This window comes from Citrobacter sp. Cy070, from assembly GCF_030332245.1.
GTDB classification, from domain to species: domain Bacteria; phylum Pseudomonadota; class Gammaproteobacteria; order Enterobacterales; family Enterobacteriaceae; genus Citrobacter; species Citrobacter youngae.
The window spans coordinates 1-57,671 of sequence record NZ_JAOWIG010000075.1; the positions used below are offsets into that span (position 1 = coordinate 1).

The window sequence follows — 57,671 nt, forward strand, 5'->3', positions numbered from 1 at the left end:
TTCTTTAAGGTAAGGAGGTGATCCAACCGCAGGTTCCCCTACGGTTACCTTGTTACGACTTCACCCCAGTCATGAATCACAAAGTGGTAAGCGCCCTCCCGAAGGTTAAGCTACCTACTTCTTTTGCAACCCACTCCCATGGTGTGACGGGCGGTGTGTACAAGGCCCGGGAACGTATTCACCGTGGCATTCTGATCCACGATTACTAGCGATTCCGACTTCATGGAGTCGAGTTGCAGACTCCAATCCGGACTACGACGCACTTTATGAGGTCCGCTTGCTCTCGCGAGGTCGCTTCTCTTTGTATGCGCCATTGTAGCACGTGTGTAGCCCTACTCGTAAGGGCCATGATGACTTGACGTCATCCCCACCTTCCTCCAGTTTATCACTGGCAGTCTCCTTTGAGTTCCCGACCGAATCGCTGGCAACAAAGGATAAGGGTTGCGCTCGTTGCGGGACTTAACCCAACATTTCACAACACGAGCTGACGACAGCCATGCAGCACCTGTCTCACGGTTCCCGAAGGCACCAAGCCATCTCTGGCAAGTTCCGTGGATGTCAAGAGTAGGTAAGGTTCTTCGCGTTGCATCGAATTAAACCACATGCTCCACCGCTTGTGCGGGCCCCCGTCAATTCATTTGAGTTTTAACCTTGCGGCCGTACTCCCCAGGCGGTCGACTTAACGCGTTAGCTCCGGAAGCCACGCCTCAAGGGCACAACCTCCAAGTCGACATCGTTTACGGCGTGGACTACCAGGGTATCTAATCCTGTTTGCTCCCCACGCTTTCGCACCTGAGCGTCAGTCTTTGTCCAGGGGGCCGCCTTCGCCACCGGTATTCCTCCAGATCTCTACGCATTTCACCGCTACACCTGGAATTCTACCCCCCTCTACAAGACTCTAGCCTGCCAGTTTCGGATGCAGTTCCCAGGTTGAGCCCGGGGATTTCACATCCGACTTGACAGACCGCCTGCGTGCGCTTTACGCCCAGTAATTCCGATTAACGCTTGCACCCTCCGTATTACCGCGGCTGCTGGCACGGAGTTAGCCGGTGCTTCTTCTGCGAGTAACGTCAATCACTAAGGTTATTAACCTTAATGCCTTCCTCCTCGCTGAAAGTACTTTACAACCCGAAGGCCTTCTTCATACACGCGGCATGGCTGCATCAGGCTTGCGCCCATTGTGCAATATTCCCCACTGCTGCCTCCCGTAGGAGTCTGGACCGTGTCTCAGTTCCAGTGTGGCTGGTCATCCTCTCAGACCAGCTAGGGATCGTCGCCTAGGTGAGCCGTTACCCCACCTACTAGCTAATCCCATCTGGGCACATCCGATGGCAAGAGGCCCGAAGGTCCCCCTCTTTGGTCTTGCGACGTTATGCGGTATTAGCTACCGTTTCCAGTAGTTATCCCCCTCCATCGGGCAGTTTCCCAGACATTACTCACCCGTCCGCCACTCGTCACCCAAGGAGCAAGCTCCTCTGTGCTACCGTTCGACTTGCATGTGTTAGGCCTGCCGCCAGCGTTCAATCTGAGCCATGATCAAACTCTTCAATTTAAGTTTGATGCTCGTGAATTAAACTTCGTAATGAATTACGTGTTCACTCAGAGACTTGGTATTCATTTTTCGTCTTGCGACGTTAAGAATCCGTATCTTCGAGTGCCCACACAGATTGTCTGATAAATTGTTAAAGAGCAGTTGCGACGCGCTTTAGCGCTCTGTCGCGAGGTCCCGTATATTACGTTTTCCTCATTCAGAGTCAAGCATTTATTTTTGCTTTTCTCCGCTGACCCGGCGGCGTGTAATCCGTTGTTCCGTGTCAGTGGAGGCGCATTATAGGGAGTTATTTCAGGCTGACAAGGGGAAATTTAAAATAATTCTCCGAGTGCGTATTTTTTCACCAAAACAGACTAAATTGCCAGTTTTTCGAGCATTTTGAAGCCATAGCGCTGCAACACTGGCAATAATTGTTCAGCCTCTGTTGTCATTGCCATGCAAAATGCCACATTCTCATCGGCCGATTTTGCATCTGGCGCTTCGTGTTCTAATAACCAGGCCGTTCGACGCGCAATCGCAGCACCAGAATCCACCAGCCTCGTCCCCTCGGGCAGGACCTGTAAAAGCTCTTCCTGTAATAGAGGGAAATGGGTGCATCCAAGGACCACCGTATCAGGAGGTTCCGACATCCGCAGCCACGGTCGCAGAATACGGCGCAGCTCTTCCAGAGAAACTGTTTCGCCGTGCAGCTTCGCTTCTGCCAGCTCCACCAACTCAGCGGATCCCAACATCGCTATCTGACACTCGTTAGCAAAGCGCGCAATCAATTCGTGTGTGTACGAGCGTTTCACCGTCGCGCGCGTCGCCAGTAGCCCTACAATACCATTCGCCGTGAGCCGCGCCGCGGGTTTAATCGCAGGCACCACACCGACAACCGGAAAAGCGAACTTTTCACGTAATGCCGGGAGTGACACCGTGCTGGCGGTATTGCATGCGATAACCGCAAGTGCGAGGGGATATCGTTGCTGAACTGCAGTCACAATCTCAACAACACGCTCAACGATAAACTCTTCGCTTTTCTCACCATAAGGAAAGGCGACGTTATCGAAAGCATATATATAGTGGAGATCCGGCAGGAGATTCCGGATCTCATTGTAGACCGACAACCCACCGACGCCGGAATCAAACACCAGCACGGTGGGACGTGAATCAGAAGGTGTAGCTGCCAGACAAGGTGTATTCCCGTCCTGCAGTTGGGTAGCCATAAACTGTCTCGTAATCTTTATCGAACAGGTTGGCGATTTTACCACGAACTGTCAGCTGTGAGGTGATCGGATATGACACTGCCAAATCCCACAAACTCACACCGCCCATTTTTACCGGTTGATAAGTAACGTAGTCCGTATCGTATCGCGTCCCCAGATATTGATATGTCAGGCCCCAATCAAAATCATAGACCTGCCAGTCGAGCTGGTATTTCACCTGCTGTTTAGAACGACGAGCCAGTGGCTCGTTGGTAATCGCATTACGCGAATCTACGTAGTCGTAGCTAAGCGTATGCGCCAACGGCCCGGTGTCGAAGTTTGCAGTCGCTTCGATACCTTTAATACGCGCTTTGCCTTCGTTGTAGTACTTTTGAGTGTGGGTGTTGTAGTCGATCATGTCATCGATATCGTTGCGATACCCTGACACGCGCCAGTTAACCCCTGATGTTATCCCTTCAAACGCCCCTTCCCACTGCTTACTCTCTTCGGGATCAAGGTTTGCAGCCATGCAACTGACCCAAATTTGGCGCTTTGTAAGATGTGCCATAGGAGGCAATGAAACGATAGCCTTCGATAAACTCCCATCCGGCACTGGTTTGCCATGTACCATGACGACCAAACTCAGAGTTATCATCACTACGTGCTGCACCTTCGAAGGTGAAGTCACCAAGCTGCTGCAATCCCGTCAAATAAAGGCCAGTATTACGTTGGTCGTAACCGTCCGTAACATACCCAGTGCCTGGTTCCGTAGTTTGCTTTTGCCAATCCACGCCTGCACCAATGTTACCGTGGCCAACAACTATGCTGTTTGACCACTGAACATTATACTGTTTCATATCATCTAACGTGGCCGAGGAATCATAGCGGCCATAGTTCGGATCATAGTTGTAGTCTTTACTGTGGCTGTAGCTCGAAACCAGTTGTGACTGAATCAGCTCGCCATTAAAACGTAACCCAGCGTCCCAGCTCTGGCTATACAGCTGTCGGGTATCAAGTAGCGCCGAGCCAGGAGAATAATACGAGTCATAATCTGTGCGGTTATCATAACCATAACCACGAACAAACCCGCTCCATGTCTCGGAGAAGTTGTGCTCCAGTGCGCCATACAGCGTCTTGCTTAAGAAACCGTCTTTATCCGGTTGAGCCTGTGCGCCAGTGCTACCGTAGGCCACGACATCGAAGCCTTTGGTGTAGGCATAATCGCCCATCAACGTGACACGCGTATTTTCGCCAAGCTGTTGTTGGGTTGCGATATCGTAATTTTGATACCCATTGCTTCCCACGCCGGCAGTCAGTTCCGTCCCTGGTTTTTCGCGCGTAGTAATGATATTCACCACGCCGCCAATCGCATCCGAACCATATATAGCGGAACGCGGCCCGCGGATATACTCAATACGTTGCACCAGCGATACCGGGAACTGGCTAAGATCGGCCGAGCCGCTAACTCCCGCTAAATTAAGACGCACACCATCTATCAACACCAGAACATGGCTGGAGTTAGTACCGCGAATAAAAATAGACGAGTTTTGCCCCATACCGCCGCTTTGTGCGATATCAACACCAGGCAAACGACGCAGTACATCGTTTACCGAGGTAGATTGCCAGCGATCGATGTCCTGACGTGTAACGACGGTGATGGGTGCAAGTACTGCACTTAGGGGCTGCTGAAAACGGTTGGCAGTAACGACGAGAGTATCTGGGCTAGCATCCTGCGCCCAACCAGAAGATGCCGCGACGGAAAGCGCCGTCAACAGCAACGATTTTTTAATCATTGTAAAGCATCCACAATATAAGAAGGATGCCGCAGGTCCACCGATAGTACGCGATAGTGAAAACCAGATGCGACGTTAGCCGGCAGGTCTTCGGGCTTGGAAGGTTATTCAGGATACTGAATAAAAAGAAATGAGGACTTCCCACCCACAGGCAGTGTCTGCTTTACGCTCTCATTTCACCTTTCCTTACCGCTGCGCGTCAGCTCCAGATTTACACTGGATTCCCTTTTAACTCACAGGACCGGAAAACGGATGCTACAGTTTGTTACAACCTGGTGTCCAGACCGGATATCACAATATCGGAAATCATCAATAACTGGACATCTGATGAGCAATCCCTACAATCCCCGCGTACTTTTATTTTTCAGGACGCATCATGACCCCCGAACACCTTCCGACAGAACAGTACGACGCCCAGTTAGCTGAGAAAGTGGTGCGTCTGCAGAGCTTAATGACGCCATTTTATGCACAGGCTCCGGAAGTGTTCCGCTCACCGGTTAGCCATTACCGTATGCGTGCCGAGTTCCGTCTGTGGCATGACGGGGACGACCTGTACCACATCATGTTCGACAGCCAAACGAAAAACCGTATTCGCGTCGACAGCTTTCCGGCGGCCAGCGAGCTTATCAATACGCTGATGACGGCAATGATTGCAGGTGTACGCAACAACCACGTCCTGCGCCACAAACTGTTTCAGATTGATTACCTCACCACCCTGAGCGATCAGGCGGTGGTATCGATGCTGTACCATAAAAAACTGGATGATGAATGGCGTAAAGAAGCCGAAGCACTGCGGGATGCGCTGCGGGCGCAAAACCTGAACGTGCATTTGATTGGCCGGGCCACCAAAACCAAAATTGAGCTGGACCAGGACTACATTGACGAGCGCTTGCCGGTTGCAGGTAAAGAGATTATCTACCGCCAGGTTGAGAACAGTTTTACCCAGCCGAATGCCGCCATGAATATCCAGATGCTGGAATGGGCAATTGATGTCACCAGAGGATCAAAAGGCGACCTGCTTGAGCTGTACTGCGGTAATGGCAACTTCTCGTTAGCTCTGGCGCAAAACTTCAACCGCGTACTGGCCACCGAAATCGCCAAACCTTCCGTGGCTGCTGCACAGTACAATATCGCGGCTAACCATATTGATAACGTGCAAATTATTCGTATGGCGGCCGAAGAGTTTACTCAGGCGATGAACGGGGTTCGCGAGTTCAACCGTTTGCAGGGAATCGATCTGAAGAGTTACCAGTGTGAAACCATTTTCGTTGACCCACCGCGCAGCGGTCTGGACAGCGAAACGGAAAAAATGGTGCAGGCGTATCCGCGCATTCTGTACATCTCCTGCAATCCGGAGACGCTGTGTAAGAATCTGGAAACGTTAAGCCAGACGCACAATGTTTCACGTCTGGCTCTGTTCGATCAGTTCCCGTATACGCACCATATGGAGTGCGGAGTTCTGTTAACGAAGAAGTAAGACTGAACGGAGGCCGGATAAGCACTACCGGTTCAGATTGCCGGATAGCGGCTTTGCCTTATCCGGCCTACAGCGACAACGGTTACTCCACAATTTCCTGTTTACGGTTACGCACTTTAAAGCCGATCCAGAACACCAGAATCACCGACAGCACCGCCGGGAAGAAGTTAGAGCCAATATCCGGATATTCAGCGCGTACCACGGTGCTGTACAGCAGAACACCGAGAATAAAACAGGCGGCGGCCAGGCCCGGCAACCCCACAGGCATGGTGCGGTTCTGATAGCGTTGATGCAGACAATAAACCGTCAGCACCAGCGAAATAATCGGGAATACGGAGAATGGCACAATGGAGCTAAACAGCGCCGCAAATGTGCCATTGATCGATAAGCCAGCAACCAGCGCCAGCAGCAGCGTACCTTTATCTTGACCTGACTGTTTCATTGCTTGTCCTTCTCGTTACTCGGAGTGGTGCGTCATCTTCTCTTGTTCACGGCGGTACCAATAAAATGCGCCTTTCGCGATCATGCGCAGTTGCAATACCAGCCGCTCTTCCAGCTGCCGACGCTGTTCAGCGCCAACATCCAGTGCTTCTGCCCCGGCGCTGAAAACAATGGTTACCATGGCTTCGGCTTGCGCTTCAGTAAACGCACGAGGCATATGGTTTTCGAGTTCCAGATAGTCCGCAAGTTCCGCAATGAAGTGCTGAATTTCACGTGCGACCGCTGCACGAAACGCTGCGGAAGTCCCCGAACGCTCGCGCAATAATAAACGGAAGGCGTTGGGATTGTTGCCAATGAACTCCATAAATGTTGAGACCGAGGTGCGGATCACACTCCCACCCTTAGCGATACGCTGACGCGCCTGACGCATCAACTGGCGCAGCATCAGACCACTCTCGTCCACCATCGTCAGACCGAGTTCATCCACATCGCGGAAATGGCGATAAAACGAGGTTGGCGCAATGCCCGCTTCACGAGCGACTTCGCGTAAACTGAGGCTGGCAAAACTACGCTCAGCGCTGAGTTGACTAAATGCGGCTTCTACCAGCGAACGCCGGGTTTTCTCTTTTTGTTGCGCTCTAACGCCCATCACGATGTCTGAATCCTTCCACATACCTTGCTGGCACTATACCAGAGATTAGGCGGTTGGCATGGCTTTGTGAATGATTGTTTACGCGCAGTTTGTGCTTCGACTTCGCAAAAAAGCACAACGATAATTGGGTTATCCCGACAACGATGTTACTATTCTGTTGCTTTTATGTATAAGAACAGGTAAGCCTGACCATGTCACATTCCTACGATTACGATGCAATAGTAATAGGTTCCGGTCCCGGCGGCGAAGGCGCTGCAATGGGTCTGGTTAAGCAAGGAGCGCGCGTCGCGGTAATTGAGCGCTATCATAACGTCGGCGGAGGCTGTACCCATTGGGGCACAATCCCGTCGAAAGCGCTCCGCCACGCAGTCAGCCGTATTATCGAATTCAATCAGAACCCACTTTATAGCGACCATTCCCGACTTCTTCGTTCTTCTTTCGCCGATATTCTCAACCACGCTGATAACGTCATTAATCAGCAAACGCGTATGCGGCAAGGATTTTACGAGCGTAACCACTGCGAAATTTTGCAGGGCAATGCCCGTTTTGTTGATGAACACACGATCGCCCTGGAATGCCACGACGGTACAGTGGAAACACTCACCGCAGATAAGTTTGTTATTGCCTGTGGCTCACGCCCTTATCACCCAACTGACGTCGATTTTTCGCACCCACGCGTTTACGACAGTGATTCTATCCTCAGCCTGCATCACGAACCTCGCCATGTTCTGATTTATGGCGCAGGCGTGATTGGCTGTGAATATGCGTCGATCTTCCGTGGAATGGACGTAAAAGTTGATTTAATTAACACCCGCGATCGCCTGCTGGCATTCCTCGATCAAGAGATGTCCGATTCGCTCTCATACCACTTCTGGAACAGCGGCGTGGTCATTCGCCACAATGAAGAGTATGAGCGGATTGAAGGCTGTGATGACGGCGTCATCATGCACCTGAAATCCGGTAAAAAGCTGAAAGCAGACTGTCTGCTGTACGCCAATGGTCGCACCGGTAATACCGATTCGCTGGCACTGGAAAATATTGGTCTGAAAACCGACAGTCGCGGGCAGCTCAAAGTAAATAGCATGTATCAGACCGCGCTGCCGCACGTCTATGCCGTTGGCGATGTGATCGGTTATCCGAGCCTGGCATCGGCGGCCTACGACCAGGGACGCATTGCCGCCCAGGCACTGGTCAAAGGCGAAGCCACCGCGCATCTGATTGAAGATATCCCGACCGGGATTTATACCATTCCGGAAATCAGCTCCGTCGGTAAAACCGAACAGCAGCTAACGGCAATGAAAGTCCCATACGAAGTCGGTCGCGCCCAGTTTAAACATCTGGCGCGGGCGCAAATCGTCGGTATGAGTGTCGGAACGCTGAAGATCCTGTTCCATCGCGAGACCAAAGAGATTTTGGGGATCCACTGCTTTGGGGAACGCGCAGCCGAAATTATTCATATCGGTCAGGCGATCATGGAGCAAAAAGGTGGTGGTAACACCATCGAGTACTTCGTTAACACCACCTTTAACTACCCAACCATGGCAGAAGCCTATCGGGTAGCGGCGCTAAATGGCTTAAACCGCCTGTTTTAACGCACTGTCGAAATGGCCATCCATTGATCCCCGGATGGCCTCTGCCAGCTGTTCATAACGGCTGCGTAACGGCGATCCCGGACGATAGACGAGACCAATAGTACGGCGCGGTTCGGGTTTAATGCACGGCAGATAAACGACACCATCACGCTTACGCTCCGGCGGAACAGCCAGCGCAGGCAGTAAGGTAATCCCGCTTCCTGCCGCCACCATGTTACGCAGCGTTTCCAGACTGGTTGCCCGAAAATGGGTATCTTCATCAGCACCCGCTTCAAAGCAGAAGCCCATTGCCTGATCGCGCAGGCAGTGCCCATCTTCCAGCATCAGCAGTTTTTCACCCGCCAGATCGGACATCGGTACACAGTCACGGTTTGCCCACGGATGATCTTCATAGATCGCCAGCAGCATAGGCTCATCAAATAGCGGTACTTCGATGAACGCCTCACTCTCTTTCACCAGCGCCAGAATGACGCAGTCGAGCTTACCGCTATCCAGTTGCGCTAACAGCTGATGTGTCTGCGCTTCATGCAGGTACATTTCCAGTTTCGGGAAGGTCTGGTGCAACATAGGGATAATATGCGGCAACAGGTATGGCCCCACCGTTGGGATCAAACCAATGTGCAGCGGGCCTGACATTGTCTCGCCTTGTTGGCTTGCCATTTCCTTGAGCACTTTGACCTCGCGCAGCACGGTACGCGCCTGATCCACCAGCAGTAAACCTGCCTGAGTGAACAGCACTTTACGACTCGTACGCTCCAGCAGCATAACGCCAAGCTCATCTTCCAGTTTGCGGATTTGCCCGCTAAGCGTTGGCTGGCTGACGTGGCAGGAGTCCGCCGCTCGCCGGAAGTGACGATGCTCGGCTAGCGCCACCAGGTATTCAAGATCACGAATATTCATTATTCATCCTCCATCGCCACGATAGTTCATGGCGATAGGTAGCATAGCAACGAACGATTATCCCTATCAAGCTTTCTGTTTAATAATGCACCACAGAAACGGAACGGTACCCTTTAACCCTTGAAGCGCCTGTCCGTTCTCATACTCGAAATAACTAAAGCCAACGTGAACTTTTGAGGACCTCTGGTCCGCATTTTTTTTGCATAAAAAAGCCCGGCTTAATGCCAGGCTCTGATAACTTTTTGCCTGATGACGCTACGCTTGTCAGGCCTACAACAACAAAGGTTATGCGAGACGCGCCTTTGCATCGTCGATCGCCTGCGCAACCTGCTGGGGCGACACGCCGCCTTTCGCCGCACGCTTGTCCAGGCACGATTGCAACGAGAGGATCGGGTAAACGTCATCGCCAATCACCTGGCTAAACTTTTGTAAGTCAGCAAGCGACAGCGCTTCCAGCGGTTTGCCCTGACGAATCGCCTCAACCACCGTCTCACCTACGATATGGTGTGCTTCTCGGAACGGAACACCTTTGGCAACCAGATAATCCGCCAATTCAGTGGCGTTGGCATAACCCTGCTGCGCCGCTTCCTGACAACGAGGGCGTTTCACCTGAATGCCGTCCAGTACCAGCGCGGCCATGTGCAAACAGTCCAGCCAGGTGTCGAGCGCGTCGAACAGCCCTTCTTTGTCTTCCTGCATATCTTTGTTGTATGCCAGCGGGAGGCCTTTTAACGTCATCATCATGCCGGTCAGCGCACCCTGCACGCGACCGCATTTGCCACGGATCAGCTCTAATGCATCCGGGTTTTTCTTCTGCGGCATCAGAGATGAACCTGAGGTCACACGATCGGACAGCTCGACAAAGCCCGCTTCACCGGTGTTAAAGAAAATCAGATCTTCAGCAAAACGCGACAGATGCACCATGCCGATAGAGGCATCAGAGAGCAACTCCAGTACATGGTCACGATCAGAAACGCTGTCCAGGCTGTTGCGGGTCGCCGAGGCAAAGCCCAACCAGCCCGCCAGTTGCTCGCGATCGATTTCATACGCCGTACCCGCCAGCGCGCCGCAGCCTAACGGACTAACGTCCAGACGCTTAAGCGCGTCCTGCAGACGGCTCTCGTCACGTGCCAGCATTTCGACATAAGCCAGACACCAGTGAGCAAACGTCACCGGCTGTGCACGTTGCAAGTGTGTGTAACCCGGCATAACCGCGTCCTGATTATCTTGCGCGGTGTCGACCAACGCGCTTTGCAACTGACGATTAGCAGACAGCAGTTCCATGACCGTGTCTTTGCACCACAGTTTAAGATCAGTTGCCACCTGGTCATTACGGCTACGCCCGGTGTGCAGTTTTTTACCTAACTGCCCGACTTTATCAATCAGCTTGCCTTCCACCCAGCTGTGAATATCTTCAGCATCGCTTTGCAGGATCTGCTGCGGATTCGCGCGAACCTCTTCCAGCAGATTATTCAACGCTTCTTCCAGCTGCAGTTGTTCATCAGCAGTCAGTACGCCGACGGTTACCAGCGCTTTGGACCAGGCCACAGAGCCGACAATATCCTGCTCTGCCAGGCGGTAGTCAAAACGCAACGAGTCGTTGAACTGTTTGAACCGCTGATCTGCTGCCTGTGTAAAACGCCCACCCCAAAGTGCCATAACGAATTTCCTTAATATGATATTTTTGCCCGGTGGCGCTGCGCTTACCGGGCCTACAAAACCCATCCAGGCCGGATAAGGCGAAGCCGCCATCCGGCACATTAATAGTTAAGCCAGAATACGCGTACCAATTGGCGTGCCGTTAAACAGCGCCGGGAGTTGCTCAGCATGACGCCAGGAAGCGATATCTACCGGGCGGCCCAGCGTACGCGCAGCATCCAGCGCCGCATTGACCTTCACGATCATGCCATCGGTAATAATACCCTGTTCAATCAGCTGTTCCGCTTTCGCTGCGGTCATTTCGGCAATACGCTGGCCTTTGCCATCCAGAATACCGCTCACATCAGAGAGCAGGATCAGATCCGCACCCAGCGTTGCCGCCAGCGCCGTTGCCGCCTGATCGGCATTCACGTTCATCAACAGCCCATCCTCAGTAACGCCAATAGAACTCACTACCGGCAGAAAACCGCTTTCCAGCAGCGTGTTAATCAGCTTAGGCGAACCCGGCTGCGCCAGTCCAACGTGACCCAACTCTTTATCGAGTGGCGTCACTTTTACACTGTCGCCATCGCCAAGATACAGACCCACAGACGCAATTTGATGTTTCTTCGCCCAGGCCAGCAAGGTTTTATTCGCGGTTCCCGCCAGTGCCCCCGTGATGATGTCGATTTGATCGGCTGGCGTAACACGCAGACCATTTTTCTTTTTCACCGGCAGATTCAGCTGCTTCATCAGCTCGTCGACCACGCAGCCACCACCGTGCACAATGACCAGCGGACGCTGATGCGACTCGCGATAATTTACCAGCGCGGTAAACAGACGCTCCAGCGCCTCTTCGCTATCCAGTAAAACGCCGCCCAGCTTGATAATTAATGGATTCATCATTGCACCCTTAAATAAGAGACTGCGTCTCAGCAAAGCCGAAACGGATATTTGCGCACTGCATGGCCTGTGCCGCCGCGCCCTTCAATAAGTTATCTTCAGTCGCTACCACAATCAGATGTTCGCCCTGCACTGCAAATCCGATATCACAGAACGGTAATCCAACCACATTCTTCAGCGCCGGAACCCCTTTGTCATACAGACGCACCAGCGGTTTATCGCTATATGCCTGTTGCAGCGTCTGCGCTACCTGAGCCTGAGTTACACCCGCATTCAGACGGCAGGTAATGGTTTCCAGGATCCCACGTGGGAAATTGCCCAGATGTGGAGTGAAGATCACCTCCGTACCCAGGTGAGTCGCGATTTCCGGCTGATGGCGGTGAGTAAACACGCCATACGGTTGCAGGCTCACTTCACAAAAGCTGTTCGAAATAGCGGCCTTACGGCCCGCACCGCTCACCCCACTGGTGGCGTTAATCACCGGCCACTGACGGAGATCCAACAGCCCGGCATCAATCAGTGGTTTCAGCGACAATTGTGCTGCCGTCGGGTAACAACCCGGCACAGCAATCAAATTCGCGTCTTTCAGTCTGTCTGCGCTCCACTCAGCCAGACCGTATACTGCCTGTTCCAGCAGTTCAGGATGCTGATGGGTAAAGCCATAGTATTTCTCATAAAATGCGCCGTCGTTTACGCGGAACGCGCCTGAGAGGTCAAACACCACACACCCGGCACGCAGAAACTGCGGTGCCAGATCATGACTGACCTCATGAGCCGTCGCGAGAAACACAACGTCCACCCCTGCGCTAAACTCGCTGATATCGGACATTGGCTGTAACGGCAAATCGACAATGCCTTTTAGCTGCGGATGTAAATCGGAGATTAATTTTCCTGCATCATTGCTTTGCGCTGAGACGGTCAAAGCGGTTATGGTCATATCAGGATGGCGATTTACATAGGTCACAAGCTCTGCGCCAGCGTAGCCACTCGCGCCCACAATCAGCGTATTCAACATCGGAGCTGTTCACCTTCTTAGATTCGGTTGCCAGGTATAAGCCTTTATCACCTCACCTTACACTTGGTGGGTTTTATTACGCTCAACGTTATTGTATTTTTATTCACAAATACTGCATGAATATTGATACTATCATGACCCGAGGTGTGTCAACAATGAAAAACAATTTACCGCCATTTATCGAGATTTACCGCGCTCTGATTGCCACACCGTCGATTAGCGCAACCGAAGAAGCGCTCGATCAAAGCAATGCAGGTTTAATCACTCTGCTGGCGAACTGGTTTAAAGATTTAGGCTTCAATGTTGAAGTTCAGCCTGTTCCTGGTACGCGCAATAAATTCAACATGCTGGCGAGTGTCGGGCACGGTGCTGGCGGCCTGTTGTTGGCAGGCCATACCGATACCGTACCTTTTGACGATGGCCGTTGGACACGCGATCCCTTCACCCTCACCGAACACGACAATAAGCTTTACGGTCTGGGTACGGCGGATATGAAAGGCTTTTTCGCCTTTATTCTCGATGCACTGCGCGGTGTGGATGTAACGAAACTGAAAAAACCACTCTACATTCTGGCTACCGCTGATGAAGAAACCAGTATGGCCGGCGCACGTTACTTTTCTGAAACGACCTCGCTCCGCCCGGACTGTGCAATCATTGGCGAACCGACATCTCTGCAGCCCGTTCGCGCGCACAAAGGCCATATCTCCAACGCAATTCGAATTTTGGGTCAGTCGGGTCACTCAAGCGATCCGGCACGCGGCGTGAATGCGATTGAACTGATGCATGATGCCATCGGCCATATCATGAAGCTGCGCGATGACCTGAAAGAACGCTATCACCATGACGCCTTTACCGTGCCGTACCCCACGTTAAATCTGGGCCATATTCATGGCGGCGATGCTGCTAACCGTATCTGCGCCTGCTGCGAACTGCATATGGATATTCGCCCGCTACCGGGTATGACGCTTAACGATCTGAATGGGCTACTCAACGATGCGCTGGCCCCGGTCAGTGAACGTTGGCCGGGTCGCCTGACCGTATCGGAACTGCATCCGCCGATTCCTGGCTATGAGTGTCCGCCGGACCATCAGCTGGTCGAGGTGGTTGAGAAACTGCTGGGCGCACAGACTGAAGTAGTGAACTACTGCACCGAAGCGCCCTTTATCCAGACGCTGTGTCCGACACTGGTATTGGGTCCCGGTTCTATTAATCAGGCACATCAGCCGGATGAATATCTGGAAACACGCTTTATTAAGCCAACCCGCGAATTAATCACCCAGGTTGTGCACCATTTCTGCTGGCATTAGCGGCTTGTTGCCCTGATAACCCTTTAGGGGTAATTGGGGCGATTTCTTAACATTTCCATAAGCAACGCTTATTTGGTTCGATGTGAATTAAATAACGTAAATTGCCGCCATTTTTTCGTTTGCTGAACCGATTTCGCAGCAATTGACGCCACGAGTTTTACGTGGCTTTATAAAAGACGGCTAAAAAGTTAAGCCCGAAAAATACAGGGCTAATAATTTCAAGATGGGGTGTCTGGGTAAATATGAACGAACAATATTCCGCGTTGCGTAGTAATGTCAGTATGCTCGGCAAAGTGCTGGGAGAGACCATCAAGGACGCGCTGGGAGAGAACATTCTCGACCGCGTAGAAACAATCCGTAAGTTGTCCAAGTCATCCCGCGCTGGCAATGAAGTTAATCGCCAGGAACTGCTCACCACACTGCAAAATCTGTCTAACGACGAGCTGCTGCCCGTTGCCCGCGCATTTAGCCAGTTCCTGAATCTGGCCAATACCGCCGAGCAGTACCATAGTATTTCGCCAAAAGGCGAAGCTGCCAGCAACCCGGAAGTGATTGCTCGCACCCTGCGTAAATTGAAAGACCAGCCCAACCTCGATGAAACCACCATCAAGAAAGCCGTGGAATCGCTGTCTCTGGAGCTGGTGTTGACCGCGCACCCAACCGAAATCACCCGCCGCACCTTGATTCATAAAATGGGTGAAGTAAACGCATGCCTCAAACAGCTTGATAATAAAGACATCGTCGATTACGAGCACCACCAGCTGATGCGTCGTTTGCGTCAGTTGATTGCTCAGTCCTGGCATACGGACGAAATCCGTAAACTACGACCAAGCCCGGTTGATGAAGCCAAATGGGGCTTCGCAGTGGTTGAAAATAGCCTGTGGGAAGGCGTACCCAACTACCTGCGCGAGCTAAATGAACAGCTGGAAGAACATCTGGGCTATAAGCTACCTGTCGATTTTGTTCCGGTACGTTTTACCTCCTGGATGGGCGGCGACCGTGATGGTAACCCGAATGTCACCGCAGATATCACCCGCCATGTGCTGCTGCTTAGCCGTTGGAAAGCCACTGACCTGTTCCTGAAAGACATCCAGTTTTTGATTTCTGAACTGTCGATGGTTGAAGCCACACCGGAACTGATGGCGCTGGTCGGTGAAGAAGGTGCGGCAGAACCTTATCGCTATCTGATGAAAATGCTGCGTTCACGTCTGATGGCAACTCAGGCCTGGCTGGAAGCGCGTCTGAAAGGCGAAAAACTGCCAAAACCTGTTGGCCTGCTAACCCAAAACGAACAGCTTTGGGAGCCGCTATACGCGTGTTACCAGTCTCTACAGGCCTGTGGTATGGGCATCATCGCCAATGGCGAGTTGCTCGACACCCTTAGGCGCGTGAAATGTTTTGGCGTACCGCTGGTACGCATTGATATTCGTCAGGAAAGCACTCGTCATACCGAAGCACTGGGCGAACTGACCCGCTATCTGGGAATTGGCGACTACGAAAACTGGTCAGAAGCGGATAAACAAGCGTTCCTGATCCGCGAGCTGAATTCCAAGCGTCCGCTGCTGCCGCGTCACTGGGAACCGAGCAACGATACCCGTGAAGTGCTCGATACCTGCCGGGTGATTGCCGAAGCGCCTTATGGCTCCATTGCTGCCTATGTTATCTCAATGGCGAAAACACCGTCTGACGTACTGGCCGTGCATTTACTGCTGAAAGAATCCGGCATTGGTTTTGCTATGCCTGTTGCCCCGCTGTTTGAGACACTGGACGACCTGAACAACGCCGATGATGTCATGAGCCAGCTACTGAATATCGACTGGTATCGCGGCTTTATTCAGGGCAAACAGATGGTCATGATTGGCTACTCTGACTCCGCAAAAGATGCGGGCGTGATGGCGGCCTCCTGGGCGCAATACCAGGCACAGGACGCGCTGATCAAAACCTGCGAAAAAGCCGGTATCGAACTGACGCTGTTCCACGGTCGCGGCGGCTCCATTGGTCGCGGCGGCGCGCCTGCCCATGCGGCACTGCTCTCTCAACCGCCAGGCAGCCTGAAAGGCGGCCTGCGCGTGACAGAACAAGGTGAGATGATCCGCTTTAAGTACGGCCTGCCGGAAGTCACCATCAGCAGCCTGTCGCTGTACACTGCCGCAATTCTGGAGGCTAACCTGTTACCGCCGCCGGAGCCAAAAGATAACTGGCGTCATATCATGGATGAGCTTTCAGATATCTCCTGCGATCTCTATCGTGGATATGTTCGTGAAAACAAAGACTTTGTACCTTACTTCCGTTCCGCAACACCAGAGCAGGAACTGGGCAAGTTACCACTCGGCTCACGTCCGGCAAAACGTCGCCCGACCGGTGGCGTAGAGTCTCTGCGTGCTATTCCGTGGATCTTCGCCTGGACGCAGAACCGCCTGATGCTTCCGGCCTGGCTGGGTGCGGGTACGGCACTGCAAAAAGTGGTTGAAGACGGTAAGCAAAGCGAGCTTGAAGCAATGTGCCGTGACTGGCCATTCTTCTCCACGCGTCTTGGCATGCTGGAGATGGTGTTCTCAAAAGCTGACCTGTGGCTGGCGGAGTACTACGATCAGCGCCTGGTCAAAAAAGAGCTTTGGCCATTGGGTGAAGAACTGCGTCAGCGTCTGGAAGCCGATATCAATGTGGTGTTGGCAATCGCCAATGACTCACATTTGATGGCCGATCTACCATGGATTGCCGAGTCTATTCAGTTAAGGAATATTTATACTGACCCACTGAACGTCTTACAGGCCGAATTATTATATCGTTCGCGCCAGGCAGAAGAGCAAGGTCATGCACCAGACCCACGCGTCGAACAAGCGCTGATGGTGACAATTGCTGGCGTTGCTGCCGGTATGCGTAACACCGGCTAATTTTTATGCCTGTCACCCTCGTGCTATTGCGCGAGGGTGATATAAAATACTGCTGTCATAACCATCTCATTTTTAATATATTCCTGTCTGCATTTTATACATCCAATGGATATTTGTTAGCAGAACGCGATTTTCGACTCGCATTGCTTCAGATCCTCTTAATGTTTAGCCGCTAACGTTGGCGCTACGATTAAAGACAGGCTCACACTATGCAATCCTTACAACTCCAGTCTAAACCCAAATTTAGCTGGAAAGCCCTAGGTTGGGCACTCCTCTATTTTTGGTTCTTCTCTACCTTACTCCAGGCCATTATTTATTTTACTGGCTATAGCGGAACTAACGGATTACGCGACTCAATACTGTTCAGCTCATTGTGGTTGATTCCGGTATTCTTATTCCCGAACCGTATTCGCATTATCGCTGCCGTTATTGGTGTGGCACTCTGGGCTGCTTCATTGGCCGCGCTGAGTTATTATGTTATTTACGGACAAGAATTCTCACAAAGCGTTCTGTTCGTCATGTTTGAAACCAACGCCAACGAAGCCCGCGAATATCTGAGCCAATATTTCAGTCTCAAGATCGTACTTATCGCACTGGCCTACACAGCAACCGCAATCCTGCTGTGGACGCGTTTACGCCCGGTTCATATTCCTTCGCCATGGCGTTATCTGGTGTCATTTGCGCTGTTGTACGGTTTAATTCTGCACCCAATGACCGTCAATACGTTTATCAAGCATAAGCCTTTTGAGAAAACGCTGGGCGGCCTTGCATCGCGCATGGAGCCTGCCGCGCCATGGCAGTTCATCTCTGGTTATTATCAATACCGTCAACAATTGACCGCATTAAATAGCCTGCTGAATGAGAACAACGCACTGCCACCACTGGCTAACTTTAAAGACAATTCTGGTGATGCTCCGCGTACGCTGGTGCTGGTGATTGGCGAGTCAACTCAACGTGGCCGCATGAGCCTGTACGGCTACCCACGTGAAACCACGCCGGAACTGGATGCGCTGCATAAATCCGATCCAAACTTCACCGTTTTCAATAATGTCGTGACCTCACGTCCGTACACGATTGAAATCCTGCAACAGGCGCTGACCTTCGCGAACGAGAAGAACCCGGATTTATATCTGACGCAGCCGTCGTTGATGAATATGATGAAACAGGCGGGTTATAAAACCTTCTGGATCACCAACCAGCAAACAATGACCGCCCGTAACACCATGCTGACCGTATTTTCCCGGCAGACAGACAAGCAGTTCTATATGAACCAGCAGCGTACCCAAAGTGCGCGTGAATATGACAGCAACGTACTGGCGCCGTTTAAAGAAGTCATGGCCGACCCAGCTCCGAAAAAGTTCATCATCGTTCACTTGCTGGGTACGCACATTAAATACAAATTCCGCTATCCGGAAGGCCAGGGCAAGTTTGACGGTAATACCGAGAACGTACCTGCAGGTCTGAGCAGTGATGAACTGGAGTCATATAACGATTATGACAATGCCAACGTCTATAACGACCATATCATTGCCAGCCTGATCAAAGACTACAAAGCAACTGATCCAAACGGCTTCCTGCTCTACTTCTCTGACCATGGTGAAGAAGTGTATGACACGCCGCCACATAAAACGCAGGGCCGTAACGAAGATAGCCCAACGCGCCATATGTATACGGTACCGTTCCTGCTGTGGACGTCTGAAAAATGGCAGGCTGCGCACCCACGCGACTTCTCACAGGACGTTAATCGCAAGTACAGCAGCTCTGAACTTATCCATACCTGGTCAGATTTGGCCGGCTTTACGTACGACGGTTTCGATCCGACCCGTTCTATTACCAGCCCGGAGTTCAAAGAGACGACCCGCTGGATTGGTAATCCGTACAAGAAAAACGCCCTGATTGATTACGACTCCCTGCCTTACGGCGATCAAATCGGGAATCAGTAATGCCCTCTCAGGCCACTCTTTAAGAGTGGCCTTTTTTTATGATGACGGTTACTGTTTCCCTGTCCACGATCTGTCAGGGATTCACATGTATCACAACATCAGCCACCTACTTTCCCGCCTGATTAACGGTCCCTTACCGCTGCACCAGGTTTACTTCGCCAGCAGCAACGCCGCAACGCCAGAACTGGCGTATAAGGTCGATTTTCCGCGACTGGAAATTGTGCTGGAAGGTGAATTTGCGGATTCTGGTATCGATAAGGTGCTTACCCCCGGCGATGTCTTGTTTGTTCCGGCTGGCGGCTGGAATATTCCGCAGTGGGTCACACCGGTCACGACACTCAGCATTCTGTTCGGCAAACAGCAACTGGGTTTCAGCATCGTCCAATGGGACGGCAAGCAATATCAAAACCTTACCCACCAGCACGTCGCTCGGCGTGGGCCGCGTATTGGCTCTTTTCTGCTGCAAACGCTCCATGAGATGCAAATGCAGCCACAGGAGCAGCAAACAGCCAGGCTAATCGTTGCAAGCTTGCTGAGTCACTGTCGCGATCTGCTCGGCAGCCAGATCCAAACCGCATCACGTAGTCAGGCGCTTTTCGACGCCATTCGCAGCTATATTGACGAACGCTACGCTTCGCCGCTCACCCGTGAATCCGTCGCACAGGCGTTTTACATTTCACCCAACTACCTCTCCCACCTGTTTCAAAAAACGGGCGCTATCGGGTTTAACGAATACCTGAACCACACGCGACTGGAACACGCAAAAACGTTGCTCAAGGGTTACGAGCTGAAGATCAAAGACGTGGCGCACACCTGTGGGTTTATTGACAGCAACTACTTCTGCCGCCTGTTTCGCAAGAATACTGAACGTTCGCCGTCAGAGTATCGTCGGCAATATCACAGCCAGTTGACGGAGAAAAAAACTGACCAGTAATCATCGCATACTGGGACAGAAAACGGAGACAAAGGTAACATTTACTGGATTTTTGTATTATCAAAAAACATATACCAGCACATATCACTTACATGTGAAGTATCTCTCACTTTTTTAGACATATTACATTTATCCAGCTTTTGGCAGATTTGTCAGATAGCGCCGCGTGACGAAACACTCTTATCCTGTGCATAGCAAAGCAACCCGGCAACGGGTAGCTAACGGAAAACGTAGAGGGTGTTTTTGTATGGAACTTTATCTTGATACCGCCAACGTCGCGGAAGTCGAACGTCTGGCCCGCATCTTCCCTATCGCGGGCGTCACCACCAACCCAAGCATTGTGGCAGCAAGCAAAGAATCTATCTGGGATGTACTGCCACGCCTGCAGAACGCCATTGGCAAAGAGGGTATTCTGTTTGCCCAGACCATGAGCCGGGATGCACAAGGCATGGTAGAAGAAGCCAGACGCCTGAGCAACGCCGTGCCCGGTCTGGTGGTGAAGATTCCCGTCACGGCTGAAGGTCTGGCCGCGATCAAAATGCTGAAAAAAGAGGGTATCACCACACTGGGCACCGCGGTATACAGTGCTTCTCAGGGTCTGCTGGCCGCACTGGCTGGGGCAAAATATATCGCGCCTTACGTTAACCGTATCGACGCGCAGGGCGGCGACGGAATTCGCACGGTACAAGAACTGCAAACATTGCTGGAACTGCATGCGCCAGACAGCATGGTGTTGGCGGCCAGCTTTAAAACTCCGCGTCAGGCGCTGGATTGCTTGCTGGCAGGATGTGAAGCAATCACCCTGCCATTAGACGTAGCGCAACAAATGCTCAATACCCCTGCGGTAGAGTCAGCGATAGAGAAGTTTGAGCAGGACTGGAACAACGCATTTGGTCACATCAACCTGTGAGGGAAATAAAGTATGGATCGCATTATTCAATCACCTGGTAAGTACATCCAGGGTGCTGATGTTATTACCCGTCTTGGCAGCTACCTCAAACCACTGGCAGAGCGCTGGCTGGTCGTTGGGGACAAGTTTGTCTTAGGCTTTGCCCAACCTGCTCTGGAAAAAAGCTTCCATGACGCCGGATTGGCGCTGGAAATTGCACCATTTGGCGGCGAATGTTCGCAAAACGAAATCGACCGCCTGCGTGGCGTAGCGGAAAAAGCGCAATGCGGGGCCGTGCTCGGTATCGGCGGCGGTAAAACGCTGGATACCGCCAAAGCGCTGGCGCACTTTATGGGTGTACCGGTCGCAATTGCGCCAACCATCGCCTCCACCGATGCACCGTGTAGCGCACTGTCCGTCATTTACACTGATGCCGGTGAATTTGACCGCTATCTGCTGCTGCCGAACAACCCGGACAGGGTCATTGTTGATACCAAAATTGTCGCGGGCGCACCGGCGCGTCTGCTGGCAGCAGGTATCGGCGATGCGCTGGCAACCTGGTTTGAAGCACGCGCCTGCTCGCGCAGCGGCGCAACAACCATGGCGGGTGGTCAATGCACTCAGGCGGCGCTGGCACTGGCTGAGCTGTGCTTTAATACACTGATAGAAGAAGGTGAAAAAGCGATGCTGGCCGCCGAGCAACATGTGGTAACGCCTGCGCTGGAGCGCATAATTGAAGCCAATACCTATCTGAGCGGCGTCGGTTTTGAAAGCGGTGGTCTGGCTGCGGCACACGCCATTCATAACGGTCTGACGGCAATCCCGGATGCGCATCACTACTACCACGGTGAAAAAGTGGCTTTCGGCACGCTGACGCAACTGGTGCTGGAAAACGCGCCGGTAGACGAAATCGAAACCGTGGCGGCGCTGTGCCATTCCGTTGGCTTGCCGATTACGCTGGCGCAACTGGACATCAAACAGGATATCCCGGCGAAAATGCGTATTGTGGCAGAAGCGGCTTGTGCCGAAGGCGAAACTATCCACAACATGCCGGGCGGCGCCACGCCGGATCAGGTTTACGCTGCGCTGCTGGTGGCCGATCAGTATGGCCAGCGGTATCTGCAAGAGTGGGAATAACCTGCCAATAAAAATCCCCGCAAATGCGGGGATTTTTTTATTCCTACGATGCCGGACCCGCACAAGCGGCATCCGGCATCGTCTGTTACAGCAGATCGAAACGATCCAGGTTCATCACTTTCACCCATGCGGCCACGAAATCTCTCACGAACTTCTCGTGGGCATCGCTGCAGGCATAAACTTCAGCCACTGCGCGCAATACAGAGTTAGAACCGAACACCAGATCGGCGCGGGTTGCGGTGTATTTTACTTCGCCGCTCAGACGATCACGGCCTTCAAACAGCTCTTTTGACTCATCAACCGCCTTCCACTCATGACGCATATCCAGCAGATTGACGAAGAAGTCAGTGCTGAGTACGCCAGGACGATCGGTAAAGACGCCATGCTGGCTACCATCAAAGTTGGCACCCAGTACGCGCATCCCGCCTACCAGCACGGTCATTTCCGGTGCTGTCAGGGTCAACTGCTGCGCTTTATCGATCAGTAACGACTCGGTGGTCGACACGTCAGGACGGGCACGATAGTTACGGAAACCATCTGCAATAGGCTCCAGCAGCTCAAACATCTCGATATCGGTTTGGTCCTGACGCGCATCTACGCGGCCCGGAACAAAAGGTACAGTGATGTTAACACCCGCCGCGCTTGCCGCTTTCTCGACACCGACCACACCGGCCAGCACGATAATATCGGCCAACGAGGCGGTATGAGCAGATTTATAAATACCTTCCAGCACAGGCAGAACGCGTGCTGCGGTGGCATTCACATCCCAGCCGCGCTGTGGATCCAGCGCCAGACGCGCACCGTTAGCGCCACCACGTTTGTCACCACCACGGAAAGTCGATGCGGAAGCCCACGCCACCGATACCAGCTCACTGACAGAAAGTCCGGAAGCTGCAATGGTCGCCTTCAGGTTAAGAATGTCTTCTTCGCTTGGGTTGAAGAACGCATGCGGCAGTGGATCCTGCCAAATCAGATCTTCTTGCGGTACTTCCGGTCCGATGTAACGCGCTTTCGGCCCCATATCACGGTGCGTCAGTTTAAACCACGCACGGGCAAAGGCTTCGTTGAACGCCTGCGGATCGTTAAGGAAACGACGAGAGATCTTCTCGAACTCAGGATCAAAGCGCAAGGTCAGGTCGGTGACCAGCATTGTTGGCTTGCGTTTTTTCGACGGATCAAACGGATCGGGGATAATCTCCGGTGCGTCAACCGCTTCAAACTGAATAGCGCCTGCCGGGCTGCGAGTTTGCACCCACTCATATTTGAACAGGTTCTCGAAGAAATAGTTGCTCCACTGGGTCGGAGTCTGCGTCCAGACAACTTCCAGACCAGAAGTGATGGCATCTGCACCCGAGCCGCTGCCGTAGCTGCTGGCCCAGCCCAGGCCCTGCGCTTCAATTGGTGCAGATTCCGGATCAGGACCAACATGGGATGCTGGTGCTGCACCGTGGGTTTTGCCCAACGTATGACCACCACCAATCAGCGCGACAGTTTCTTCGTCGTTCATTCCCATGTTACCGAAGGTCGCGCGAATAGCCGCTGCCGCAGAAAGCGGTTCGCCGCTATGGTCCGGCCCTTCCGGGTTCACATAGATAAGACCCATTTCGGTTGCGCCCAGCGGCGCTTTTGCCAACTCTTCAGGATGGCGGTGAGTCAGCCAGGCTTTCTCATCACCCCAGTTTACGTCCAGATCCGGTTCCCAGACGTCTTCACGCCCTGCGCCAAAACCGAAGGTACGGAAACCTGAGTTTTCCAGCGCCACGTTACCCGCGAGGATAAACAGGTCGGCCCAGGAAATTTTCTGACCATATTTCTGCTTGATTGGCCACAGCAGACGACGCGCCTTATCAAGGCTAACGTTGTCCGGCCAGGAATTCAGTGGTGCAAAACGCTGCTGTCCGCGACCCGCGCCACCGCGTCCATCGATGGAGCGATAAGTCCCTGCACCGTGCCATGCCATACGGATGAATAAACCGGCATAGGTACCCCAGTCGGCAGGCCACCACGGTTGAGATTCGGACAGAAGGGCTCTGAGATCCCCTTTCAGGGCAGAATAGTCGAGTTTGCTAAATTCTTTGCGGTAGTTGAAGTCCTCGCCCAGCGGGTTCGAACGGTTGGAATGTTGGTTCAGCAAATCTACACGGAGTTGATTAGGCCACCAGTCGCGGTTGTTCGTTCCTGCTCCCGCGCTCTGGTCGTGACCGCCCTGATGAAAAGGACACTTACCGGCAGTTGATGCGTTTTGGCTATCGTCGGACATGCTCATCTATATGCTCCCTTTACAGTGTTCTGACTACGATATACACCACCAGAGATAAGATATAGTCGAAATAACCCACAGATTCGATAGCTAATTCCTTTTATATTTTACGTTACAGAGATGTAGATCAAAATGATCAATAAAAAGCCCTCCGTAGAGGGCTGGGGCATCTGTTTAATTCGGTCTTACACCCAGTGTGTGACAAATAGCGTAGCTCATCTCAGCGCGGTTGAGCGTATAGAAGTGAAAATCTTTCACCCCTTCGCGACTTAGGATCTTCACCATGTCCATGGCGATATTCGCCCCTACCAGCTTGCGGGTTTCGGCATCATCATCCAGACCATCAAACATTGTCGACATCCAGGAAGGGATACGAACATTGGTCATGTCGGCAAATTTTTTCGCCTGCTTAAAGTTGGAGACTGGCAGGATACCCGGAATAATTTCCACATCGATACCCGCAGACACGCAGCGATCGCGAAAACGCAGATAGCTTTCTACATCGAAGAAGAACTGGGTGATCGCGCGGTTCGCACCGGCATCAACCTTACGCTTCAGGTTCAGCAAATCAGCCTGAGCACTCTTTGCTTCCGGGTGCACTTCCGGGTAAGCCGCAACGGAGATATCAAAGTCAGCAACGTCTTTCAGCAGCGTCACCAGGTCAGAAGCATACATATCCGGTTTACCACTTCCCGGCGGCAGGTCACCACGCAGGGCCACAATATGCCGAATACCGTTGTTCCAGTAGTCCTGAGCAATGGTACGCAGCTCATCACGGGTCGCATCAATGCAGGTCAGGTGCGGCGCCGCTTCAAGACCCGTGCGATCCTTAATGCCTTTAATAATGCTGTGCGTACGGTCGCGCTCACCAGAGTTTGCACCGTAAGTGACTGAAACAAACTTCGGCTTCAGGCTGCTCAGGCGATCGATGGAGTTCCACAGGGTTTGCTCCATTTCACTGGTGCGCGGCGGGAAAAACTCAAATGAAACGTTAATCTGACCGGCAACTTCTGCCAGGCTCTGATTCAGGGCTTCCCGCTGGTTGGCGTGAAAAAAGCTCATACCTTACCTCATCAATCTTTTGTCGTTATATGTTGTGTTGTAAACTGCTATACGTTTAGACGTCTAGATGTAAAAATGACGGAAAAGCATGCTGGCGTCAACACAAAAATCATCGCTAAAGGTGAGGAATACTCAGCCAACGTGAAAAAAATTCACATCAGTCTGAATTGATGAGGGATTGCGTCATGAGTTCTTGCACCCACTGCAACCGGCTCTCATTTTCAGGCAACATCACTAACCCGGCACGGATACACAGCTCAGCATCGCTCAGTGGATGGAATACCACGCCCTGGCGCTGGATAGCAGCAAATGAAGCCGGGAGCAAACTTAAACCATCGCCCTGGGCAATCCGCGCAAGCAGCACATCATGCTCCAGTGGTTCTTCAAGACAGGAAGGAGAGTAACCAGCGCGGTGGAAAATCTGCCGGGTATAGTCAAAGAAAGCCGGGTTACGTTCCCGCTGGAACCAGAACAACGGTCGGTGGTTGAGTGCCGATAAGGAAAGAGAAGCCGTACAAGCCTCTGACCAAAAGGAGGGTAATGCAGCAATTATCGGCTCTTGCCAGGCTAAAGGGGTGACGGTAAGCCCAGATGCCTCAATAGGCAAAGCCACCAGCGCCGCATCCAGTTTGCCTCGCCTTACCTGACGAACAAGTTCAGGTGAGCCGTGACGCATGACACGCAGCATTTTTACACGAACATTTAGCGTTGATTCAAGCGCCACAAAAACGCCCTGTTCAAACGCCGTGCTTAATCCTAAACGCAGAGGTTGCACCTCCATCTGCGCTAACTGGCTCAATGCAATATAGGTCTTGTCCTGTAGCGCCAGCAGCGGACGCACCATTTCAAGTACGCGCTGGCCGTCCTCCGTCAGCGTAAGCCCACGGGTATGACGGACAAAAAGCGTCACCCCCAGGCGTTCTTCAAGCTGGCGAATATGACGGCTTAGCGGCGGCTGCGACATAAAAAGACGTTGCGCCGCACGACTCATGTTGTTCTCTTCGGCCACTACGGTGAAGTAGCGCAGCAGACGGATATCCAGAGAGTGCAGGGGCGATATTGTCATACCAAAAAAGTATCACGGAAACGGTATTATCCCAATCATTCTGCGCGCTCTATCCTCACGCCACAGACCACACGATAGAGGAAGAAATGATGCTTTCAGAACGCTTTATTACCGGCCAGGAGATGTTGCAAAAAGTAGATGGCAAAGGGGGCGATGCAGTCATCGAAAGTCTGCAGGACATTGCGCCAGACTTCGCCCAATACCTGATTGAATTTCCTTTTGGCGACATCTATTCAAGACCGGGGCTGGATTTACGCAGTAGAGAAATAGCTACCGTCGCGGCATTAACTGCGCTGGGTAACGCCACACCGCAACTGAAAGTACATATTGGCGCGGCATTACACGTGGGTTTAACGCAGGATGAGATCGTTGAAGTGATTATGCAGATGGCCGTATATGCTGGCTTCCCCGCGGCACTCAATGGTTTGTTTGCCGCGAAAGAGGTGTTTGCCTCTCACAGAGGCTAAAACAACAGGCCAGCGGATTGTCTGCTGGCCTGAGCTCGCTACGGTTTCACATCTGCCACACGCATGCCTTTGAGTTGCTCATCCGTCAGCGGATTTCCCGCTTTGAAATAATCAACAACCGCATTAGAGATGTAGTAGCCTCCGGATGTATTTCGCGCTTTTCCTTCGGTAAATGCTGTAAAACCATCACCGCCGTCAGCCAGGAAGCTATTGGTGGCTATGTGATAAACCGTGGCATCCTCAATCGGTTTACCGTTTAACGTTAGTACGGTGACGCGCTGACCGACCGGTTTACTGCTGTCATACTTCATCTCCAGGCCTTTAGATACCTGCAAAACACCGTTACTTAAACTCGCACCGTGCTCCATCAAACTACGCAACTGCTTACCGGTGAGATCCATTGTGGCCAGCTCGTTCGGGAACGGGAAGGTGCTAATGACCGCCCCCATGGTGATGGCTCCTGCGGGGACTTCATTACGGATGCCGCCTGAGTTAGTGAGCGCTAACTGGGTATCTTTACCTGCCGCCACCAGCAACGCATCCGCCGCCAGATTGCCCAACGAAGAAGATTCACCGTAAGCACGCGTCAGCTCAACCGGAGAGTTTGCAACCGTTTGTTGTACCACCTTATCAAGCTTTTTATTCCAGCCATCGATGACCTGTTTCGTCTGCGGGTCTGGTTGCCATTCATCCGCAAAAATGGTCTTTAGCTCGAAATTCTTCACGGTAAATTGATGCGGTTTCTGCTGATAATCCAGCACCAGTTTACCCACATCAATACCCCCGCTGTCGGTGGAAAGGATCAGGGTATTACCGACTTTAATCGGCTCCGGCGTGCCAACATGCGCATGACCGGTGATCAGGATATCCAGCCCCTGCACCAGGCCTGCGGTCTGGATGTCTTTATCCAGCGCACGGCGCACATCGGTGCCGCCCAGACTGGACTGACGCGCTGGCGTGCCTTCATGGATCAGCGCCACGGTGAGATCGACTTTGCCTTTAAGCTCATTGATATAGCGTTGCAACCACTTCACTTCATCACGCGCTTCGATACCAATACGTGTCGCCGCAGAAACCGTATCATCAAAAGCAAACACGCCGTGCAGGCCAATCACGCCAATCTTCACGCCATCTTTTTCAATAATGGTGTAAGGCTTATCCCAGAACATTTTGCTGCTGTTCTGATAAAAGATATTACCCTGCACGATGGGGAATTTCGCCTGACTCAGTTGCAACAGCGTATTGTCCCAACCGTGATCGAATTCATGATTACCCATGGTGACAGCATCAAAATTCATGGTGTTCATGATATCGATAATCGCCTTACCCTTGGTCAGACTGCTGATATACGGCCCGGTAAAATAATCACCCGCATCAAAAAACCAGGTGGCGCTGTTTTTCGCTTTCTCCTGCTTCACCATCGTCGTGATATTGGCCCAACCGCCAATGTCACGCGTGCCATCCGCAATCCATGGGACTTTATAAGGTTCAACGTGGGCGTGAAGATCGTTGGTATAAATAATTGTGACATCTTTGGCACTCGCCCAGAGCGGCAACGATACCAGAACACCAACAGCAAGCATTTTTAACTTCATAATCAATCCCTTTCAGTCATATAAAGAATCGCTACGTTACGTTCTGAAAGGGTTTTTTATGTGAGAAAACTCACATCCACCGGTGATAGTCGCGGGTCAAAATCAACGACCATTAAAAATCGTTGGTAATACGATGACATCTCCGTTCACTATCAATTGCTGTAAATCCTTTGGCTGCCAAAATCTGGGACTGGCGAGCTCAGCAGATTACAGCTGGCCAGAGTATCGGCTGGGTTATGCCGCACTGCATTGCCGGGCATGCGGCAGCTATCCCCCGCTGTTTAATGAGGAACAGTTTGGTAGGTGGTTGTCAGCATATTTAACGGATTTTGCCGCCCAAAGCGGTCATTTTTGCCCACGTTGTTACCAGCGAGAAACGATACGCTATGGCCGAAATCCCCAGGGCAGCCAGCGCGTTCAGTGCCGGAGCTGCAAAAAGGTCTGGACACCAAAGCAGCAACCGCTTGTCGCCATCCAACCGCCCGAACAAATCGCAACAGTCTCTCTGATCGTACCTTTTCAGGGTGCCAGTGCAGATCAGCAACTCTATGTGTTGCTCAGTTTTGACGCTATTCGCGGTAATATTCTGCATATTTCCAGCAATTTCACACCTCATCCTGCCGGGGTTTCATTGCGTTACCGCTGGCGCGGCAGCACTGAGCCAGTGGTGAGTCATGATGATATTGTGGAACGAGTCAGTCAGCGAGAAACGCAGTTTTTACGCCGCAGCCAATTTGACGAAATTCAGTACGGCAGCGCGATGCTCAAACGTAACGCCAGCGGCGCAATTTTACGCCCGGTCATTACCGCGCATGGGCATTTCCGCGTCCTGAACCATCTCTGGCCTGCGGTAAAAACGCACATTATTGCCCACGAATGCTTTCTGCGCGGCGCAGTGATTACCGCATGGGCGGAACAATTTCGCGAACATCACGCCTCGCTTTGGTTTGTGGATGAAGAAATCAGCGACGATCAACACACCAGGCCCTGGCAGTTACTGGGCAAAAGTTATCAGGGATGGTGGCAAAACCAGTGGCAAATTTGGCAACAAGGCGACACGCGTAAAATGGTGTGTTTGTTAACAGAGGGTCAGGTTGAAAAAGGAGCGTCAATAACCCTGGCGGCAAGTCATCATTTTCTCAACTGGTTGCAGCAACAGACGGAATTTCAGCAAAGCCCACGTTACTCTGCCCATTCTGTGTTTCAGACGATAAGGACGCTGACAGAGAAATACAACATCCTGGATTTGCCCGGTGGCGCTGCCGCTTACCGGGCCTACGGTTTGTGTCATCGCCAGGCCGGATAAGCGTAAGCGCCATCCGGCAACGCAAACTACAGCAACTGCGCCAAACGGTTGATGTCGGACTGGATAGCACCGGCGGTCACATCACGACCTGCGCCCGGCCCGCGGATCACCAGCGGGTTATCACGATACCAGCGGCTTTCAATGGCGAACACGTTATCGCACGGCAACAGCGCTGCCAGCGGGTGTTCAGCGCGGACTGCTTCAACACCCACACGCGCTTTACCATTGGCGTCAAAACGCGCCACGTAGCGCAACACCAGCCCCATTTCACGTGCAGCTTCCAGACGTTGCACCATCTGTTCATTCAACTCATCGCCATTTTCAAAGAAATGGTCAATGGAGCCTTCTTCGCAGTGCGCAGGCACCAGTGACTCAACGCGAACCTGGTCCGGCTCAATATCGTAACCTGCTTCACGCGCCAGGATCACCAGCTTACGCATCACATCTTTGCCAGAAAGATCGACGCGCGGGTCCGGTTCAGTTAGTCCTTGCTGCCAGGCCTGATCCACCAGATCGGTGAACGGGACCGTGCCATCAAATTGCAGAAACAGCCAGGATAACGTGCCGGAGAAGATCCCGCTGATCGACAGAATCGTATCGCCACTATCAATCAGATCGCGCACAGTATGGTTGATCGGCAAACCTGCGCCCACGGTGGCGTTATACAGCCAGTGGCGACCGGTTTTTTCGAAAGCATCATGAATTTGGCGATACTTATCACTGGTACTCGCCCCCGCCAGTTTATTGGCGCTAATGACATGGAAACCATGGCTGGCGAAGTCCAGATACTGATCGGCCAATTGTTCACTGGCCGTCACATCCAGCACCACTAAATCATCATACGGGTGGGCGCGCATCCACAGGAATAGCGCCTCTTCATCCTGCTCTACCGCTTCGTCGTCGAAGAAGGCCAGAGCACGGCTGGCATCCAGCCCTTCATAGTTCAGCAGGCTGCGGCGGCTATCCACCACGCCTGCCAGCACGAATTCAAACCCGGTACGCGCGGAAAGCGTTGTTTGTTCGCGAGCAAACAGTTCCAGCCAGCGTGAACCAATATTCCCCTTGCCGAACAGCACCAGACCAATACGTTTTTCTGCGCGGAAAATAGACTGATGCAAACCCTGAATCAGGCTTTCGGTCGGGCCGGTACGCAGTACCGCAACCAGACTGATCCCCTCTTCCGACTGCCAGGTAAACTCGACTGGCTGGCCTTTTAACTGTTGCCAGAAACGGTGGCAATGCAGCGGATTACGCGTTACGCCTGCCCCAACCATCGCCACCAGCGCCAGCCCCTGGCGCAGACGCAGCTCGCCCGGCAAACCGGCTTCATCAAGAATTTTCAGTGCGCCGTCAGCGACTTCGGAGGTATAGCAAAATTGCAGTAGCTGGCGGTCAGGATGCACGCCCACCGCCAGTGGACGCACCTGGGTGCGTTTTAAAATCTGGTCGACTTCTTTGTAGGCCAGCTTAAAGTCCTGGCCGGTGGGAACCTGAAACTCAATCAGACAGACGTCGTCATGGCTGGTCACGATGCGCGCCCCGGTACCAGAAGCCAGTACTCGCTCAATCCGCGTTGATCCCTGATCCGGCGTGTAGCTACAGCGCAGCTGGAGGTCGATATCGCTACCCGAAACCGGCTGTAAGGTGCGGGCATGCAGAACCGGAGCCGCCAGACGCGCCAGCTCGCTGGCCTCATCAAGACGCAGCAGCGGTAGCAAGCAGGCATCTTTGACTTTACGTGGGTCCGCACTATAAACCCCGGCGACATCACTCCAGATGGTGACACGAGAAACGCCCGCCAGCGCACCAACCTGCGTCGCCGAGTAGTCAGAGCCGTTACGCCCCAGCAGGACCGTTTCACCCGCATTGCTACGGCTGATAAAACCAGTCACCACCAGGCGCTTACCCGGATGCTGCGCCAGCAGTTGCTGCAGTAATGGGTAAGAAAGACCTTCATCCACCTGCGGCTGAGCGCCGCGTTCAGCACGTAAAAACTCACGCGCATCCAGCCAGGCCGATTCCAGCCCCTGTTGATTAAGGACAGCGGACATCAAACGCGCGGACCACACCTCGCCATGCCCGACGACTTCAGCATAAACGGCATCGTTTACACCGCTGTCGAGTAACCCGGCCAGGCGTTCCAGATCGTGAATAAACGCGCCGATCAACCCATCCGCCACCTCAGGAGGTAACAAACCGCTGATAAGCTCGCTTTGATAGCGACGTAACGCCTGTTGAACCTGATGCGCAGAAAGACGATCGGTCTGGCTTAACTTCAGCCAGCTAATCAACTGGTTAGTGGTACTGCCCGCGGCGGAAACAACCATCATATCGTCAGGCTGCGAGTACTCCGCCATAATACCTGCGACACGCAAATAACATTTCACGTCTGCCAGACTACTACCACCAAATTTGTGCAGTTGACGACCCTTCGCCCCTGCCTGCGCAATCACACTCATGTTTACCCCTTGTTTGCAGCCCGGAAGCCATTTTCCAGGTCGGCAATTAAATCTTCGCCATCTTCAATACCGGTGGAGATACGCAACAACGTTTCCGAAATTCCGGCAGCAGCACGCGCTTCTGGCGCCATACCCGCATGTGTCATGGTCGCGGCGTGGGAGATCAGACTTTCAACGCCCCCTAATGATTCCGCCAGCGTAAACAATGACAACCCGCTCAGGAAGCGACGCAATGTTTGCTCGTCGCCATCCAGTTCAAAACTCAACATCGCGCCAAACCCTTTTTGCTGACGCGCGGCAATCTCATGCCCCTGATTATCCGGCAGTGACGGATGATACAGTTTCTTCACCAGCGGCTGGGTTTGCAGGTAGTCCACAATAGCCTGAGCATTACGTTGTGCCACTTCCATACGCGGTGACAGAGTACGCAGGCCGCGCAACAGCAGATAACTATCAAATGCGCCGCCGGTCACGCCAATATTATTCGCCCACCATGCCAGTTCAGTGACCGTTTCCGGATCTTTGGCTATAACAACACCAGCCACCACGTCTGAGTGACCGTTTAAATATTTCGTGCATGAATGCAACACCAGATCGGCGCCCAATGCCAGTGGATTTTGCAGTGCAGGACTTAAAAAAGTGTTGTCGACAACGCTCACCGCACCAGCCTCACGTGCCAGTTGGCAGATTTTTGCAATATCTACCACGCGCAGCAGCGGGTTGCTTGGACTTTCGACCAGCACCAGCTTCGGTTTTTCTGCCAGCGCCGCTTTCAGCGCCTGATCATCACCCTGATCGACAAACAGCACACGATAACAGCCACGTTTTGCCAGACTGTCAAACAGGCGGTAACTACCACCGTAACAGTCGTGCGGTGCGACCAGCAGATCGCCAGGCTTCAGAAACACCGTGGTGACCAGATGAATCGCCGACATGCCGGTATTGGTCAGCACTGCACCAGCGCCCCCCTCCAACTCCGCCAGCGCACGCTGAACCACATCACGCGTTGGGTTGCCACGGCGTGAATAGTCATGAGCACGAGGCTCATTAAAACCGGTGAAATTATAGGTACTGGAGAGGTGAATCGGCGGGACAACGCAACCGTACTGCTCGTCGTCATTTAATCCGCTACGCACTGCAATGGTGGCCTGTTTACGCGTCATATTGAGGAGATCCTGGCTGAGTCGGTGAAAAGTCAGACACCAGAGTAATCATTGTTACAATAGCCGTCAATACATCTGGACATCTAAACTTCTTTGCGTATAGATTGAGCAAACAGGAAATAGCCGTTAAAATTATATGCATTAGCGTACATTTGCGTCGGCTAACTTCGTGTCAGGGCCGCGCCACTACGATAAACTACGCGCAATTATGGTCCGGGCTCAGGTTCTGGCCTCAATATTAATGACAAAGAGGATTAGGTATCTCATGGCTGAATGGAGCGGCGAATATATCAGCCCATACGCTGAGCACGGTAAGAAGAGTGAGCAAGTCAAAAAAATTACGGTTTCCATTCCTCTGAAGGTGTTAAAAATCCTTACCGATGAACGCACGCGTCGTCAGGTGAATAACCTGCGCCACGCCACCAACAGCGAACTGCTGTGTGAAGCGTTTCTGCACGCCTTTACCGGACAACCGTTGCCAAACGACGAGGATCTGCGCAAAGAACGCAGTGATGAGATCCCGGAAGAGGCGAAGATCATCATGCGTGAACTGGGGATCGACCCGGAGACGTGGGAGTACTGATCGGCTGACGGTTAGAAAAAAAGAGAAAAGGCGGGATAACCCCGCCGTTTCTCACAACGTTATTTTCTAATACCATTGATTTTATTCAATGTTTCTTCCATTTTGAGCGTTTCTCTGCGGTTCAATGGATAGCAATAAATCAGAATAACCGCCGCCAAAAACAGGCACAAAGCCGGCAAGAGATTTGCCATCGTATAAATATTTTCCTGCACAATGCTGGTTTGCACTGCACCGCCCGTTGACGAAGATTGATAACCAATGATGGCCAGCATAAAGCCACCAATCGCCCCTGCACACGCCTGACCCACCTTGCGGGCAAAGAAGTTCACACCGTAAACCGTACCATCCTCACGATCGCCGGTGACATACTGATGATAATCACAAACATCGGTCATAAACGCCCAAATCATCAGGTTGAATAGCCCTGCCCCCAGCGTCGCCAGGAACAGGAAAACCAAATAGACTTTCGCGTCCGTAATATGGATGAAGTACATAATCAGATACATCGCCACCGCAAAGAGCAATGCGCCGACGCTGGCCTCTTTTTTGCCAAACCGCTTCGTCAGCCAGGACGCCGAGGGTGCCAGCAAAACCAGAGAGCCGAAGGTAAATAGCAACGCCACGGACATGGCCTCTTTGTTGTGGAAGTAGTCATTAAACAGGTAAGTCATGTTGGTACCTGACAACCCCTGGTTAATCACAATCAGCAGATCCACCACAACTAAAACGATCAGTGCTTTATTGCGTAACAATCCCTTCAGCAGCACCGATACGGGCATACTCTCTTTTCGCTCCACGCGCACACGTTCTGTTGTTAACTGACAGGTCAACGTTAAAAAGATAAAGCCCAGTACGGCACAACCAATAGCAATCCAGAAAAAATGTTGCCCGGAAATCACCTGACTTCCGTCCACCAGGGTGGTGTACATCAGAATCGGGATAAAAAAGCCGGTTGCTCCACCGCCGATGGCGGAACCCACGCTGCGCCAGGTTGACAGTGACACCCGATCTTCCGGGTTCGAGCTAATCGCCGCAGACATGGCGCCATATGGAATGCTGACTGTCGATAACAGTGAACCGTAAACAAAATAGGAACAGCAGATATAGATAATTTTCGCCGTATAAGAAAAATCATTCACAAACGGCAGGAACAGGACCACCGCAATGATGCAGAACGGGTACTTCATACGGCGCACCCACGGATTAAATCGTCCATGTACCGTCAATTTAGAGGTATCGCATAAGCGCCCTACACCAACATCGACAAACGCATCAAAGAGCTTAGTCACAAAATAGAGCGAGCCGACAATAACTCCTGAAATGCCGAGGACGTTAGTGTAATAAATCATTAAAAAACTATTTACTAACCCAAGAATAAAACAGGTTCCCAGGTCACCACACAAATAACCAATTTTATCCCTGAATCCGAAAGGTCTGACGACAATATCTTGATTGCTTCCACTCACTGTTCCATCATTAGACATGATGTCAACTCCTTAGACATATTATTCACGCAAACTATGCGTATATCCTGGTGTTCAACGTAATAAACCAATACGCAGAGTATTAACAATCAGAAGTTATAACCGAGGCCGACACGATAGCGGGTCTGGCGATCGTCAGTCGTGGTGGTGTCATAACCCGAAGAAACATTACCAATTTCAATAAATGGAACCCAGGAATCTATTTTATAAGCGACACGGAAGTTATATTCATAATCATCTTTCCGGTTGTTATATAAATCTTCGCTATCGGCAATTTTATAAATGCCGTTTAGCTCAAACATCCAGTTATTGACGTTATAACCAAGCCAGGCTTCCGGACGATAGACCATGCGGTCATCTTTGCCGTCAGTGTTTCTGCGCATGTACTCCTGACGATAGCGGAACGCGGTCCACCAGCTGTCGTTGATGTTGTACTGCACGCGGATATAAGGTTTATAAATCGTGATGTTATCGCCCGTTTCGATCGCAATACCTGGCTGCCAGATGAGATCCCGCCAGGTAAACTGGTAACTTGCCGTATACTCGTTACCGTTACTTTCCATATTATTCCACGCATCGTTCGATTGCGTATCTTCAGAACGTGAAATGGCCTCTACCGCTACACCAAAACCTGTAGAAAAACGATGAGACATATAAACACGATCGTAATTTCGCCCGTCATCATAATATTCATGGCGGTAATCAACATAACCCGCCTGCGCGGCCGCAGATAATAATGGAATAAGTAACAAGGTAGATTTAAATTTCATGACAATCCCTTTTCACACTAAATAAAGAAAATTCACCATCACATTCCGGGCTATAAACAGGAAAGCAATAGAGTCGTAAGAATAATTTTATATTTCCGCGAAAGTGTATTTTAGAAAGAGGGGATAAACCTTTGAGATTTTGCCAGGAATTGGCATGAGTGGCAAAGAACAGAAGATAAAAATGACGAAGATCACTAGTGCGAATATTTTATCTTAAAAAATAAAAACACTGTTTCATTTATTAAAAGTGAAACATCATTCAATACATCAATGTAAGTTTTATTATCAAGTACAGATACAAAAAAAGCGCCATAAGGCGCTTTTTTCTGACAGCAGGAACTTATTTGCTGCCCGGGATGCTGAAACGCTTGTTGAAGCGATCAACACGGCCACCGGTAGCAACATCACGCTGCTTGCCAGTATAGAACGGGTGGCACTTGCTGCACACGTCGAGGTTCAGATCGTGACCGACAGTAGAGCGGATTTTAATGACGTTACCGCAAGAGCAGTTTGCAGTAATTTCTTCGTATTTCGGGTGAATATCTTTTTTCATGGGAAAACCTCGGTTTAAGGCCGCGTCGCTCTTCCAGCCCTAACGCCAGACACCACGCGATGTTAATAGTATAGGTCAGTGATACAAATTTGTATCAAAGGCGGCGAATCATACAGAAATTAACCTGCTCATGCAAACTGATCCGCATTCTACCCTCCACTAATGTGTATACTAACCCGCCAGATTTCAAGTCAGGATGATTCAATGCCCGTTGCGCACGTTGCCTTACCCGTTCCGCTACCTCGTACTTTTGACTACCTCCTGCCGGAAGGCATGAGCGCCAAAGCCGGGTGTCGTGTACGCGTGCCTTTTGGCAAGCAGCAAGAGCGCGTGGGTATCGTCCTTTCCGTCAGCGAGCACAGTGAACTACCGCGGAGCGAATTGAAAGCCGTTCTCGAAGTGCTGGACAGCGAACCGGTCTACTCGACCTCTGTCTGGCGTCTGCTGTTGTGGGCGGCGGATTATTATCATCATCCTATCGGTGACGTACTGTTTCACGCTCTGCCAATTTTACTGCGCCAGGGACGTCCGGCGACTAACGCGCCCATGTGGTACTGGTTTGCCACTGAAGAAGGCCAGGTTATTGATCTGAACAGCCTGAAGCGTTCTCCCAAGCAGCAGCAGGCGCTGGCTGCGCTACGCCAGGGAAAAATATGGCGCGACCAGGTCGCTGAACTGGAATTTAATGACGCCGCATTACAGGCGTTGCGGAAAAAAGGGCTGTGCTCCCTGGCGAGCGAAACGCCAGGCTTTAGCGACTGGCGTACGCACTACGCCGTTTCCGGTGAGCGTCTGCGGCTGAATACCGAGCAAGCCACCGCTGTTGGCGCGATTCATAGCGCGTCGGACAGCTTTAGCGCCTGGCTATTAGCGGGCGTGACGGGGTCGGGCAAAACAGAGGTCTATCTAAGCGTACTGGAAAATGTCCTTGCCCAGGGCAAGCAGGCGTTGGTGATGGTGCCGGAGATTGGTTTGACGCCGCAAACTATTGCCCGTTTTCGCGAACGCTTCAATGCGCCGGTCGAAGTCCTGCACTCGGGTTTAAATGACAGTGAACGTCTTTCGGCATGGCTGAAGGCGAAAAATGGCGAAGCGGCGATTGTTATCGGCACGCGCTCCTCGCTGTTTACGCCGTTTAAAAATCTGGGCGTGATTGTCATCGACGAAGAGCACGACAGCTCTTATAAACAGCAGGAAGGCTGGCGCTATCATGCGCGCGACCTCGCGGTTTATCGCGCCCACAGCGAGCAGATCCCGATTATTCTCGGCTCAGCCACCCCGGCGCTGGAAACGCTGTGCAACGTGCGGCAGAAAAAATACCGCATGCTGCGCCTGACGCGCCGCGCCGGGAATGCACGCCCAGCCACTCAGCACGTGCTTGATCTGAAAGGTCAGCAGGTGCAGGCCGGACTCGCCCCTGCGCTTATCACCCGCATGCGTCAGCATCTGCAAGCAGATAACCAGGTAATTCTGTTTTTGAACCGCCGGGGTTTTGCCCCTGCGCTGCTGTGCCACGACTGCGGCTGGATTGCCGAATGCCCGCGCTGCGATCACTACTATACCCTGCATCAGGCACAGCACCATTTACGCTGCCACCACTGCGACAGCCAGCGCCCAATACCGCGTCAGTGTCCTTCCTGCGGCTCGACGCATATGGTTCCGGTTGGACTTGGCACCGAACAGCTTGAGCAGGCTCTGGCACCGTTTTTCCCCGGTGTGCCGATTTCACGCATCGATCGCGACACAACCAGCCGTAAAGGCTCGCTGGAGCAGCATCTGGCGGAAGTGCATCGCGGCGGCGCTCGCATTCTTATCGGCACACAAATGCTGGCCAAAGGCCACCACTTTCCGGATGTCACGCTGGTTGCACTGCTGGATGTTGACGGGGCGCTATTCTCTGCCGATTTCCGTTCGGCTGAACGTTTCGCCCAACTTTATACCCAGGTTTCCGGACGAGCTGGGCGCGCCGGGAAACAAGGCGAAGTAGTGCTGCAAACGCACCATCCTGAACATCCGTTGCTACAAACCTTGCTGTATAAAGGTTACGACGCGTTTGCCGAACAGGCGCTGGCCGAGCGACAAACGCTCCAGCTTCCACCGTGGACCAGCCATGTGATCGTGCGGGCAGAAGATCATAATAACCAGCATGCGCCAATGTTCTTACAGCAGTTACGAAATCTGATTCAGGCCAGTCCGCTGTCTGATGACAAGCTGTGGGTGCTCGGCCCGGTTCCCGCCCTGGCGCCCAAACGCGGCGGTCGCTATCGCTGGCAAATTTTGTTGCAGCACCCGTCGAGAATTCGCCTGCAACATATCGTCAGCGGCACGCTGGCGCTGATCAATACGTTACCCGATGCACGTAAGGTTAAATGGGTGCTGGATGTCGATCCCATCGAGGGATAATGCCTCATGATGCGAGGCGGATCGTAAAATTAAATATCCATCACACTTTTTATGAAAATTCTGTAACCGCTTCCATTAACTATCTGATAAAAATGTTTCAGATGAAGGTTACCCAGGGACGAGTCTGTGCCAGCAGCCCTCTGGCGAGGAGAAAGAGTGAAACCGAATAAGCAGGTTGCCGCCGCTACGATGAAAGATGTTGCTCTGAAGGCGAAAGTCTCAACGGCAACCGTATCCCGCGCATTAATGAACCCGGACAAAGTCTCACAGTCAACCCGTAACAAGGTTGAGCAGGCCGCGCTGGAAGTGGGATATTTACCCCAATCAATGGGACGCAATGTTAAGCGTAATGAGTCACGTACCATTCTGGTGATTGTGCCGGATATCTGCGATCCCTTTTTTAGCGAAGTGATTCGCGGCATAGAAGTGACCGCCGCAGAACAGGGATATCTGGTGCTGATCGGCGATTGCGCGCACCAGAACCAGCAGGAAAAGACCTTCCTCAATCTCATAATCACCAAGCAGATCGATGGCATGGTCCTGCTCAGCTCGCGCCTGCCGTTTGATGCCAGCGTGGAAGAGCAACGCAACTTGCCGCCGATGGTCATGTCCAACGAGTTCGCGCCAGAGCTGGAACTGCCCACCGTGCACATTGATAACCTCACTGCCGCCTTTAACGCGATGAATTATCTGCTGGAACTGGGGCATAAGCGCATTGGTTGTATTGCCGGGCCAGAGGATATGCCGCTGTGCCACTACCGCCTGCAAGGCTATGTTCAGGCACTACGCCGCAGTGGAATTACCGTCGATCCACACTTCATCGCGCGCGGTGATTTCACCTATGAAGCGGGCGCCAACGCGTTAAAACAGCTGCTTGAGCTACCGCAACCTCCGACCGCGGTCTTTTGTCACAGCGATGTGATGGCGCTTGGCGCACTCTCTTACGCCAAACGTCAGGGCTTAAAAGTACCGGATGATTTATCTATCATTGGCTTCGATAATATTTCACTGACGGAATTTTGTGATCCACCCCTGACAACCGTCGCACAACCGCGTTTCGATATCGGACGTGAAGCTATGCTGTTACTGCTCGATCAATTACAAGGGCAGAGCGTCAGCAGTGGCTCACGTTTACTGGACTGCGAGCTAATTATTCGGGGTACTACCCGGGCACTGACGTAAAGTAAAGTGCTTTCGGACTCCCCTGTCTGGTCAAAGGCCCGTCGCTTAAGTAACATGGCGGGCTGACGAACGAATAAATACAGCGAAACGATAGTGGCACAACGAGATTATGTACGTCGCGGCCAACCGGCACCTTCGCGGCGCAAAAAGAGCACATCACGGAAAAAGCAACGCAGTACGCCAGCGGTATCCCCCGCGATGGTCGCTATTGCTGCAGCCGTACTCGTGACCTTTATCGGTGGTCTGTACTTCATTACGCATCACAAGAAAGAAGAGTCCGAGACGCTGCAAAGCCAGAAAGTCACCGGTAATGGCATCCCGCCTAAACCGGAAGAACGCTGGCGCTATATCAAAGAGCTGGAAAGCCGTCAGCCTGGCGTACGTGCACCTACCGAACCCTCTGCGGGTGGCGAAGTGCTTAACGCCGATCAGTTGACCAATGAGCAGCGCCAGTTGCTGGCGCAAATGCAGGCTGATATGCGTCAACAGCCGACACAGCTCAACGAAGTACCGTGGAACGAACAAACGCCTGAACAGCGCCAGCAAACGCTGCAGCGCCAACGCCAGGTGCAGCAACAGCAATGGGCCAACACGCAGCAGCAGGCTCAGCAGCCGCGCCCACGGGCGACGGAACAGCCTTACCAGCAGCCACAAACGCGTACGGCACAAGCCGCACCGGTACAACAGCCGAAAGCGCAGCCAAAACCAGTGGCCCAGCAGCCGTATCAGGATCTGTTGCAGACGCCTGCGCACACCACCGCCGCGCAGCCGAAAACGCAGCCGGCCGCGCCAATAACGAATGAAACGCAGCCGCCAAAACAGACGGCGGAGAAAAAAGACGAACGCCGCTGGATGGTGCAGTGCGGGTCATTTAAAGGCGCAGAGCAAGCAGAAACCGTGCGGGCGCAGCTGGCTTTTGAAGGCTTCAACTCCCGCATTACCACCAACAACGGCTGGAATCGCGTGGTGATTGGCCCGGTGAAAGGCAAGGAAAATGCCGACAATACCATCAGCCGCCTGAAAGTTGCCGGCCACACAAACTGCATTCGACTCGCCACTGGGGGTTGAAACCCCCAAAATCTCCCCCATCTATACTTGCATTACGCCCCGTACAACTGTGCGGGGCCTGTATTCTGCATTTGTAACCAAGGGGTCTGCTCGTGACAACAATAGTAAGCGTACGCCGTAACGGCCATGTGGTAATCGCCGGTGATGGTCAGGCCACACTGGGTAACACCGTAATGAAAGGCAACGTGAAAAAAGTCCGCCGTCTGTACAACGACAAAGTCATTGCGGGCTTTGCGGGCGGGACTGCGGATGCATTCACGCTGTTTGAACTGTTTGAACGCAAACTGGAAATGCACCAGGGTCACCTGGTTAAGGCCGCCGTTGAGCTGGCTAAAGACTGGCGTACCGACCGTATGCTGCGCAAACTCGAAGCGTTGCTGGCCGTTGCAGATGAAACAGCATCGCTCATCATCACCGGTAACGGTGACGTCATTCAGCCAGAAAACGATCTGATTGCCATCGGCTCCGGCGGTCCCTACGCCCAGGCTGCAGCACGCGCTCTGCTGGAAAACACCGAGCTTGGCGCACGCGAAATTGCTGAGAAAGCGTTGGATATTGCAGGGGATATCTGCATTTATACCAACCACTTCCATACCATCGAAGAATTGAACTCCAAAGCGTAAGGATCCCCCATGTCTGAAATGACCCCACGCGAAATTGTCAGCGAACTGAACAAACACATCATCGGCCAGGATAACGCTAAGCGTTCCGTGGCGATTGCCCTGCGTAACCGCTGGCGCCGCATGCAGCTCAACGAAGAACTGCGCCATGAAGTCACACCGAAAAACATTCTGATGATTGGCCCGACCGGCGTCGGTAAAACCGAAATCGCCCGTCGCCTGGCAAAACTGGCCAACGCGCCGTTCATCAAAGTTGAAGCAACGAAATTCACCGAAGTCGGCTATGTAGGTAAAGAAGTTGACTCGATCATCCGCGATCTGACCGATGCCGCCATCAAAATGGTTCGCGTTCAGGCGATCGAGAAAAACCGCTTCCGCGCAGAAGAAATGGCGGAAGAGCGCATTCTCGACGTGCTGATCCCACCGGCTAAAAATAACTGGGGACAGTCAGAGCAGCCGCAGGAGCCTTCTGCAGCGCGTCAGGCGTTCCGTAAAAAACTGCGTGAAGGCCAGCTGGATGATAAAGAGATCGAAATCGATCTCGCGGCCGCACCGATGGGCGTTGAAATTATGGCGCCTCCGGGAATGGAAGAGATGACCAGCCAGCTGCAGTCCATGTTCCAGAACCTGGGCGGTCAGAAGCAAAAACCGCGTAAGCTGAAAATCAAAGACGCAATGAAGCTGCTGATTGAAGAAGAAGCGGCCAAACTGGTCAATCCGGAAGAGCTGAAACAGGAAGCTATCGACGCCGTTGAACAGCACGGGATCGTGTTTATCGACGAAATCGACAAAATCTGTAAGCGCGGCGAATCCTCCGGTCCGGATGTTTCCCGTGAAGGCGTACAGCGCGACCTGCTGCCGCTGGTTGAAGGCTGCACCGTCTCTACCAAACACGGTATGGTGAAAACCGATCACATCCTGTTTATCGCCTCTGGCGCATTCCAGGTGGCGAAACCGTCCGACCTGATCCCGGAACTGCAGGGTCGTCTGCCGATTCGTGTTGAACTTCAGGCGCTGACCACCAGCGATTTTGAGCGTATCCTTACCGAACCGAATGCCTCCATCACCGTCCAGTACAAAGCGCTGATGGCGACTGAAGGTGTGGACATCAACTTCACCGAATCGGGTATTAAACGCATTGCCGAAGCGGCCTGGCAGGTTAACGAAACCACCGAAAATATCGGTGCGCGTCGCCTGCATACCGTTCTTGAACGTCTGATGGAAGATATTTCCTATGATGCGAGCGATTTGAACGGTCAAAGCATCACAATTGATGCCGAATATGTGAGCAAACATTTGGATGCGCTGGTCGCAGATGAAGATCTGAGCCGTTTTATCCTATAATCGCGTTCAATGCATTTTCATCACTGTTGATGGGGCTGATAAAGCCCCATTTTTATTGGCGCTAAATATGACTGAACAACAACAAATTAGCCGCTCGCAAGCCTGGCTGGAAAGTTTACGACCTAAGACCTTACCGCTCGCCTTCGCGGCGATCATCGTCGGTACGGCATTAGCATGGTGGCAAGGGTTCTTTGATCCGCTGGTCGCTCTGCTGGCATTGATTACTGCAGGACTGCTGCAAATCCTGTCCAATCTCGCGAACGACTATGGCGATGCCGTCAAAGGCAGCGACAAGCCCGACCGCATCGGACCGCTGCGCGGTATGCAAAAAGGGGTCATCACCCAACAGCAGATGAAGCGGGCGCTGATCGTCACCGTGGTGCTGATCTGCCTGTCCGGTCTGGCCCTGGTTGCTGTGGCTTGCCACACGCTGGCGGATTTTGTCGGTTTCCTGGTGCTCGGCGGCCTGTCGATTATCGCCGCGATCACTTACACCGTAGGTAATCGCCCTTACGGCTACATCGGCCTCGGTGATATTTCCGTGCTGGTGTTCTTCGGCTGGCTGAGCGTGATGGGGAGCTGGTACCTGCAGGCGCATACGCTGATTCCGGCGTTAATCCTGCCGGCAACCGCCTGCGGCCTGCTGGCAACTGCCGTGCTCAACGTCAACAACCTGCGCGATATCAACAGCGACAGAGAGAACGGCAAGAATACGCTGGTGGTGCGTTTAGGCGCCGTCAATGCCCGCCGCTACCACGCCTGTCTGCTGATGGGGACGCTGGTCTGCCTGGCGCTGTTTAACCTGTTTTCACTGCAAAGCCTGTGGGGATGGCTGTTTATCCTCGCCGCTCCGCTACTGATTAAGCAGGCGCGATACGTGATGCGTGAGATGGATCCAGCGGCAATGCGCCCGATGCTGGAACGCACCGTAAAAGCGGCATTGTTAACTAACCTGCTGTTTGTTGTTGGAATTTTCTTAAGTCAGTGGTCTCTTTAACTGACAAATATCAATTAATAATTTCAATTTTTAGAATCGCATAACGCCTCGCAACCCTTACAATAGAGGGTCGCGAGGTTTTTTCATGTTTTTTATATTTTCCGGGGATACCTCGGAGATACCAACGAACGGTAAACACCGTGACCTATAAGTACTAAAACCAGCGTTTCCCAGCTTACTTAACCGATCACGGGGTCTGAAGCCCACCCGTACGAGAGCGTACTCTAAGTACATTTTTTAAGCAGATTGGGCGAGTAAAGAAAATGAGGGTTTTATTTACTTTTTCCATTAATGCCAGTATCCGTGCGGTTTCCGGCATTAATGGTATTAATAAACCCGTTAATCAAATCAACGTAAACCTGACCGACAACGCCACGACGTTGTAGATTTAAATTCATAAGGTTACGTTCTTAGCGTACGAACTCGTACGGTTGCTCCCTAAACCAGGAGCTTAACGGTATAAGCAGCGTAGCCGCAGTTTGTGACAATGTCGGATATTTCCCGCATTTTTTAACAGGAAAAAATTTACTTTAAGGCGTATTAAGGTATTTTTACCAATGGATGATGCCTCCAATGATAAGGGAAATGAACGATATAGACTGGGGCGGGTTACGGCTGTTAACGCTTGGTGAGATTAACTTGGCCCGTACCCTCTACGCTTTCACCATCCGCTATAACGAAGTCTGGATCCACCGCAGCAGCTATCTACCTTTCAACCTCCAAAAGAACAACTACGCCATGACGCCCAACGGCGAATTGTACTTTCAGGAAGGTACTTATGAGCCTGACTTTTCACAGCCGCATGTTAATAACGATCGCGTTGGTGGGCAGCATCTTTTTTTACATGAAATGATGCACGTCTGGCAGCATCAGCGCGGGATGATGGTAAGGATGCGGGGCCTGTTCTCTTGGGCAGTTGATTACTATTACACGTTGGATAAGGCCATACTCTTGGATTACGGCTTAGAGCAGCAGGCTGCAATGGTGACTGATTATTGGCTGCTTAAAACATATGGATTCGGCAACCGCTCTGATTTGTATCGCCTCAAGGATTACGATCCATCTGAACCTGTCCTTAGCCTCATATCCCGCTATGAGAAAGTGTTAGGGAGGTTCCCGCATTGAAACGCTACTTTCTCATTCCTGCCTTTTTTGCGCTGGCTGGGTGTGGCGCTGGTGATAGCGTTCCCCCATGGCGTAGTTTCCCTATTATAAATAATTCGCTTTGCTTCTCTGTTAATAAATCGGACGTTCTGAGCCGATACGGCGTTTATTCTGAGCAGGGAAATGAATACAAGACATTGGCGGAAAATTCGCATGTAGCTCTCTCCTACCCTGAAACGTGCTTAAAAATACCGATAACGCCGGGCTATATCTATGCGGCTTCATACACATTGAACGGAAGGAATTACCGTTACAACTTTTTCATCGACAGAAACGGGCAAATATTAAGCACAAAATAAGGAGATCTATAAATGTCATTACCAGCTTATATGTATATTTATGATGAAAATGGACAACTGATCAAAGGCAGTTGCATGGCGCTGGGCCGTGAGGGTGCAGTTGAAATCATGAACAGCAGTTACGGTGTGTACCAAAACACATGCCGCAACACTGGTAAGCTGATGGGGTCGCGCGAACACAACGCTTTTACCCTGCACAAAGAGATTGATAAGACCTCACCATATTTTGCGGTTGCAGTCTGCCAAAGTAAGCGACTGCAAAAGGCAGTAATCCACTATTACGACATCAACGAGGCGGGTGTCGAATACGAGATTTACCGAATTACGCTTAACAACATCGTAATCATGTCCGTCAATGCTGCTCATGCTTATATGCCGGGTTCCCACACTCCGGGCATGATGGAAAATATCGCTATCACCTACTCAGGCATTGAGTGGTTTTATATCGAAGGGAATATCAAATACGACGATGACTGGAGCCGCCCGGTTGGTTACAACCAACAGCAAAGGTAAATCGAATTGGCAGGCAGATCTGCTGAAAATAAAGACCACTTAGCAGACTGCCTGCAATACGAGCGTACTTGGTCATCAAACCAATAATGCAAAACTTTATAGACTTAAAATCATAAGGTTACGTTCTTAGCGTACATATCCGTGCGGTTGGGCTTCACCCCCCATCAACACATCAGTTTTATAGCCTGCTATAGCCCATTGTCTTACGGTATCAAGGGCCTTGAGCCAGCGACCTAAATCATTATTTCTGATTTTAGTTGTTCTCCGTGTATTTCCATTCCAAAGCATTTTTGTACTTAAAATGGTTGTGGGCGGATCCGGGACACACAAAAACTTTTGCTACCACTGGACGTAACGCGCAGCCGCAACTCATTAACGACACTATCAGCATATTCACGGCTTTGGTAAATCTGATCGTTCTCATAGGGCTTTCTTTTATGCTCCAGCAATCTTCCGGAGATACCTCGGGGATACTTTACAGAGGGAAATACGGGTAATTTTAGGTCATTATCGGCTGTTTTCAAAATCATTAACCACCTGTTTTTCAATGAAAAATACGAATAGTTATTGATCTGGACACTGATTAACAATTGATGATTTTGCCAACAGTACACATAGCGCGATATACTAAAAATTCTCGCAGCAACTGAACGTTGAGCCTATGAAATACGATACATCCGAGCTTTGTGACATCTATCAGGAAGATGTCAACGTCGTGGAACCACTGTTCTCTAACTTTGGAGGACGGTCGTCGTTTGGCGGACAAATCATCACGGTAAAATGTTTCGAGGACAACGGGTTGCTGTACGATCTGCTCGAACAAAATGGCCGTGGTCGCATTCTGTTGGTCGATGGCGGCGGTTCTGTCCGTCGTGCGCTGGTCGATGCCGAACTGGCTCGACTGGCCGTACAGAATGAATGGGAAGGTCTGGTCATCTACGGCTCAGTCCGTCAGGTAGACGATCTGGAAGAACTGGATATCGGCATACAGGCAATTGCCGCCATTCCGGTCGGTGCCGCAGGGGAAGGTATTGGGGAAAGCGATGTGCGCGTCAACTTTGGCGGCGTAACGTTCTTCTCCGGCGACCACCTGTACGCCGACAACACCGGGATAATCCTCTCCGAAGACCCGCTCGATATCGAGTAATCAAAAAGGCACCGTAAGGTGCCTTTTTTATGCGTTTCCGTCGTACTCACCGACCTTTTTCACGCCTTGCAAGCTGTAGCCATTTGCCACAACTGATGAAGCTACTTACACCAGCGCCATTTCCCCCGACTCACCTTCATTTTAATTTCCCTTAATAAACAACAAATTAAAAATATGGCACGCCTTATGCTTTATACCACTGCATCCAATCAAAGCGCATAAGGATTTTTTATGAAGAAAAATGCAGTGGTTATAAACCCGCAAGATAGCGTCGCTACTGCTATCCAGCCCCTCAAGGCCGGAGAGGTCGCCAGCATGTTTATTGGCGATGAACATCTCACCATCACCTTACGGGATGACATCCCTTACGGCCATAAATTTGCCATTAAAGCCGTCGCGCTCCATGGCGAGGTCTACAAATATGGTGAATCCATTGGTCGGGCAACGAAGTCTATCCTGTCTGGAGACTATGTTCATGTTCATAATGTTGAAAGCGAACGTGGTCGTGGGGATTGGAAATAAAGGCTTAAGGAACAAGTGAAAATGAAAAAAACAATCAAAGGTTATCGTCGTCCAGATGGCAGCGTGGGTATCCGCAACTACGTCTTAATTTTACCGACCAGCGTTTGCTCCAATAAAGTCGCTCAGGACATCTCCGCTCAGGTTCATGGCTCAACCTGGCTTAATAATGATTTTGGTTGCTGCCAGATTGCCGGTGATGCAGCGCTAACCGAAAAAACACTGATCAACGTAGCCAGGAATGGCAACGTTGGTGCAATACTCGTTGTCGGATTGGGTTGTGAAGGCGCTGAACCTACCCATATTGCGCAAGAAATCACGAAATTCGGTAAGCCGGTTTCCTGTATTACGATTCAGGATGAAGGGGGGACCTTGCAGTGCCAGGCGCGCGGAATTTCAATCGCACGTCAGTATGCGCAGGATTTGTCCCAGCAAGACTACGAAGAAATAAACGTCAGCGAACTCATCCTCGGTATGGAGTGTGGAGGTTCTGATACCACCTCTGGTCTCGCCTCTAACCCTGCCTGCGGCGTTGCATCCGATTTGTTAGTCAGCGATGGCGGTACATCAATTCTCTCAGAAACCACCGAATTCATTGGCGCAGAACACGTTGTTGCTCGTCGGGCAATTAATTCACAAGTCGCGGATGATTTAATCAAGCTGGTTGTTGGGTGTGAAGAAAGAGCGAAAGCACTGGGCGCAGATATTAGGGGCGGGCAACCAACTCCGGGTAATATCCAGGGCGGCATCACCACTATCGAGGAAAAATCACTGGGCTGTATGCACAAAGCGGGTCATTCGCCGTTGCAGGGCGTGCTGCAGTACGCCGATTTCCCTGGCGGTCGCGGGCTGTGGGTGATGGACTCTCCGGGACAAGATATTGAATCCATCTCTGGGATGGTGGCTGGCGGCGCGCAAATTATTATCTTCACCACCGGGCGCGGAACGCCAACCGGCAACCCGATTGCGCCCGTGATTAAAATCACCGCCAATGAAGAAACATTTACCAAAATGAGAGACAACATTGACATAGATGTTTCGTCAATTATGCGCGGCGAATCGTCTATTAATGAAATGGGTGAGGTGATTTATCAGGAAATCATTAAGGTTTCTAATGGTAAAACAACCAAAGCAGAAGATCTTGGGCATAAAGAATTTTCTATTTACAAGATCGCACCGACCTTTTAAGACGAAAGAAATATAACCCTATACGGTGGGAATAAATAACACATTCCCATCATTTATATCCGTTACGTAAACACGGAAGTCTCCTCATGAAAATAAAACAAACAATTGAGAAGTTCCCAGGCGGGATGATGGTGATCCCGTTATTGATCGGAGCATTATTAAAGACATTTTGTCCTGGTGCTTTAGAAATAGGGAGTTTTTCAACTGCAATAGCCCATGGCGCTCTGGCCATCCTGGGCGTATTTTTTGTCTGTATGGGTGCGGAAATTCGTCTACAGGCCGCGCCAGTCGCTCTGAAGAAAGGGTTCGCCATTATGTTATCCAAGCTGGTTGTCGGGACGGCAATTGGCTTACTGGTCGCAAAGTTTTGTGGCGCGAACGGCTTCTTTGGTTTGTCTGCGCTTGCCATTATCGCAGCTATGACCAATGCGAATATGGGGCTCTACGCTGCGCTGACCAAACAGTTTGGCAATGAAACGGATGCAGGTGCAATCGCGGTACTTTCCGTACTTGAAGGCCCCTTTCTGACAATGGTGGCGATGGGTGCCGCTGGGCTGGTGTCGATCCCGATAATGGAGCTGTTCGCCGTTGTTTTACCAATACTAATTGGCATGCTGCTCGGCAATCTGGACGAAGATATGCGCGCGTTCCTGAAAAGCGGCGGTGCGATGCTGATCCCCTTCTTCTCTTTTGGTCTGGGCACCGGGATCGATTTTAGCACTCTACTGATGGCCGGATTTGCAGGGGTTATTCTGGGCCTCATGACAGCATTCATTGGTGCGCTGATCAATGTTACTGTCTCCCGTTTTGTCGGAGGTTCAGGCATCGCCGGAGCGGCAGTCTCCACGACAGCCGGTAACGCTGTGGCAACCCCCGCAGCCATCGCCGCGGTTGACCCCAGCGTGTCAGCATTAATCGCTGTGGCAACACCGCAGATTGCCGCTTCTACCATCGTCACTTCCTTAGTCGTACCGTTTATTACCGCCTGGGTTGCTCGCCGTGAACAAAGGAGAACCGTCCAACGCCAGCAATTATCAAAAACATAAAGCCCACAGAGTTGATCGAAAGCAATTCCACTGTTCACCATTTATGTGACAAAAAGATTGAGGAAACAGTAAGTCGTAAATAGCTTACTGTTTCTGAAATAATGCCGACAACTGTATCCACCGTTATCGACCGCACATCATGATCAGGCTGGATTCAATATGTTAAAATTACCTAATATTTGTATCATCTCTCCATTACAAACGCTCTCTCTCGAAGCAGAACGTCTGTCAGGCCGATATAGTGGCATCGCAAATATAACGATATTAAATGCCACCCTCGATGATGTTGATTCTGTGATCCCGGTAGTGCAAGTGAATAACCCTGACCTTGTAATTAGTCGCGGAGGAATGGCATGGATGCTTAAGCAGAAAATACCGCAACCAGTTATTGAGATAAAAACGTCCGCCTATGATATTATCGATGCTCTCAGGCCATACCTTGGGCTTAATAAAAACATTGGTGTTATTGGCTTTCGCAGCGTTATCGATGGCTGTATGAAAATAGCCAGGATGCTCAATCTGCAACTCACTGAGTTTATCATTGACGAAATGGCTAATCCTTGCATTGAGAATGTCAGAAATGACTTCGTCAATTACACCAAAAATAACCAAATAGACCTTATTATTGGCGATGCCATTTGTCCGATTTATTTTGGCACACACAGCGTGGAACACTTCATCCCTTTCCATTCTGGTGTAGAGTCCATAGAACTGGCATTACATGAGGCAATTCAGCTGTATCAGGCGCTCGCCAATGAGCGCATTGAGCAAAACCAGCTAAACCTGTTACTTGACCACACCAATAAATTCATTCTTCTCATTGATAATACTGGCAAGGTTATTCATTGCAATCGCAAAGCCATCGAGCTTTTGCAACTCAGTAAACATGATTTAATCAATAAAAAAATACCGTCCTTAACGCTAAACTGGGAAGATCTGCAAAATAATATCCCGATAGAAAATGAGTTAATCAATACGCCCTACGGCGAATTTGTGGTTAACCAGTTCCCCATCGTCGAAAACGAAAACCTCAACCGAATAGTGATCACCCTTCAGACATCATCTAACCTACAGAATGCTGAACAAAAGATAAGAATCAAAGAAGCGAAAAAGTTAGGGTTTCACGCCAGGTATCACTTCGAAGATTTTATTACCTACAACCGTGAAATGCAGGATCGTTTAAGGTTGGCCAGAATATATGCTGAAACCGAAGCAACAATATTGCTACTCGGTGAAAATGGTACTGGCAAAGAGGTTCTGGCGCAGAGCATTCATAACGCCAGTTCACATAGCAGTGGGCCATTTGTTGCGGTCAATTGCGGTGCCATCCCCGCCTCGATTATGGAAAGCGAACTCTTCGGGTATGTTGACGGCGCATTTTCCGGCGCCTCTAAAAAAGGCCGCGCAGGGATGTTTGAACTTGCGCATAACGGTACCATCTTCCTCGATGAGATCAGTGAGCTGGATAAGTTTTTACAGGCAAAACTCTTGCGCATTCTGCAAGAACGTCAACTGATGCGGCTTGGCGCAGACCACATGATCCCTGTGAATGTGCGCGTGATTGCAGCCACCAACAAAAACCTATCCCACATGATTGCCGCCGGAGATTTTCGAGAAGATCTCTTTTATCGATTGAATGTGCTCAAAGTTACCACATTACCGTTACGCGAACGGCCAGACGATATCCAACTTATTGGACAGGCAACGTTAAATGCGCTGAGGAAGTCATATCAGTTGCCCCCATTACATTGAGCGAGGGTTTATGGGATGAACTTAAAAAGTATTTATGGCCGGGTAACGTACGTCAGTTAAATAATATTATGGAACGGCTGGCGTTATCTTTTCAGTCAGGCGTCGTGTCACTCTCTGCCGCCACGTTACTGATTGAGGATTTACAAGCCGATAAAGCGTCTTCCCCCCAACAACCTCGCCACCACTGCCCGGACTGCCAGTTGCTCGAAGGGCCGTATAAACGGATCCGTAGCCGTATTCTCAAAGGGGTGCTACTACGACAGCAAAACAACAAAAGCCGTGCAGCGAAGCAGCTGGATATTGACCGTAGCTCATTCAGCCGTTGGCTGGGTGATTGATGGGAAAGCCCGCTGGGCCTTTATTAAAGATAAGTATTGCCGGATGACAGCTTACGCCTTATCCGGCCTACGAACTCGCACTCTACATCCTCTAAAGATTTCGCGTCAGGGCAAGGCGGCAAGTAAGTGAATCCCCAAGAGCATAGGCCACTATGTGACTGGGGTGAATGCACGCAGCCAACGCCGCCATGACGTGAAATATGACGAGGATTAGACTTCTTCCATACGACCTAAAAGGGCATGCAGACGATCCTGCCAGCCATTCTGCTGTTCTTTCAGGTTGTTGTTCTCACGCTCCAGCTCTTCACGCTGCTGCTGTGCAGACTGAACTTCCTGCGACAGTGAGTTGTTCTTTTCTTTCAGCTCTTCGATTTCCATCTGCAACAGCGTGATGGTATCAATCGCCTGCTGTACTTTTGCTTCCAGTTTCTCAAACACTTCTAATGACATCGTCATACCTCTCCTGAATTGCAAGGCGTTGATGGATAAAAATCCTCGTCCCGATAACCGGCGACGCCTTAATAAAAACGAGCGCACACTACTTAACACCGATTGTATGAAGCCGCGCCATCCCTGTCCAGCGGCATCCCGCGCAGATTGCGGTTTGCAACACTTTTAATCTTTGTCCTGGTGACACAACTGTCATAACTCTTAAGTGTTAACAGGATGATCGGTGAAATGATTCAGCTCACACTATTTTTGTATAACAAATACCGCGCAATGGCGCGAAAACGCTCATTTTGTTGATGGAGTACACACATTTTAATTTCGATATTTCTCGTTTTTGAGCGTTAACGATAAATTAACAGTGTGCCTACCGGCTCCGGGGATGTCAGTGACCTTCTCGCATACAATAAACATTAAACTCTTCAGGATCCGATTATGAGTCAAACATCAACCTTGAAAGGCCAGTGCATTGCTGAATTCCTCGGTACCGGGTTGTTGATTTTCTTCGGTGTGGGTTGTGTCGCTGCACTCAAAGTGGCCGGGGCTACTTTTGGTCAGTGGGAAATCAGTATCATCTGGGGTCTGGGGGTAGCCATGGCTATCTATCTGACCGCAGGCGTTTCTGGCGCACACCTGAATCCAGCAGTCACAATCGCACTATGGCTGTTTGCGTGTTTTGACAAACGCAAAGTCGTTCCTTTTATTATTTCGCAAATTGCCGGCGCCTTTTGCGCAGCGGCACTGGTTTACGGGCTTTATTACAATCTTTTCATCGATTTCGAACAAACGAACCATATCGTGCGCGGTAGTGTAGAAAGCCTCAATCTGGCAGGTACTTTCTCCACCTATCCAAACCCACATATCAATTTTGTGCAGGCCTTCGCGGTTGAAATGGTCATTACCGCTATTCTAATGGGGCTGATTCTGGCACTGACCGATGATGGTAATGGTGTACCGCGTGGTCCACTGGCACCGCTGCTGATCGGCTTACTGATTGCCGTTATTGGTGCATCCATGGGCCCACTGACCGGTTTTGCGATGAACCCGGCACGTGACTTCGGACCGAAACTCTTCGCCTGGATGGCCGGATGGGGTGAGATTGCCTTCACAGGTGGTCGCGATATCCCTTACTTCCTGGTTCCGGTGTTTGGCCCGATTACCGGCGCGATTTTGGGCGCATGGGCATATCGCAAACTGATTGGTCGCCATTTACCGTGCGATGTCTGCGTGATTGAAGAAAAAGACGCGGCGGCCAACACTCAACAAAAAGCTTCGCTGTAATGTGACTACGGGACAAAAATTATGACTGAAAAAAAATATATCGTTGCGCTCGACCAGGGCACCACCAGCTCCCGCGCGGTCGTAATGGACCACGATGCGAATATCGTTGCCGTTTCACAGCGCGAATTCGAGCAAATCTACCCGAAAGCAGGTTGGGTAGAACACGACCCAATGGAAATTTGGGCAACCCAAAGCTCTACGCTGGTTGAAGTTCTGGCGAAAGCCGATATCAGTTCCGATGAAATTGCAGCGATCGGTATTACCAACCAGCGTGAGACCACCATCGTCTGGGAGCGTGAGACCGGTAAACCAATCTATAACGCCATTGTGTGGCAGTGTCGTCGTACCGCAGATATCTGCGAAAAGCTCAAGCGCGATGGCATGGAAGAATACATCCGTAACAACACCGGCCTGGTGATTGACCCGTACTTCTCCGGTACCAAGGTGAAGTGGATCCTCGACCACGTAGAAGGCTCGCGTGAGCGCGCTCGTCGCGGCGAACTGCTGTTCGGTACCGTTGACACCTGGCTTATCTGGAAAATGACTCAGGGACGCGTACACGTCACGGATTACACCAACGCTTCACGTACCATGCTGTTCAACATCCACTCCCTGGACTGGGATGACACGATGCTGGATGCGCTGGACATTCCGCGCGCCATGCTGCCAGAAGTGCGTCGTTCTTCTGAAGTCTATGGCCAGACCAACATCGGTGGTAAAGGCGGCACACGTATTCCTATCTCCGGTATCGCGGGTGACCAGCAGGCTGCACTATTCGGTCAGCTGTGCGTGAAAGAAGGGATGGCGAAGAACACCTACGGTACTGGCTGCTTCATGCTGATGAATACTGGCGAGAAAGCCGTTAAGTCAGAAAATGGACTTCTGACCACTATCGCCTGCGGACCGACCGGGGAAGTGAACTACGCGCTGGAAGGTGCCGTGTTCATGGCGGGTGCATCCATCCAGTGGCTGCGTGATGAAATGAAACTCATCAGCGATGCATTCGACTCTGAGTATTTCGCCACCAAAGTGAAAGACACCAACGGCGTATATGTTGTTCCGGCGTTCACCGGTTTGGGTGCACCGTACTGGGACCCGTATGCACGCGGCGCCATCTTCGGCCTGACCCGTGGCGTAAACTCCAACCACATCATCCGTGCAACGCTTGAGTCTATCGCTTATCAGACGCGTGACGTGCTGGAAGCGATGCAGGCGGACTCAGGTATTCGTTTACACGCCCTGCGCGTCGATGGCGGTGCGGTCGCCAACAACTTCCTGATGCAGTTCCAGTCTGACATTCTGGGTACCCGCGTAGAGCGTCCGGAAGTCCGCGAAGTCACCGCATTAGGCGCAGCATATCTGGCCGGTCTGGCTGTCGGCTTCTGGCAGAATCTGGATGAGCTGCAGGAAAAAGCGGTCATTGAGCGTGAGTTCCGCCCTGGCATCGAAACCACCGAACGTAACTTCCGTTACAGCGGCTGGAAAAAAGCGGTCAAACGCGCTCTGGCGTGGGAAGATCACGACGAGTAATACGTCATTGCCGGATGGCAACTTTGGCTTATCCGGCAATCTCTTCGTGCGGGGGCAACCCCGCACACACATCAATAATCTCGTCCCCTCCCCTGTGCTACACTTCGCGCCATTCCTTTCAGCTACGAGTTTGCAATGAGACGAGAACTTGCCATTGAATTTTCACGCGTGACCGAAGCGGCCGCGCTGGCTGGCTATAAATGGCTGGGCCGCGGCGATAAAAATACCGCTGACGGCGCGGCGGTGAACGCCATGCGTATTATGCTCAACCAGGTCAACATCGACGGCACCATCGTGATTGGCGAGGGTGAGATTGATGAAGCGCCGATGCTGTTTATCGGTGAAAAAGTCGGGACCGGTCTTGGTGATGCGGTCGACATCGCCGTCGACCCTATCGAAGGCACACGCATGACGGCCATGGGTCAGGCCAACGCGCTGGCCGTACTGGCCGTTGGCGATAAAGGCTGCTTCCTGAACGCGCCGGATATGTACATGGAAAAGCTGATTGTCGGCCCAGGCGCAAAAGGGTCCATCGACCTGAACCTGTCGCTGGAAGCCAACTTGCGTAACATTGCTACCGCGCTCAACAAACCGCTCAGCGAACTGACCGTTACCATCCTGGCAAAACCACGCCATGACGAGGTTATTGCCGGGATGACAAAACTGGGCGTACGCGTCTTCGCCATTCCTGACGGCGACGTGGCGGCCTCGATTCTGACCTGCATGCCAGACAGCGAAGTTGACGTGCTGTACGGCATTGGTGGCGCGCCGGAAGGTGTCGTCTCTGCCGCCGTTATCCGCGCTCTGGATGGCGACATGCAAGGCCGCCTGCTGGCTCGCCATGACGTCAAAGGCGACAGCGAAGAGAACCGTCGTATCGGCGAACAGGAACTGGCTCGCTGCGCCGCGATGGGTATTGAGGCAGGTAAAGCGCTGCGTCTGGATGAAATGGCCCGCAGCGACAACGTTATTTTCTCCGCGACCGGGATAACCAAAGGCGATCTGCTGGAAGGGATTAGCCGCAAAGGTAATATTGCCACCACCGAAACACTGCTGATCCGTGGGAAATCACGTACGATCCGTCGTATTCAGTCCATCCACTACCTCGATCGCAAAGATCCGGATGTACAGACGCATATCCTGTAATTGATTTGATCAATAGAGCCTTCCAGCCCATATGGGCTGGAAATCTTTCGTCCAACGAACGAAGATAAGGCAATCACAGCAGACAGGAGAAAACCATGGCAGATTGGGTAACAGGCAAAGTCACTAAGGTACAGAACTGGACCGATGCCTTATTTAGTTTGACCGTGCGAGCTCCGGTTCTTCCCTTCACCGCAGGTCAGTTTACCAAGCTCGGCCTCGAAATCGACGGCGAGCGCGTCCAGCGTGCCTATTCCTACGTGAATGCGCCTGATAACCCCGATTTAGAGTTCTATCTGGTGACGGTTCCTGACGGAAAACTCAGCCCCCGTCTGGCCGCACTGAAACCTGGCGACGAAGTCCAGGTGGTGAGTGAAGCCGCCGGTTTCTTCGTGCTGGATGAAGTCCCCGATTGTGACACGCTATGGATGCTGGCAACCGGTACCGCTATCGGCCCATATCTATCGATTCTGCAGTTGGGCAAAGATCTGGACCGTTTTAAAAATCTGGTGCTGGTCCATGCCGCCCGCTATGCCGCCGATTTAAGCTATCTGCCGTTAATGCAGGACCTGGAAAAACGCTACGAAGGTAAATTACGTATCCAGACGGTTGTGAGCCGTGAAACCGCCGCAGGTTCATTAACCGGGCGAGTTCCGGCGTTGATTGAGAGC

48 protein-coding genes, 1 rRNA gene, 2 pseudogenes and 1 riboswitch (1 of these 52 running past the window's edge) are annotated in these 57,671 nt (G+C 51.7%); of the genes and pseudogenes, 31 read left to right on the plus strand and 20 right to left on the minus strand.

What is annotated here, in order from left to right:
- Positions 1–10 precede the first annotated feature (10 nt).
- From OGY19_RS15135 to btuB, 3 genes and pseudogenes are all read right to left on the minus strand, one after another.
- Positions 11–1,552 (minus strand): 16S ribosomal RNA (locus tag OGY19_RS15135).
- Between the two features lie 353 nt (positions 1,553–1,905).
- A complete protein-coding gene (murI, locus tag OGY19_RS15140) occupies positions 1,906–2,757 on the minus strand; it encodes a glutamate racemase (protein ID WP_115601184.1) in 852 nt (283 codons plus the stop codon).
- Positions 2,702–4,529: pseudogene (btuB, locus tag OGY19_RS15145) on the minus strand (TonB-dependent vitamin B12 receptor BtuB). The gene murI and the pseudogene btuB overlap by 56 nt, the downstream one beginning before the upstream one ends.
- Before the next feature lie 64 nt (positions 4,530–4,593).
- Positions 4,594–4,790, minus strand: a riboswitch (cobalamin riboswitch).
- A gap of 115 nt (positions 4,791–4,905) precedes the next feature.
- Here btuB and trmA point away from each other — a divergent pair.
- Positions 4,906–6,006 carry a tRNA (uridine(54)-C5)-methyltransferase TrmA gene (gene trmA / locus OGY19_RS15150; protein ID WP_048213972.1) on the plus strand — a complete coding sequence of 367 codons (1,101 nt, stop codon included), beginning with the start codon at positions 4,906–4,908 and terminating at the stop codon, positions 6,004–6,006.
- Positions 6,007–6,088: 82 nt separating this feature from the next.
- Here trmA and OGY19_RS15155 read toward each other — a convergent pair whose 3' ends face one another.
- Both OGY19_RS15155 and fabR read right to left on the minus strand, forming a co-directional pair.
- Entirely contained in the window at positions 6,089–6,448 is a 360-nt protein-coding gene (locus OGY19_RS15155; protein ID WP_003028863.1) for a YijD family membrane protein, read from the minus strand.
- Positions 6,449–6,463: 15 nt separating this feature from the next.
- Entirely contained in the window at positions 6,464–7,099 is a 636-nt protein-coding gene (fabR, locus tag OGY19_RS15160; RefSeq protein WP_003028862.1) for an HTH-type transcriptional repressor FabR, read from the minus strand.
- Positions 7,100–7,290: 191 nt separating this feature from the next.
- Between fabR and sthA the strand changes: the two genes are divergently transcribed.
- Positions 7,291–8,691 carry a Si-specific NAD(P)(+) transhydrogenase gene (sthA, locus tag OGY19_RS15165; RefSeq protein WP_040233022.1) on the plus strand — a complete coding sequence of 467 codons (1,401 nt, stop codon included), beginning with the start codon at positions 7,291–7,293 and terminating at the stop codon, positions 8,689–8,691.
- On the opposite strand, the gene oxyR is transcribed toward sthA, so the two are convergent.
- The 4 genes from oxyR to argC form a co-directional block, all read right to left on the minus strand.
- Positions 8,674–9,591 carry a DNA-binding transcriptional regulator OxyR gene (gene oxyR / locus OGY19_RS15170; protein ID WP_003028858.1) on the minus strand — a complete coding sequence of 306 codons (918 nt, stop codon included), beginning with the start codon at positions 9,589–9,591 and terminating at the stop codon, positions 8,674–8,676. The two genes, sthA and oxyR, sit on opposite strands and share 18 nt — an antisense overlap.
- Before the next feature lie 285 nt (positions 9,592–9,876).
- On the minus strand, positions 9,877–11,250 hold the full coding sequence (gene argH / locus OGY19_RS15175; RefSeq protein WP_101741942.1) for an argininosuccinate lyase: 1,374 nt from the start codon (positions 11,248–11,250) through the stop codon (positions 9,877–9,879).
- A 108-nt stretch (positions 11,251–11,358) separates the two neighbouring features.
- The gene (argB, locus tag OGY19_RS15180; RefSeq protein WP_115601185.1) at positions 11,359–12,135 is read right to left on the minus strand and encodes an acetylglutamate kinase; all 777 of its coding nucleotides are present in this window, start codon (positions 12,133–12,135) and stop codon (positions 11,359–11,361) included.
- A gap of 7 nt (positions 12,136–12,142) precedes the next feature.
- The gene (argC, locus tag OGY19_RS15185; protein WP_048213975.1) at positions 12,143–13,147 is read right to left on the minus strand and encodes an N-acetyl-gamma-glutamyl-phosphate reductase; all 1,005 of its coding nucleotides are present in this window, start codon (positions 13,145–13,147) and stop codon (positions 12,143–12,145) included.
- A gap of 155 nt (positions 13,148–13,302) precedes the next feature.
- Between argC and argE the strand changes: the two genes are divergently transcribed.
- From argE to gldA, 6 genes are all read left to right on the plus strand, one after another.
- A complete protein-coding gene (gene argE, locus OGY19_RS15190; RefSeq protein WP_061066984.1) occupies positions 13,303–14,454 on the plus strand; it encodes an acetylornithine deacetylase in 1,152 nt (383 codons plus the stop codon).
- Between the two features lie 242 nt (positions 14,455–14,696).
- Positions 14,697–17,348: a phosphoenolpyruvate carboxylase gene (gene ppc, locus OGY19_RS15195; protein WP_115601186.1), complete on the plus strand. Its 2,652-nt coding sequence runs from the start codon at positions 14,697–14,699 to the stop codon at positions 17,346–17,348.
- A 209-nt stretch (positions 17,349–17,557) separates the two neighbouring features.
- Positions 17,558–19,291, plus strand: coding sequence for a phosphoethanolamine transferase CptA (locus OGY19_RS15200; RefSeq protein ID WP_061066983.1), 1,734 nt, complete (start codon positions 17,558–17,560; stop codon positions 19,289–19,291).
- A gap of 85 nt (positions 19,292–19,376) precedes the next feature.
- Positions 19,377–20,225, plus strand: coding sequence for an AraC family transcriptional regulator (locus tag OGY19_RS15205; protein WP_115601187.1), 849 nt, complete (start codon positions 19,377–19,379; stop codon positions 20,223–20,225).
- Positions 20,226–20,472: 247 nt separating this feature from the next.
- Positions 20,473–21,135, plus strand: a complete 663-nt coding sequence (gene fsa / locus OGY19_RS15210; protein WP_115601188.1) for a fructose-6-phosphate aldolase — start codon at positions 20,473–20,475, stop codon at positions 21,133–21,135.
- 12 nt (positions 21,136–21,147) lie between these two features.
- Entirely contained in the window at positions 21,148–22,251 is a 1,104-nt protein-coding gene (gene gldA / locus OGY19_RS15215) for a bifunctional L-1,2-propanediol dehydrogenase/glycerol dehydrogenase (protein ID WP_115601189.1), read from the plus strand.
- Positions 22,252–22,336: 85 nt separating this feature from the next.
- Here gldA and katG read toward each other — a convergent pair whose 3' ends face one another.
- The 3 genes from katG to OGY19_RS15230 all read right to left on the minus strand — a co-directional run bounded on the left by katG (position 22,337) and on the right by OGY19_RS15230 (position 26,639).
- Complete coding sequence (gene katG, locus OGY19_RS15220) at positions 22,337–24,517, minus strand: catalase/peroxidase HPI (protein WP_061066979.1); 2,181 nt, start codon at positions 24,515–24,517, stop codon at positions 22,337–22,339.
- A gap of 168 nt (positions 24,518–24,685) precedes the next feature.
- Positions 24,686–25,573: a methylenetetrahydrofolate reductase gene (gene metF, locus OGY19_RS15225; RefSeq protein ID WP_005121692.1), complete on the minus strand. Its 888-nt coding sequence runs from the start codon at positions 25,571–25,573 to the stop codon at positions 24,686–24,688.
- A 157-nt stretch (positions 25,574–25,730) separates the two neighbouring features.
- On the minus strand, positions 25,731–26,639 hold the full coding sequence (locus OGY19_RS15230) for a LysR family transcriptional regulator (protein WP_115601190.1): 909 nt from the start codon (positions 26,637–26,639) through the stop codon (positions 25,731–25,733).
- 89 nt (positions 26,640–26,728) lie between these two features.
- Here OGY19_RS15230 and OGY19_RS15235 point away from each other — a divergent pair, with 89 nt between their 5' ends.
- Positions 26,729–27,106, plus strand: coding sequence for a carboxymuconolactone decarboxylase family protein (locus OGY19_RS15235; protein ID WP_048213984.1), 378 nt, complete (start codon positions 26,729–26,731; stop codon positions 27,104–27,106).
- A 38-nt stretch (positions 27,107–27,144) separates the two neighbouring features.
- Here the strand turns inward: OGY19_RS15235 and OGY19_RS15240 are convergent, their stop codons facing one another.
- Complete coding sequence (locus tag OGY19_RS15240; protein ID WP_115601191.1) at positions 27,145–28,701, minus strand: bifunctional metallophosphatase/5'-nucleotidase; 1,557 nt, start codon at positions 28,699–28,701, stop codon at positions 27,145–27,147.
- 133 nt (positions 28,702–28,834) lie between these two features.
- Between OGY19_RS15240 and OGY19_RS15245 the strand changes: the two genes are divergently transcribed.
- Positions 28,835–30,007 carry a cytoplasmic protein gene (locus OGY19_RS15245; protein WP_115601192.1) on the plus strand — a complete coding sequence of 391 codons (1,173 nt, stop codon included), beginning with the start codon at positions 28,835–28,837 and terminating at the stop codon, positions 30,005–30,007.
- 26 nt (positions 30,008–30,033) lie between these two features.
- Here the strand turns inward: OGY19_RS15245 and metL are convergent, their stop codons facing one another.
- Together metL and metB are read right to left on the minus strand one after the other, a co-directional pair.
- Positions 30,034–32,466 carry a bifunctional aspartate kinase/homoserine dehydrogenase II gene (gene metL / locus OGY19_RS15250; RefSeq protein ID WP_048213987.1) on the minus strand — a complete coding sequence of 811 codons (2,433 nt, stop codon included), beginning with the start codon at positions 32,464–32,466 and terminating at the stop codon, positions 30,034–30,036.
- A gap of 2 nt (positions 32,467–32,468) precedes the next feature.
- Positions 32,469–33,629 carry a cystathionine gamma-synthase gene (gene metB, locus OGY19_RS15255; RefSeq protein ID WP_005121701.1) on the minus strand — a complete coding sequence of 387 codons (1,161 nt, stop codon included), beginning with the start codon at positions 33,627–33,629 and terminating at the stop codon, positions 32,469–32,471.
- Positions 33,630–33,894: 265 nt separating this feature from the next.
- Between metB and metJ the strand changes: the two genes are divergently transcribed.
- The gene (gene metJ / locus OGY19_RS15260) at positions 33,895–34,212 is read left to right on the plus strand and encodes a met regulon transcriptional regulator MetJ (RefSeq protein ID WP_048213988.1); all 318 of its coding nucleotides are present in this window, start codon (positions 33,895–33,897) and stop codon (positions 34,210–34,212) included.
- A 59-nt stretch (positions 34,213–34,271) separates the two neighbouring features.
- Here the strand turns inward: metJ and OGY19_RS15265 are convergent, their stop codons facing one another.
- From OGY19_RS15265 to rpmE, 3 genes are all read right to left on the minus strand, one after another.
- A complete protein-coding gene (locus tag OGY19_RS15265) occupies positions 34,272–35,696 on the minus strand; it encodes an MFS transporter (protein ID WP_048213989.1) in 1,425 nt (474 codons plus the stop codon).
- An 89-nt stretch (positions 35,697–35,785) separates the two neighbouring features.
- Positions 35,786–36,466: an oligogalacturonate-specific porin KdgM family protein gene (locus OGY19_RS15270; RefSeq protein WP_115601193.1), complete on the minus strand. Its 681-nt coding sequence runs from the start codon at positions 36,464–36,466 to the stop codon at positions 35,786–35,788.
- Positions 36,467–36,806: 340 nt separating this feature from the next.
- The gene (gene rpmE, locus OGY19_RS15275) at positions 36,807–37,019 is read right to left on the minus strand and encodes a 50S ribosomal protein L31 (RefSeq protein WP_003028810.1); all 213 of its coding nucleotides are present in this window, start codon (positions 37,017–37,019) and stop codon (positions 36,807–36,809) included.
- Positions 37,020–37,223: 204 nt separating this feature from the next.
- On the opposite strand from rpmE, the gene priA reads away from it, so the two are divergent.
- From priA to menA, 6 genes are all read left to right on the plus strand, one after another.
- Entirely contained in the window at positions 37,224–39,422 is a 2,199-nt protein-coding gene (priA, locus tag OGY19_RS15280) for a primosomal protein N' (protein WP_115601194.1), read from the plus strand.
- 156 nt (positions 39,423–39,578) lie between these two features.
- On the plus strand, positions 39,579–40,604 hold the full coding sequence (gene cytR / locus OGY19_RS15285) for a DNA-binding transcriptional regulator CytR (protein ID WP_003825179.1): 1,026 nt from the start codon (positions 39,579–39,581) through the stop codon (positions 40,602–40,604).
- A 93-nt stretch (positions 40,605–40,697) separates the two neighbouring features.
- Positions 40,698–41,672, plus strand: a complete 975-nt coding sequence (gene ftsN, locus OGY19_RS15290; protein WP_075551463.1) for a cell division protein FtsN — start codon at positions 40,698–40,700, stop codon at positions 41,670–41,672.
- Between the two features lie 92 nt (positions 41,673–41,764).
- On the plus strand, positions 41,765–42,295 hold the full coding sequence (hslV, locus tag OGY19_RS15295) for an ATP-dependent protease subunit HslV (protein WP_003028805.1): 531 nt from the start codon (positions 41,765–41,767) through the stop codon (positions 42,293–42,295).
- Between the two features lie 9 nt (positions 42,296–42,304).
- Entirely contained in the window at positions 42,305–43,636 is a 1,332-nt protein-coding gene (gene hslU / locus OGY19_RS15300; RefSeq protein WP_003028803.1) for an ATP-dependent protease ATPase subunit HslU, read from the plus strand.
- A gap of 67 nt (positions 43,637–43,703) precedes the next feature.
- Complete coding sequence (menA, locus tag OGY19_RS15305; RefSeq protein ID WP_115601195.1) at positions 43,704–44,633, plus strand: 1,4-dihydroxy-2-naphthoate polyprenyltransferase; 930 nt, start codon at positions 43,704–43,706, stop codon at positions 44,631–44,633.
- Positions 44,634–44,905: 272 nt separating this feature from the next.
- Here the strand turns inward: menA and OGY19_RS15310 are convergent, their stop codons facing one another.
- Positions 44,906–45,031 (minus strand): hypothetical protein, encoded by a 126-nt coding sequence (locus OGY19_RS15310; RefSeq protein ID WP_255562811.1) that lies wholly within the window; start codon positions 45,029–45,031, stop codon positions 44,906–44,908.
- Between the two features lie 175 nt (positions 45,032–45,206).
- Between OGY19_RS15310 and OGY19_RS15315 the strand changes: the two genes are divergently transcribed.
- From OGY19_RS15315 to OGY19_RS15350, 10 genes and pseudogenes are all read left to right on the plus strand, one after another.
- On the plus strand, positions 45,207–45,758 hold the full coding sequence (locus OGY19_RS15315) for an eCIS core domain-containing protein (RefSeq protein ID WP_115601196.1): 552 nt from the start codon (positions 45,207–45,209) through the stop codon (positions 45,756–45,758).
- Positions 45,755–46,096, plus strand: a complete 342-nt coding sequence (locus tag OGY19_RS24470) for a putative T6SS immunity periplasmic lipoprotein (RefSeq protein ID WP_338121842.1) — start codon at positions 45,755–45,757, stop codon at positions 46,094–46,096. Before OGY19_RS15315 ends, OGY19_RS24470 begins: the two co-directional genes overlap by 4 nt.
- Positions 46,097–46,108: 12 nt before the next feature.
- Positions 46,109–46,609, plus strand: coding sequence for an Hcp family type VI secretion system effector (locus OGY19_RS15320; RefSeq protein WP_115601197.1), 501 nt, complete (start codon positions 46,109–46,111; stop codon positions 46,607–46,609).
- A gap of 661 nt (positions 46,610–47,270) precedes the next feature.
- A complete protein-coding gene (gene rraA / locus OGY19_RS15325; protein WP_003028798.1) occupies positions 47,271–47,756 on the plus strand; it encodes a ribonuclease E activity regulator RraA in 486 nt (161 codons plus the stop codon).
- Between the two features lie 231 nt (positions 47,757–47,987).
- Positions 47,988–48,278 (plus strand): UxaA family hydrolase, encoded by a 291-nt coding sequence (locus tag OGY19_RS15330; protein ID WP_115601198.1) that lies wholly within the window; start codon positions 47,988–47,990, stop codon positions 48,276–48,278.
- A gap of 21 nt (positions 48,279–48,299) precedes the next feature.
- Entirely contained in the window at positions 48,300–49,463 is a 1,164-nt protein-coding gene (locus OGY19_RS15335) for a UxaA family hydrolase (protein WP_115601199.1), read from the plus strand.
- An 86-nt stretch (positions 49,464–49,549) separates the two neighbouring features.
- Complete coding sequence (locus OGY19_RS15340) at positions 49,550–50,509, plus strand: 2-keto-3-deoxygluconate permease (protein WP_115601200.1); 960 nt, start codon at positions 49,550–49,552, stop codon at positions 50,507–50,509.
- Positions 50,510–50,668: 159 nt separating this feature from the next.
- Positions 50,669–52,261, plus strand: coding sequence for a sigma 54-interacting transcriptional regulator (locus OGY19_RS15345; protein ID WP_286596755.1), 1,593 nt, complete (start codon positions 50,669–50,671; stop codon positions 52,259–52,261).
- Positions 52,258–52,320 (plus strand): annotated as a pseudogene (locus OGY19_RS24610) (hypothetical protein); the annotation flags it as partial. The gene OGY19_RS15345 and the pseudogene OGY19_RS24610, both read left to right, overlap by 4 nt.
- Before the next feature lie 45 nt (positions 52,321–52,365).
- Positions 52,366–52,599, plus strand: coding sequence for a helix-turn-helix domain-containing protein (locus OGY19_RS15350; protein ID WP_286596756.1), 234 nt, complete (start codon positions 52,366–52,368; stop codon positions 52,597–52,599).
- Between the two features lie 210 nt (positions 52,600–52,809).
- On the opposite strand, the gene zapB is transcribed toward OGY19_RS15350, so the two are convergent.
- Positions 52,810–53,055 (minus strand): septal ring assembly protein ZapB, encoded by a 246-nt coding sequence (gene zapB / locus OGY19_RS15355; protein ID WP_019077914.1) that lies wholly within the window; start codon positions 53,053–53,055, stop codon positions 52,810–52,812.
- A gap of 426 nt (positions 53,056–53,481) precedes the next feature.
- Here zapB and OGY19_RS15360 point away from each other — a divergent pair, with 426 nt between their 5' ends.
- The 4 genes from OGY19_RS15360 to fpr all read left to right on the plus strand — a co-directional run.
- Complete coding sequence (locus OGY19_RS15360; protein WP_101741959.1) at positions 53,482–54,327, plus strand: MIP/aquaporin family protein; 846 nt, start codon at positions 53,482–53,484, stop codon at positions 54,325–54,327.
- Between the two features lie 21 nt (positions 54,328–54,348).
- Positions 54,349–55,857: a glycerol kinase GlpK gene (glpK, locus tag OGY19_RS15365; protein ID WP_048213999.1), complete on the plus strand. Its 1,509-nt coding sequence runs from the start codon at positions 54,349–54,351 to the stop codon at positions 55,855–55,857.
- Positions 55,858–55,992: 135 nt separating this feature from the next.
- Entirely contained in the window at positions 55,993–57,003 is a 1,011-nt protein-coding gene (gene glpX / locus OGY19_RS15370; protein ID WP_061066970.1) for a class II fructose-bisphosphatase, read from the plus strand.
- A gap of 95 nt (positions 57,004–57,098) precedes the next feature.
- On the plus strand, positions 57,099–57,671 hold the 5' portion of the coding sequence (gene fpr, locus OGY19_RS15375) for a ferredoxin--NADP(+) reductase (RefSeq protein WP_101741961.1). It continues 174 nt past the right edge of the window; the window shows 573 of its 747 coding nt (coding positions 1–573); the start codon lies at positions 57,099–57,101; its stop codon lies off the right edge, out of view.

Excerpts from the sequence above, each read along its gene's own strand:
- priA (WP_115601194.1), top strand. The coding sequence starts at position 37,224 with ATGCCCGTTGCGCACGTTGCCTTACCCGTTCCGCTACCTCGTACTTTT.
- menA (WP_115601195.1), top strand. The coding sequence starts at position 43,704 with ATGACTGAACAACAACAAATTAGCCGCTCGCAAGCCTGGCTGGAAAGT.
- OGY19_RS15265 (WP_048213989.1), bottom strand. The coding sequence starts at position 35,696 with ATGTCTAATGATGGAACAGTGAGTGGAAGCAATCAAGATATTGTCGTC.
- OGY19_RS15335 (WP_115601199.1), top strand. The coding sequence starts at position 48,300 with ATGAAAAAAACAATCAAAGGTTATCGTCGTCCAGATGGCAGCGTGGGT.
- trmA (WP_048213972.1), top strand. The coding sequence starts at position 4,906 with ATGACCCCCGAACACCTTCCGACAGAACAGTACGACGCCCAGTTAGCT.
- OGY19_RS15235 (WP_048213984.1), top strand. The coding sequence starts at position 26,729 with ATGCTTTCAGAACGCTTTATTACCGGCCAGGAGATGTTGCAAAAAGTA.
- OGY19_RS15315 (WP_115601196.1), top strand. The coding sequence starts at position 45,207 with ATGATAAGGGAAATGAACGATATAGACTGGGGCGGGTTACGGCTGTTA.
- gldA (WP_115601189.1), top strand. The coding sequence starts at position 21,148 with ATGGATCGCATTATTCAATCACCTGGTAAGTACATCCAGGGTGCTGAT.
- OGY19_RS15310 (WP_255562811.1), bottom strand. The coding sequence starts at position 45,031 with ATGAATTTAAATCTACAACGTCGTGGCGTTGTCGGTCAGGTTTACGTT.
- katG (WP_061066979.1), bottom strand. The coding sequence starts at position 24,517 with ATGAGCATGTCCGACGATAGCCAAAACGCATCAACTGCCGGTAAGTGT.
- OGY19_RS15200 (WP_061066983.1), top strand. The coding sequence starts at position 17,558 with ATGCAATCCTTACAACTCCAGTCTAAACCCAAATTTAGCTGGAAAGCC.
- argH (WP_101741942.1), bottom strand. The coding sequence starts at position 11,250 with ATGGCACTTTGGGGTGGGCGTTTTACACAGGCAGCAGATCAGCGGTTC.
- murI (WP_115601184.1), bottom strand. The coding sequence starts at position 2,757 with ATGGCTACCCAACTGCAGGACGGGAATACACCTTGTCTGGCAGCTACA.
- sthA (WP_040233022.1), top strand. The coding sequence starts at position 7,291 with ATGTCACATTCCTACGATTACGATGCAATAGTAATAGGTTCCGGTCCC.
- OGY19_RS15155 (WP_003028863.1), bottom strand. The coding sequence starts at position 6,448 with ATGAAACAGTCAGGTCAAGATAAAGGTACGCTGCTGCTGGCGCTGGTT.
- OGY19_RS15345 (WP_286596755.1), top strand. The coding sequence starts at position 50,669 with ATGTTAAAATTACCTAATATTTGTATCATCTCTCCATTACAAACGCTC.
- OGY19_RS15340 (WP_115601200.1), top strand. The coding sequence starts at position 49,550 with ATGAAAATAAAACAAACAATTGAGAAGTTCCCAGGCGGGATGATGGTG.
- argB (WP_115601185.1), bottom strand. The coding sequence starts at position 12,135 with ATGATGAATCCATTAATTATCAAGCTGGGCGGCGTTTTACTGGATAGC.
- metB (WP_005121701.1), bottom strand. The coding sequence starts at position 33,629 with ATGACGCGTAAACAGGCCACCATTGCAGTGCGTAGCGGATTAAATGAC.
- metJ (WP_048213988.1), top strand. The coding sequence starts at position 33,895 with ATGGCTGAATGGAGCGGCGAATATATCAGCCCATACGCTGAGCACGGT.
- metF (WP_005121692.1), bottom strand. The coding sequence starts at position 25,573 with ATGAGCTTTTTTCACGCCAACCAGCGGGAAGCCCTGAATCAGAGCCTG.
- glpX (WP_061066970.1), top strand. The coding sequence starts at position 55,993 with ATGAGACGAGAACTTGCCATTGAATTTTCACGCGTGACCGAAGCGGCC.
- OGY19_RS15330 (WP_115601198.1), top strand. The coding sequence starts at position 47,988 with ATGAAGAAAAATGCAGTGGTTATAAACCCGCAAGATAGCGTCGCTACT.
- OGY19_RS15240 (WP_115601191.1), bottom strand. The coding sequence starts at position 28,701 with ATGAAGTTAAAAATGCTTGCTGTTGGTGTTCTGGTATCGTTGCCGCTC.
- OGY19_RS15245 (WP_115601192.1), top strand. The coding sequence starts at position 28,835 with ATGACATCTCCGTTCACTATCAATTGCTGTAAATCCTTTGGCTGCCAA.
- hslU (WP_003028803.1), top strand. The coding sequence starts at position 42,305 with ATGTCTGAAATGACCCCACGCGAAATTGTCAGCGAACTGAACAAACAC.
- OGY19_RS15360 (WP_101741959.1), top strand. The coding sequence starts at position 53,482 with ATGAGTCAAACATCAACCTTGAAAGGCCAGTGCATTGCTGAATTCCTC.
- rpmE (WP_003028810.1), bottom strand. The coding sequence starts at position 37,019 with ATGAAAAAAGATATTCACCCGAAATACGAAGAAATTACTGCAAACTGC.
- metL (WP_048213987.1), bottom strand. The coding sequence starts at position 32,466 with ATGAGTGTGATTGCGCAGGCAGGGGCGAAGGGTCGTCAACTGCACAAA.
- ppc (WP_115601186.1), top strand. The coding sequence starts at position 14,697 with ATGAACGAACAATATTCCGCGTTGCGTAGTAATGTCAGTATGCTCGGC.
- glpK (WP_048213999.1), top strand. The coding sequence starts at position 54,349 with ATGACTGAAAAAAAATATATCGTTGCGCTCGACCAGGGCACCACCAGC.
- fsa (WP_115601188.1), top strand. The coding sequence starts at position 20,473 with ATGGAACTTTATCTTGATACCGCCAACGTCGCGGAAGTCGAACGTCTG.
- zapB (WP_019077914.1), bottom strand. The coding sequence starts at position 53,055 with ATGACGATGTCATTAGAAGTGTTTGAGAAACTGGAAGCAAAAGTACAG.
- argC (WP_048213975.1), bottom strand. The coding sequence starts at position 13,147 with ATGTTGAATACGCTGATTGTGGGCGCGAGTGGCTACGCTGGCGCAGAG.
- OGY19_RS15205 (WP_115601187.1), top strand. The coding sequence starts at position 19,377 with ATGTATCACAACATCAGCCACCTACTTTCCCGCCTGATTAACGGTCCC.
- OGY19_RS15230 (WP_115601190.1), bottom strand. The coding sequence starts at position 26,639 with ATGACAATATCGCCCCTGCACTCTCTGGATATCCGTCTGCTGCGCTAC.
- OGY19_RS15320 (WP_115601197.1), top strand. The coding sequence starts at position 46,109 with ATGTCATTACCAGCTTATATGTATATTTATGATGAAAATGGACAACTG.
- argE (WP_061066984.1), top strand. The coding sequence starts at position 13,303 with ATGAAAAACAATTTACCGCCATTTATCGAGATTTACCGCGCTCTGATT.
- OGY19_RS15270 (WP_115601193.1), bottom strand. The coding sequence starts at position 36,466 with ATGAAATTTAAATCTACCTTGTTACTTATTCCATTATTATCTGCGGCC.
- oxyR (WP_003028858.1), bottom strand. The coding sequence starts at position 9,591 with ATGAATATTCGTGATCTTGAATACCTGGTGGCGCTAGCCGAGCATCGT.
- rraA (WP_003028798.1), top strand. The coding sequence starts at position 47,271 with ATGAAATACGATACATCCGAGCTTTGTGACATCTATCAGGAAGATGTC.